Below are 54812 nucleotides of genomic sequence, written 5' to 3'. Positions count from 1 at the left end.
GCGCGACTATGCCGCCACCCTGCGCGCGGACGGATCGCGCCATGTGGGGCGGCTTGATGGTTTGCTGCGCGTTGCTGTCGATCTTGAAGACGCGGTCGGCCCGGTGCGGCTGGTGCTGGGGCACAACGACCTTCTGGCCGCCAATTTCCTGGATGACGGCCAGCGCCTCTGGTTGCTCGACTGGGAATATGGCGGGTTCAATTCACCGCTGTTCGATCTTGCCGGGCTGGCCTCGAACAGCGAACTCAGCCCCGACCAGGAACGCTGGATGCTCGAAACTTATTTCGGGACCGATCTGACCCACGAGCTGAACCACCGCTATCACGCCATGAAATGCGCATCGCTTCTCAGGGAAACGATGTGGAGCATGGTTTCGGAAATCCATTCGGACATCGATTTCGACTACGCCGCCTATACCGACAAGAACCTGTCGCGGTTCGAAACGGCGCTGTCCGGCTTTCAATCTATGCGAGGATCAAAATGAGCACTTTTCCGGCAAGCGCAAAGGCCGTCATCATCGGCGGCGGCATCGTGGGATGCTCGACCGCCTATCACCTTGCGAAACTGGGCTGGAGCGAAGTCGTTCTGCTTGAGCGCAAGAAGCTGACCTCGGGCACGACATTCCACGCGGCGGGACTTGTGGGGCAGCTGCGTTCGAACGCCAACATCACGCAGTTGCTGGGCTACTCGGTCGATCTTTACAACACGCTGGAACAGGAGACCGGCCAGGCGACGGGCTGGAAGATGAATGGCGGGTTGCGCCTTGCCTGCAACCAGGAACGCTGGACCGAGGTCAAGCGACAGGCCACCACCGCGCATTCCTTTGGCCTCGAGATGCAGCTCCTCACACCCTCCGAAGCCAAGGAGCTCTGGCCGCTGATGACCACCGACGATCTGGTCGGCGCGGCCTACATGCCCACCGACGGGCAGGCGAACCCGTCGGATATAACGCTGTCGCTGGCCAAGGGTGCGCGCAAGGCGGGCGCGACGATCATCGAGGATACCAAGGTCACCAGCATCGAACTGGAAGACGGTGTCATAAAGGGGGTGATGACAGAAAAGGGCTTTATCGCCTGTGAAAAGGTGATCCTGTGCGGTGGCCAGTGGACCCGCGATTTCGCCGCCAGTGTCGGGGTGAACGTCCCGCTCGTGCCGATGGAGCATCAATACATGGTGACCGAGCAGATCGACGGCGTCACATCGGACATGCCGACGCTGCGCGATCCCGACCGGCTGACCTATTACAAGGAAGAGGTGGGCGGCCTCGTGATGGGCGGCTACGAGGCCAACCCGATCCCCTGGGCGGTGAACGGCATTCCCAAGGGGTTTCACTACACGCTGCTCGATTCCAATTTCGATCATTTCGAGCAACTGGTCGAACTGGCGCTGGGCCGGGTGCCCGCGCTGGAGACCGCCGGGATCAAGCAGCTGGTCAACGGACCCGAAAGTTTCACGCCCGATGGCAATTTCATTCTCGGCGAGGCGCCGGAGCTGAAGAACCTGTTCGTCGGCGCTGGATTCAATGCCTATGGTATCGCGGCGGGTGGCGGCGCGGGCATGGCGCTGGCGGAATGGGTCGCCAAGGGCGAGCCGCCCTTCGATCTGTGGCCGGTGGACATCCGCCGTTTTGGCCGCCCGCATTTCGATACCGACTGGGTGCGTACCCGCACCGCCGAAGCCTATGGCAAGCATTACACGATGGCCTGGCCCTTCGAGGAACACAGCTCGGGGCGCCCCTGCCGCAAGTCACCGCTCTATGACAAGTTGCAGGCGAAAGGCGCCTGTTTCGGCGAAAAGCTGGGCTGGGAGCGGCCCAACTGGTTTGCGACCAACGGCACCGAGGCAAAGGACATCTACAGCTTCGGGCGCCAGAACTGGTTCGAGAGCGTCGGCGAAGAGCATAAGGCCTGCCGCGAGGCCGCCGTCCTGTTCGATCAAACCTCGTTCGCCAAGTTCACCCTCAAGGGGCCGGATGCCGAGGCGGCGCTAAGCTGGATCGCGGCCAATGATGTCTCCAAACCGGTCGGTTCGCTGATCTATACGCAAATGCTCAATGACCGCGGCGGCATCGAATGCGACCTGACATGCGTGCGCGTGGCGCAGGATGAATATTACATCGTCACCGGCACCGGTTTCGCGACCCATGACTTCGACTGGATCGCGCGCAACATCCCCCAAGGCATGAATGCGCAGCTTGTCGATGTGACCTCGGCCTACGCGGTGCTGTCGCTGATGGGGCCGCGCGCGCGCGACATCCTTGAACAGGTCACGCGAAACGATGTGTCCAACGCAGGTTTCAGGTTCGGCACCGCGCAAACCATCGGTATCGCCGGCTGCCCGGTCAGGGCCTTGCGCGTCACCTATGTCGGCGAACTGGGGTGGGAGCTGCACCTGCCGGTCGAATACGCCACCACGGTCTATGACGCCCTCAGCGAAGCCGGGCGCGAATTCTGCCTGCGCGATGCGGGTTACCGCGCCATCGAAAGCCTCCGGCTCGAAAAGGGTTATCGCGCATGGGGGTCCGATATCGGCGCCGATCATACGCCTGCCGAGGCCGGTCTTGCCTGGGCGGTGAAGCTGAAGAAGAACATGGATTTCAAAGGCCGTCAGGCCGCCGAGACGCAGCGCGACAATGGGGTGAAAAAGATTCTCGCCTGTTTCACCGCCGATCCCGGCGTCGTGCTTTCGGGGCGCGAGACGATCTACCGCAATGGCGAGCGCGTCGGATGGCTGACCAGCGGTGGCTTTGGCTACACGGTCAACCAGTCGATCGGGTATGGCTATGTGCGCAGCCCCGAGCCCATCGACCGCGCCCATGTGCTGAGCGGCGAATACGAGCTTGAGGTCGCAACCGAGCGCGTGCCCTGCGCGGTGCGTCTTGCCCCGCTTTACGATCCCGGGATGGAGCGGGTGAAATGCTGACCCAAGCAGGATGAGCGAGCCGCAAGACCGTGCAGATGCCGCGACCGGCGGCGCGCCCAGAGGCGGGCGGCATTTCGGTTTCCTGCTGTTGCCGGGCTTCTCGCATTACTCATTTGCCGCCGCGCTTGAACCTCTGCGCAGCGCCAATATCCTGATGCGGCGGGACCATTTCAGCTGGTCGCTGATCGGTGCCGGTGCGGCGCAGGTGCGGGCCTCGAACGGGCTGTCGCTTGGCGTCGATCACGACATCGCCGAGGCGCGCGATGCCATCCAGGCGCGGGGCTTCGATCATGTGATCGTGCTGGCCGCCAGCGACGTGACCGCCAGCGATACTGGCCGGATCGAGGCATTTCTGCGCTTTCAGCACCGCCAGGGCGGGCATATCGGCGCGGTCTCATCGGGGGTCGTGGTTCTGGCGCGCACCGGCCTTCTGGACGATCGCGATTGCGCCGCCCACTGGGAGGACACCCCGCGCCTGCGCACGGCCTTCCCCCGGATCAATGTGACCGGAAACATCTTCGTTCTCGACCGCCGGCTGGCGACCTGTGCGGGGGGTGCGGCGGGGGCGCATATGATGCTGGCGATCCTTGAGCGCGAGGTCGGGCCGGGGCTGGCGCGCGACGTGGCCAGCCGCATGGTGATCGACCGCATCCGCGACGGCGAGGACGAGCTGAACATGCAGCCCCATATCCGCTACGGCACCTGGAACAGGAAGATCCTGAAAGCCATCGCCATCATGAACCAGAACATCTCCGAGCCGCTGTCGATGCGCGAAATCGCGGCCTCGGCCCATGCCAGCGTGCGCCAGCTTGAAAGGCTTTTTCGCAAGGAGCTGAACCTGTCGCCCGACAGGTTCTATCGTCATATCCGCCTCTCTCGCGCGCGCCAACTGTTGCGCTACAGCGAACACAGCCTTGGCGAGATCGCGATGATCTGCGGCTTTGGCACGACGCGGGCGATGAAGGATAATTACGAGGCCTTCTTCGGCTACGCGCCACGCGATGAACGCCAGGCACCGGCGGAACCCGCCAGCGGCGGCGCGCCGGGCGATCCGGGCACCGTGCTGCACCATGTCAACGCGCAATACTGAACCGGGCGGCGCGGCGCATGGCCCGTCGCTGATTGTCTTCGATTTCGACGGGGTGATCGCGGATTCCCTTTCGCCCTGCGCTAACGCCTGCCAGGTCGCTGCCCGCGACATGGGGTCGGCCCGGCGGCTGGAGGCCAACCCGTTTCGCGACCTTGATCCGCTGACCTTCGAAACACTTGCCCGCGCGCTCTCGCTGGACCCGGTGGCGTTTGCCGACACCGTGTCGCGGCATCTGGCGGCGCGGCCCGTTTATGCGCCGCTCTTTCCCGGCATGGATCAGGTGATCCATGCCCTTTCGAGGCGCGCGCATATCGCCATCGTCAGCGCGTCTCGCTCGGATGTGATCAGAGGCTTCCTTGCAAAGCATGACCTCGCGGAGGATGTCGCGCGCGTGCTGGGGCGCGATCATTCCGGCACCAAGGCGCAAAAGCTGGCCGCGCTGCGCCGCCACTGGCCCGAGGGCGGTTTCGTGATGATCGGCGACGGGATCAGCGACATGCACGCCGCCCGCGCGGCGGGTGCGGTTGCGGTGGGGGTCGGCTGGGGCTGGCAAGACGCGCGCCAACTTGGCGCTCACGGCGCGGCGGTCATTGCGGACACGCCTTGCGCGCTTCTGGCGGTGCTGCGCGGGTTTGCGCCGCGCTGAACCGCGATGCCCCCTGCGCCACAAAAAGCGCGGCGCGGGGATCAACCCGCGCCGCGCCCGATTATTGCTACCGATCAGGCTTCAAGATCGAAGCGGTCGGCGTTCATCACCTTGGTCCAGGCGGCCACGAAATCCTTGACGAATTTCTCCTTGTTGTCGTCCTGGGCATAGACCTCGGCATAGGCGCGCAGGATCGAGTTCGATCCGAACACCAGGTCCATCCGGGTCGCCGTCCACTTGACCGCGTCGGTCTTGCGGTCTCGGATTTCATAGGTGCCGTCCTCGGCCTTCTGCCAGCGGTTCGCCATGTCGGTCAGGTTGACGAAGAAGTCGGTCGTCAGCGCGCCTTCCTTGTCGGTGAACACACCATGCGGGGTGCCGCCATGGTTGGTGCCCATGACCCGCATCCCGCCGACCAAAACGGTCATTTCATTGGCGGTCAGGCCCATCAGCTGGGTGCGGTCCAGCATCAGTTCCTCGGGGCTGACGATGTAATCCTTCTTCAGCCAGTTGCGATAGCCATCGGCCAGCGGTTCCATCACGTCAAAGGATTCGGCATCGGTCATCTCGTCTGTTGCGTCGCCACGGCCCGGTGCGAAGGGCACGTCGATCTGGACACCGGCGGCCTTGGCGGCCTGTTCGACACCCAGGTTGCCCGCCAGGACGATCACGTCGGCGATGCTTGCGCCGGTCTCGGTGGCGATCGGCTCAAGCACCGACAGGACCCGCGCAAGGCGTTCGGGCTCGTTACCCTCCCAGTCCTTTTGCGGGGCCAGACGGATGCGCGCGCCATTGGCACCACCGCGCATGTCCGAGCCGCGGAACGTGCGCGCACTGTCCCAGGCGGTCGCGACCATGTCGGCCAGCGACAGACCGGATGCCGCGATCTTGGCCTTCACGGCCTCGACATCGTAGCTGGTGCTGCCTGCGGGTACGGGATCTTGCCAGATCAGGTCCTCTTGCGGCGCGTCCGGGCCGATATAGCGCGTCCGGGGGCCCATGTCGCGATGCGTCAGCTTGAACCAGGCGCGTGCGAAGACCTCGGAGAGGTAATCGGGGTCCTTGTAGAACTTCTCCGAGATTTCGCGATAGATGGGGTCCATCTTCATCGCCATGTCGGCATCGGTCATGATCGGGTTGTAGCGGATCGAGGGATCCTCGACATCGACCGGCTTGTCTTCTTCCTTGATGTCGATGGGTTCCCACTGCCACGCGCCGGCAGGGGATTTCTTAAGCTCCCATTCATAGTTGAACAGAAGGTAGAAATAGCCGTTGTCCCACTTGGTGGGGTGGGTCGTCCAGGCGCCCTCGATACCCGAGGTGACGGTATAACGCCCCTTGCCGGTCTCGTTGGGGTTTGCCCAGCCAAAGCCCTGCTGGTCGACATCCGCCGCCTCGGGGTCCGGCCCCAGCAGCGAGGCATCGCCATTGCCGTGGCACTTGCCGACGGTGTGGCCGCCTGCGGTCAGCGCGACGGTTTCCTCGTCGTTCATCGCCATGCGGGCAAAGGTTTCACGCACCTGCGCGCCGGTCTTCAGCGGGTCGGGCTGCCCGTTCACGCCTTCGGGGTTCACATAAATCAGGCCCATCTGCACGGCGGCCAGCGGATTTTCCATCGTCGAGGGATCGTCAACGTTCTCGTAGCGCTCGTCGCTCGGCGCCAGCCATTCCTTTTCCGAACCCCAGTAGGTGTCCGTCTCGGGATGCCAGATATCGGGGCGGCCAAAGGCAAAGCCATAGGTCTTGAGGCCCATATCCTCATAGGCGATGGTCCCGGCCAGAACGATCAGGTCCGCCCAGCTGATCTTGTTGCCGTATTTCTTCTTGATCGGCCACAGCAGGCGGCGGGCCTTGTCGAGGCTGACATTGTCGGGCCAGGAATTGAGCGGCGCGAAGCGCTGGTTGCCGGTGGCGCCGCCGCCGCGCCCGTCCGATACGCGGTACGACCCCGCAGCATGCCAGGACATGCGGATCATCAGCCCGCCATAATGGCCCCAATCGGCGGGCCACCAATCCTGACTGTCCTTCATCAGCGCGCGCATGTCTTTCTTGAGCGCCTCGAAATCGAGCTTCTTTACCTCCTCACGATAGTCGTAATCCGGCCCCATCGGGTCGGTCTTGGTGTCGTGCTGATGCAGGATGTCCAGATTGAGGGCGTTGGGCCACCAATCCATGTTGGAATTGCCGGCAGCCGTGTTGCCGCCATGCATGATGGGGCATTTGCCGATGTCGTTTCCGTCCATTTCTATCTCCGATTCTGGCTGCGTGACTTGAACCGCGTTCGCGTCTCTAAGCTGTGATGCACCGGGGTGACTGTGAAGTCCATGCCGGTGGCCTGTGCTGGCCTCGGCAGGTCGTCGGGGAATCACCCGCACGGTGACGGTACCCTTGTGTAGCAAATCCTCGCCATTGGTTTAAGTTGCATTTAATGATCGTCATGATAATTTTAAGTTATGAATAACCTGACCCTCAAACAGCTTCGCTACTTCGAGTCTCTGGCCCGGCACGGCCATTTCGGGCGCGCCGCCGAGGCCTGCTCCATCTCGCAGCCAGCACTATCGGTTCAGATCCGCGATCTGGAACAAAGCCTTGGCATGATTCTGTTCGAACGCGGCGCGCGCCAGATCCGCCTGACCAGCTTTGGCGAGGAAATCGCGTTGCGGGTGCGCTCGATCCTGCGCTCGGTGGATGAACTGGGCGATCTGGCGCGCGCCTCGCGCGATGGCATGGTGGGGCGGTTGCGCATCGGCGTGATCCAGACCATCGCGCCTTACCTGCTGCCGACCCTCCTGCGCAACCTTTCGGCGGCCCATGTGGGGCTCGACGTGCATGTGCGCGAATCCCTGACCCCGCGACTCATCCAGGAACTGTCCGAGGGGCGTCTGGACACCGCCATCGTCGCGCTGCCGGTCTCGGAACCTTCGTTCAGCGAGGTGGCGCTTTTCACCGAAAACCTCATGCTGGTGCGTCCGGCCGGGGATGCGGACAAGCCCGTTCCCGACCGCGACATGCTGCGCGAAATGCGCCTTTTGCTGCTTGAGGAGGGCCATTGCTTTCGCGATCAGGCCTTGTCTTTCTGCAACCTGCAATCAGCCCTTCCGCGTGAGGGGCTCGATGGCAGCTCGCTTTCGACGCTGGTGCAGATGGTGGGCGCGGGCATCGGCGTGACCCTGATCCCCGAGATGGCTGCCCCGGTCGAGACCCGCTCGGCCGAAGTGTCGGTGGTGCCGCTGCACGCGCCCCAACCGACGCGCACGGTCGGCATGATCTGGCGCAAAAGCAGCCCACTCGCCGATCAGCTGCAGGAAATCGCCCGGATCGTGAAGCAATCGGGCGCGGATCTGCGCCAGCAACGCGAAGCGCAGGGCAAACCGGCCTGAACCGCCATTGACTCAGCCCGGCGGCGGCCCCAATGTGCCGCGCAGCCGCAGATCGGTCTTCAACTCGACACTCTTGGCCAAGGGCGCGCCGCTGCGCACCATCTCGATCAGCAATTGCGCCGCCTGCCGGCCCATGGCGCGATGCGGCACATGCACGGTCGTCAGCGCAGGATCGACCAATGTGGCGATCTCGATATCGTCAAAGCCGGTGATCGACACGTCACCGGGCACATGCAACCCCATTTCGCGCGCCATCTGAAGCGCCCCGGCAGCCAGCACGTCATTTCCGCAGATCACCACGCCGGGCCGCGGCGCGCGCCGCATCAGCCGCGCAAAGGCCTGCCGCCCGTGTTCGACCGAATAGGGCGTTTCGACCAGCGCCAGATCGTCCGGCGAAAGCCCCGCGGCCAGCATCGCATCGCAAATCCCCCCGACGCGGGCGCGGGCGCGGTCATTATCACGCTGCTCTGCGGTGATGACCCCGATGCGGCGATGGCCCAGGCGGATCACCTCTCGCGTCAGCTCGTGCATGGCCTTGCGGTTGTCAAACCCGATCGAGGGGTGCCCGGCGTCGGGGTCATGGACCCAGGCCACCAATGCGGGCACGCCGCGCCGTTCGAGGAACTGGTAGATCGCATCGTCGCGCTGATGCCCGATCAGCAACAGCGCATCCGCGCCGCGCGCCACAAGGGCGCGGATTTGCTCCTCCTCGATCTCGGGGCGATAGGCCGAACAGGCCACCAGAAGGGTAACGCCATGGGCGCGCAGCTCCTCCTGAAAGGCCTGTATCGCGCGGGCGAAAATGGCGTTGTCCATGGTCGGGATGATCGCGCCCACGGTGCCGGTGCGCCGCGCCGCCAGCGCGCGCGCGCCGAAATTGGGCGAGTAGCCCAGCTCCTGAACCGCCGCCAGCACCCGCTCGCGGGTGTGTTTCGCGACCCGTTCAGGCGCGTTGAGACAGCGCGACACCGTCGCGGTCGAAACCTGCGCGTGCTCGGCCACATCAGCCAGCGTCGCAACGCCGGCTGTCATGTCTGACTGACCAGGGTGATCGTTACCTTGTGACATCTCGTTCCACCATGCGCTGCCGGATGGCTTTAGCTGGCTCCTGTAATCAATACCACGCAGTGTAAGCGCTTGCATGAAAAATTGTAAGCGCTTACATTCGAGACGAATCGTCGGCCCGTCCGACGAGAGGGAGGATTCGATGTTTTTGCTGGTTGCCGCTGCGCTGTTCTGCGTTTTCGCGGCCAACGTCCTGGTCGGGTCGTCTGGCGGCACTGCGTTTCTGAGCGATGTCGGAGAAATGCTCATGCTGCTTGGCGCGTCCAGCGCCTTCGTTGTGGCTGTCCTGCACAGCGAAGCGGCCCGAAAGGCGAAGCGAAAGAAACAGGACACTCAAGGGAGGAATGGAAATGTCTGAAGAATACGAGGAACTCGCGTCAGAGACGCGGCGCAACTTCATGAAGCTGGCCACAACCGGCAGCTTTACCGCGGCGATGGTCGCCGGGGCGGGCGGCTTGCTGTGGTCGTCCCGTGCCAGCGCACAGAGTGCCGGCGAGGAGCGCGAGCGCGAACAGGCCGCCGATCACGTGCTGACGCTGGCCACCGAGTATGTCATCGGCACCACGCGCAGCTATCCGATGATGCAGCTCGACCTGAAAGAGAACCTTCAGAACGCCTCGAACGGCAAGCTCTATGTCAAGCTGTCACCGGGCGGGCAGCTTGGCGTCGGTTCCGCGCTGGCGCAGAAGGTGCAGGGCGGCACGGTCAATGCCGGTCAGTTCTCGCTGTCGAATTTCGCGCCCTTCGCGCCTGCGGTCGACCTGATCAACCTGCCCTATTTCTGCGGCGCCAATCAGCGTTTCGTGAACCTTGTCACCTCGGATATCTGGAAATCCGAAGTGAACGCGATGGTCGAGCAGCGCGGCTTCCGCCCGATGTTCTATTTCTGCATCGACCCGCGCGTGATGGCCGTGCGCAAGGGTGGTGGCGGCCCGATCATGACGCCGGGCGATCTTCAAGGCGTCAAGTTCCGGGTGCCGGGATCGAAGATGCTGCAACAGTTCTATCGCATGGCGGGCGCCAACCCCACGCCGGTCGCATGGGGCGAGACCCCCTCGGCGATCAAGCAGGGCGTGGCCGATGCGCTCGACCCGGCGGTCGGGGCGCTTTATGCCTTCGGGTTTAAGGACATCCTGAGCCACGTCACCTTTACCCAGGCCGTGCCCGACAGCCAGTGCTATGCCTGCAACCTTGAATGGTTCAACACGCTGCCGTCGGATGTGCAGGACGCAATCGACTGGGCCTCGGAAATGACTTTCCACCAGAACCTGGCCAAGGTGCCGTCGGCACGCACATTCGCCATGGCCGAGATGGCCAAATCGGGTGTCGAGTTCCATTCGCTGAGCGACGACCAGCTTGCCGAATGGCAAGAGGCCGCAGGCTTCCAGCGCTCCGAATGGGATCCGTTCAAGACCGAGCTGGCAGGGTCGATGGATACATTCGACAAGCTGGCCGAAGCCGCGGGCACGCCGGGGCGCTACTACGTGCATGACGCGTAACGCCTGAAACCGGCCGGGCGCGCAACCTGCGCCCGGCCTTCCCATTTGTCGATGAACGCACCGGCCCTGAACATGCAGGGTCCGGGCTGGAAGGGTCCGCATGCTCAAGACGCTGGACAGGAACGCGGAACGTTGGGCGCTCTTGGTGTTCTACGTCATGCTCGTCGTCACCATGGCGGTCGAGGTGCTGCGGCGCGAGGTCTTCTCCTATTCCTCGATCTGGGGCGAAGAGGTCGTGCGCTACAGCTTCATCTATCTCGCCTGGATCGGTGCGGCGGCGGCGGTGCGCGAGCGCGGCCATATCCGTATCGACGTGCTGATGCATTACCTCGGGCCGCGCGCCAAGGCGCTGCTTTATATCGTCGGCGACCTGGTGATGGCCGCCGTGGCATTGGTGGCGCTCTACTGGTCATGGGAAACCGTGACGGTGTCCTACCGGTTCGACTCGGTCAGTCACGGACTCCGGGTGTCGATGATCTGGTTCCTGATGGCGGTGCCGCTGGGCTTCGGCCTGATGGTGCTGCGCCTGGTGCAGTCTTTCCTGCGTGATCTGCGCGCCCTTCGTGACGGAACACCCGTCTACGAGGGCGACAAGATGTTCGACTGAAGGGGGGCGGCGCTATGTGGCAGACCCTCAATCACTCGGTCGAACTGGGCTGGGAATTCTATGCGCCCATGATCCTGTTCGTGGTGCTGTGCGCGCTGGCTGTGCCGGTCTGGGCTGCCATCGGCGCGTCGGCCATCATCATGCTGCTGATGTCAGGCGCGATGCCGCTCAGCCTTGTTGGCGAAAGCCTGTTCGACGGCATCGACGCCTTTGCGCTGACCGCCGTGCCGCTCTTTATCCTGACCGGCGACGTGCTGGTGCGCACCGGGCTCAGCCGCAAGTTCCTTGACGTGGCCGAGGCGCTGACCTGCTTTGCCAAGGGCGGTTTCGGCTCTGCCACGGTGCTGGTCTGCGGCATGTTCTCGGCGATTTCGGGATCGGATGCAGCGGGTGCTGCGGCCGTAGGGCGGATGACCATCGACCGGCTGGTGGAATCGGGCTATCCGCGCCCCTATGCCTGCGCGCTGGTGGCGGCGGGGGCCTGTACCGGCATCCTGATCCCGCCTTCGATCGCCTATATCATCATCGGCCTCGTGCTGGGGATATCGGCATCGACGCTCTTTCTGGCGGCGGTGGTACCCGGGCTTGCGATCCTCATTTCGATCCTCGTGACCAATATCGTGGTCAACCGCATCTATGGCTACGAGGGCGGCGGCGGCGTGTCGTTCTCGGAATGGCTGCGCAACCTGGGCCGCGCGCTGGCGTCGGGCTGGTATGCCTTCATCGTCCCCGCGATCATCTTCGGCGGTATCTTCTCGGGCAAGTTCACCCCGACCGAGGCCGGTGCCACGGCGGTGATCGTCACCATCTTCATCGGGTTCGTCCTAGGCACGCTCAAGCTGGCGGATTTCCCGGCGATGCTGGTCAGTTCGGCCAAGGTGAACGGGGTGATCCTGCCGATCATCGCCTTCTCGCTGCCGCTGGCGCAGGCGCTGGCGGTCCTTGGCGTGCCGCAGGGCTTCGTGCAGACCGTCACCGGGATCACCGACGAACCCGCCATCCTGATCCTTTTGATGATCGCCATCCTGATCGCGGCGGGCTGCGTGATGGAGACCACGCCCAATATCGTGATCCTCGCGCCGATCCTGAAGCCACTCGCCGACAATATCGGCATGAACGAAATCCAGTTCTGCGTGATGATGATCACCGCGCTGGGCGTCGGCTTCATCACGCCGCCACTGGGCCTGAACCTGTTCGTGGTCTCGGGCCTCACCGGCGAATCCATCCTGCGTATCGCCGCCCGCGCGGTGCCCTTCGTCTTCTTCATGCTGCTGGTGGTACTGCTGATCGCCTATGTGCCCGCGCTCTCCATCAGCCTGTTGCCCGACATTTACAAATAGGATTTCTCATATGGCTCAAGAGTATCTGAAGAAGGCCGCGCTGACCTCGCAATCGGGGGCGTCGGACGTGCATGAGACCGTCCAGACGATCCTCGACGATATCGAGGCGGGCGGCGATCAGGCGGCGCTGGATTATGCCGCGCGGTTCGACCAGTACGAGGGCAATATCGTCCTCACCCGCGACGAGATCGAGGCGGCCAAGGCAAAGGTGCCCGAAAAACTGCGCCATGACATCGCCTTCGCCCATGACAATGTCCGCCGCTTTGCCGAGGCGCAAAAGGAAACCCTGCGCGATATCGAGGTCGAGGTCGTGCCGGGCCTGATCGCGGGTCAGAAAAGCATCCCCGTAAGGGGCGCGGGCTGTTACGTGCCGGGCGGGCGCTACAGCCATATCGCCAGCGCGATCATGACCGTCACGACAGCCAAGGTGGCAGGCTGCTCGCATATCGTCGCCTGCTCGCCGCCGCGCCCCGGTGTGGGCGTGAACCCGGCGATCATCTATGCCGCCGATCTGTGCGGCGCGGATACGATCCTGGCGATGGGCGGGGTGCAGGGCATCGCCGCGATGACCTTCGGTCTTTTCGGCCTGCCGCCCGCGAATATCCTCGTCGGCCCCGGCAACCAGTTCGTCGCCGAGGCCAAGCGCATCCTGTTCGGGCGCGTCGGGATCGACATGATCGCCGGTCCCACCGACAGCCTGATCCTTGCCGATGCCAGCGCCGATCCCGAAATCGTCGCCACCGATCTGGTGAGCCAGGCCGAGCATGGCTACAACTCGCCCGTCTGGCTTGTGACCGATGATCGCGCGCTGGCCGAACAGGTGATGGAGCTGGTCCCGCGCCTGATTGGCGATCTGCCCGAGGTGAACCGCCAGAACGCCGAAGCCGCATGGCGCGACTACGCCGAGGTGATCCTATGCGCCGACCGCGAAGAGATGGCCGCCACATCGGATGCTTATGCCCCCGAACATCTGACCGTGCAGGCGGGCGATCTCGACTGGTGGCTGGGGCGGCTCAGTTGCTATGGCTCGCTTTTCCTCGGCGAAGAAACCACCGTCGCTTTCGGCGACAAGGCCAGCGGCACCAACCACGTTCTGCCGACCTCGGGCGCGGCGCGTTATACCGGCGGGCTCAGTGTGCATAAATACATGAAGATCGTCACCTGGCAGCGCGCCACTCGCGACGGATGCCGCCCCGTCGCCGAAGCCACCGCGCGGATCTCGCGGCTCGAGGGGATGGAGGGGCACGCGCGCAGCGCCGACATCCGGCTGCGCAAGTATTTTCCGGGTCAGAATTTCGACCTTTCGGCCAATGGCTGATCCCGCGCGCCTGTTCGATCTGACCGGCAAGGTCGCCTGCGTCACCGGCGCCAGTGCCGGGCTGGGCCGTCGCGCCGCCAGCGTGCTTGCGGCGGCAGGGGCCGAGGTGGTCGGCGTCGCCCGGCGCAAGGACGCGCTGCAGGACTGGCAAGGCGAGACCGGCGCCCGCGCCGCCATCGTCGCCCATGATGTTTCGCAGCGCGACACGCTGCCCGATCTTGCGCGCCTTGTGGCCGAACCCTTCGGCCCGCCCGATATCGTGGTCCATGCCGCGGGGATCAACCGCCGCGAACCCGCCGATGAGGTGACGCCCGAGGGCTGGGACATCACCCTTGGCCTCAACCTCGGGACGCCGTTCTTTCTCAGCCAGCAGCTTGTGGGCGCGATGAAGGAGAAAGGCTGGGGCCGGATCCTCAATTTCGCCTCGCTTCAGACCTTCCGCGCCTTTCCCGACGGCATCGCCTATGGCGCCAGCAAGGGCGGTATCGCACAGCTGACCCGCGCCATGGCCCAAGCTTGGTCACCCCACGGGATCACCGCCAATGCCATCGGGCCGGGCTTCTTTCGCACCGAACTGACCGCGGCGGTCTTTGACGACCCCGAGCGCGCCGCGCGCAACGCCGCGGCCACCTGCATCGGGCGCAATGGCGAGGTCGGGGATATCGACGGCCCGCTGCTGTTCCTGGCCTCGCCGGCCTCGGATTACGTGACCGGCCAGGTTCTGATGGTCGACGGGGGGTTCACCGCAAGATGAAGGCGCTTGTCTATACCGGCCCCGAGACCCTGACCTACCGCGACGCGCCCGAACCCCGGCCAGACGCAGGCGAGGTGCTGATCCGCGTCGAAAGCGTCGGCATCTGCGGCTCCGACATGCATGCCTATCTCGGTCATGACGAACGCCGCCCCGCGCCGCTGATCCTCGGTCACGAGGCGGCGGGCATGATCGCGATGGGGCCGCGCAAGGGCGCCCGCGTCACCATCAACCCGCTGGTGACCTGCGGGGCCTGTCCCGCCTGCCTCGCCGGGCGCGACAATCTTTGCCCCACGCGGCAGATTATCTCGATGCCGCCGCGCGAAGGCGCCTTTGCCGAATGGCTGGTGATTCCCGAAACCAACCTCGTGGCGATGCCCGACCACGTCACCCCCGACCAGGCGGCGCTGGCAGAACCCATCGCCTGCGGCTGGCATGCGGTGCGGCTGGGGCTGGCACGCCTTGCGACTGGCCACACGCCGCGCGCATTGGTGATCGGCGGCGGGGCGATCGGGCTTGGCGCAGCGCTCAGCCTGGCGGCGCAAGGGGTGGGGGATGTCACCATGCTGGAACCCAGCGCCCCGCGCCGCCGCTATCTCGAATTGCATTGCGACCAGAAGGTGCTTGCGCCGGATGCTGTCGACTCCGGCGCGCTTTTCGACATCGTGATCGACGGTGTGGGCTACGAGGCCACCCGCGCGCAGGCCTCGGCCCTGGCGCGCCCTGGCGGCGTGATCATGCATATCGGCCTCGGGAGTTCGGCAGGCGGGCTCGATATCCGCCGCATGACCCTTCAGGAAATCACCTTCATCGGCACCTATACCTACACCGCCGAGGATTTCCGCCAGACCGCCGAGGCGATGTTCGATGGTCGCCTCGGCGCGCTCGACTGGACGCAGACCCGAACGCTGGCTGAGGGGGCAGCGGCTTTTGCCGATATCCGGCGCGGTGAGGTCGACGCGCCCAAGATCATCCTGCGCCCGGGTTGACCGGGGCCGGGATGCGCGGCGCTCACATCACCTGGATCACATCCTTGTCGATGGCCAGCATGTAACCGCGCCGCGCGATGTTCTTGACCAGCAATTCGCTGACCATCTGGTTGCCCAGCGTGTCACGCAGCCGCTTGATCCGGGTGGCCCCGGCCGCCTCGTCGCAATCGGCGGCATTGCGCCCGGAAATCACCGCCTCGATTTCGGCGCCGGTCAACACGTCGTCATCCATCCGCGCCTCGGCCAGAACCGCGAGTGTCTCCATCGCCGCGGCGGTCAGGGTAAAGCCCATGTTGTTGAGGTAAACAGCGTTCTCGTCGCGGCTGATCAACAGCGAGCTCACCTGGATGCCCGAGCGTTCGATCTGCGCCATGCGCCGGTTCATCGCCACCAGCATCACCAGGAACACCAGCGCCGCCACCAGCAGCGCCGCCGCAAAGACCAGCAGCACGAACATCACCATCCGGTAGCTGGTCAGCGTTTCGGAAAACGCCGTGCCCGACAGCGCCAGGATTTCCAAAAGCTTGATTTCGGCATCGGTGGTCAGGGTGTCGTTCTCGACGAAGATGCGCTCGACACGCGCATTGAAGGCATTGGCGTCGGGCAGGCTCAGAAACAGGAAGATCGCGGCCAGCGACAGGATCGCCACGATCGCGACGACACCGAAAACCACCACCCGGTTGCCCGAGCGGCGTGCCTCTGCGGCCGTTGCGCTTGTTTCCCTCAAGGGCCTGTCCTTTCTAGTTGTTCTTCACCGACAGCACCTTGAGCAGGGTCAGCCCCTGACGCGTCAGCATCTGTTGCAGCTGGGCGCGGGCGTTGGCCTTGGTGCATGGGCCGCTGATCTGCGCCACGTCGTAGAACAGTTCAAGCGGATTGTCGCGCTTGGCCTTGTATTCGGCAAAGCAGGCGGCCTGCGCTGTGGCTGCGGCGCCCAGCGTCATGACCATGGCGGTCGCGAGGATGATGATATTCCGTTTCATGCCAAGACCATGCGCGCAACCGCTTGGCTATTCAATATCCGAGGCACCGGTCAGGGGCGTTTCGGGTGCGTTATCCGATAACAGCGCGGCGTTATTGCCTGTTCTTTCGTGGCGGGCGCAATCTTGGGTATCAGCCTGTCCCATGAAGGGGCGGGCGCTGCCGGATCAACAGAAGGAACAACCGGCGCCCATGACAGCTGAAAGGACATCCCGTGCTTCACCGCAAATTCATTGCAGCCATCCTGGCCTCTGCCATCGCGATCACCGGCATGACAGCGGCGCCCGCCCGTGCGGATAACGACGCTGCCAAGATCATCGTTGGTGCCGCCGCTTTGGCGCTCATCGGCGCCGCCGTTGCCGATGCGCGCCAAAGCGGCAATCACTCGGTCTACCGCAATCAGCGCTCTTACGCCCCGAAAAGGGTCTATCGCCCCGCACCCGTGAACCGCGCCGCGATCATTCCGCATCGCAGGGTCCAGAGCCCTTATCATCAGGCGCGTCACCAAGGCTATCAGCAGCGCAGCGCTTCGGGCAGCCGCGTGGCCCTGCCCAATGCCTGCCTTATGCGTGCCAACGGGCAGCGCTCGGTCTACAACGCGCATTGCCTGCGCCGTCACGGTTATCGCTGAACCAGGCAGAAGAACCGGGCAGGTGAAAGGGAAGGGCAGGGCTCTTCCCTTTTGCATTCGGCGCCCCGTCATGCCATCAGACGGCATGAATACCGGTCCCGACTTCTCTCTCGAAATCGCCGCGCAGGCTGGCGGCGCGCGCCGCATCGCGGGTGTTGACGAGGTCGGGCGCGGCCCCCTTGCCGGTCCGGTCACGGCGGCGGCTGTGGTGCTCGACCCCGCGCGCCTCCCCGAGGGGCTGGACGATTCCAAGCGCCTCACCGCCAAACGCCGCGCCGAACTGCATGAGGCCATCTTCGCGATGGCCGAAGTGTCGATCGCCCATGCCAGCGTCGAAGAGATCGACATGATCAACATCCTTCGCGCCAGCCATCTTGCGATGGAGCGCGCCATCGCGGGCCTGTCCATCGCGCCCGATCTCGCGCTGATCGACGGCAACATGATCCCGCGCGGGCTGACGGTTCCGGCGCAGGCGGTGATCAAGGGCGACGGCAAATCACTCTCCATCGCGGCGGCTTCGATCGTGGCGAAAATCACCCGCGACCGGGTGATGTGGGATTTGGCGCAACAGTTTCCCGGCTACGGCTGGGAGACCAACGCCGGATACCCGTCGAAAAGCCACAGGGCGGCGCTTCAAAATATTGGGCTGACCCCTCACCATAGACGTTCCTTCAAGCCCGTCCACAATATCTTGTATCAAGCAAAATCAATAAGTGACTGATTCAAAAAAGAAATTGACGGCGAATCGGCTTTGACTCATCTTTGTCACCAACCAACCAGAGCGCAAAAAGCGCCGGGGACAGAGGCAGAGAATGAAAACGATGACCAAGTCGAAGGGCGCGGATGCGCTCCCCCTCAATACGATTCTCGATGGCGATTGCGTCGAGGCGATGAACAGCCTTCCCGAGGCGTCCATCGACCTGATCTTTGCCGACCCCCCCTATAACCTGCAACTGCGTGGCGACCTGCATCGCCCCGACAACAGCACCGTCGACGCGGTCGATGACGCCTGGGACCAGTTCGCCAGCTTCGAGGTCTATGACAGGTTCACCAATGACTGGCTCAAGGCGGCGCGCCGCCTGCTGAAGCCCAATGGCGCGATCTGGGTAATCGGCTCCTATCACAACATTTTCCGCGTCGGCGCGGCGTTGCAGAATAACGGGTTCTGGATCCTAAATGACGTGATCTGGCGCAAATCCAACCCGATGCCCAATTTTCGTGGCAAGCGCCTGACCAATGCTCATGAAACGATGATCTGGGCCAGCAAGCAGGAAGGCGCGAAATACACCTTCAATTACGAGGCGCTCAAATCGCTCAATGACGGGGTGCAGATGCGTTCGGACTGGGTGCTGCCGCTTTGCACCGGCCATGAACGCCTGAAGGACGAGAACGGCGACAAGGCCCACCCGACCCAGAAACCCGAAAGCCTGCTGCACCGCGTTCTGGTCGGCAGCACCAATCCCGGCGACGTGGTGCTTGACCCGTTCTTCGGCACCGGCACCACCGGCGCCGTCGCCAAGATGCTGGGCCGCGACTATATCGGCATCGAGCGCGAGGCCGCCTATCGCAAGGTCGCCGAGAAACGCCTTGCCAATACCCGCAAGTATGACCGCGAGTCGCTTCAGGTCTCGGCCTCCAAACGCGCCGAACCGCGCGTGCCCTTCGGCCAGTTGATCGAACGCGGCATGCTGCGCCCCGGCGAGGAACTTCTGAGCATGAACGGCCGCCACAAGGCCAAGGTGCGCGCCGACGGCACGCTGATCGGCGATGACGTCAAGGGCTCGATCCACCAGGTCGGCGCCGCCCTTGAAGGCGCGCCCAGCTGCAATGGCTGGACCTACTGGTGCTTCAAGCGCGACGGCAAGACCGTCCCGATCGACCTTCTGCGCCAGCAGATCCGCGCCGAGATGGCCGAACGCCCGATCTGATCGTCACGACATTCGAACACCGCCGGTGCCCGTGGCCTGACATCACGGGCACCCTACCTCTGCCCCGCCTTCCATGGCGGGGCTTTTTTGGGTTGATTGATGGCTGCGTGAACGCTCGCTCTGCGCGACCTTGTTCAGAACAGCCCCTCGGGCGGGTCGGCCACGATGCGCCCGGAGGCCAGGTCGACGGTCGGCACCGCCTCGCGTGTGAAGGGCATCAGAACGCTGGCGGTCATCCCCGGCGCGTGGATCTCCAGCAGGTCGCCCGCCCCGTGATTGAGCACCGCCTTCACCCGTCCCAGCGGCGCGCCGCCGGTGTCGAACACCTCCAGCCCGATCAGGTCGGCGTGGTAGAACTCGTCATCGGGCAGGGCGGGCAGGCGGTCGCGCGGGGCATAAAGGCGGACTCCGCGCAGCGCATCGGCCTGTTCCTTGGTGTTCACGCCAGACAGCCGCGCGATCAGCGCGCCCTTGCCGCTCTGCCCGGTCAGGGTGATCTCGAAGCTGAGCGCCCCATCCTCGCTTTCCAGCGGACCATAGGCGGCGATATCCTCGGGCTCTGCGGTAAAGCTTTTCAGGCGCAGCTCGCCCTTGACGCCAAAGGCGCCTGCGATGGCGCCAAGACAGATGCGTTGCGAGTCACTCATCCCGTTTCTCCCCGGCAAAGACCGTCGCTGACCGTGCCACCCGCCTCGGTGCAGCGTTCAAGATGCTGGTAGCGTTCATAGAACACACCGGCGCTGAACAGAACAACCATCAGGATCAGGGTGCGGACCGGGCGCAGCATGGCCTATCTGACCTCGGTGGGCAGATGGCCGCGCCGGTCTTCCCAGCCGGCGCGCTCGAGTTCCGGGGTCTCGCTCACGGCTTCGGGCCAGCCGACGCAGAGATACCCCACCAGCGCCCAGCCCCCGGGCACCCGAAGGTCGCGCGCCAGTTGGTCGGGATCGAGAATCGACACCCAGCCAACGCCCAGCCCATAGCTGCGCGCCATCAGCCAGAAATGGGTGATCGCGCCCACCACCGAATAGCGGCGCATCTCGGGCATGGTTCCCGCACCCAGCCCCGCGCCCTTGTCGGTGCCTTCGTCGCAGAACACCGCCAGTTGCACCGGCGCGTCGGTCATGCCCGACAGTTTCATGCGGCTGTAAAGCTGCGCGCGTTCGCCGTCGTAACCCGCAAGGGCGGCGTCATTGGCGGCGCTGTAATTGTCCAGCGCCGCCTTGCGCGCCGCAAGGCTTTCGACCCGGACAACGCGCCAGGGCTCGCTCAGCCCGACTGAAGGGGACAACAGGAACGTGTCGAGGCAGGCGCGCAGCACCGCCTCGTCCACCGGGTCGGTGCGGAAGCGGCGCACATCGCGCCGCCACCGCATCAGGTCGATCAGCCCGGCCTGAAAATCCGGGGTGAAACGCGACATGCCCGATTCCCCTTTGCCAGCTTATTCCTCGCTGGCGGCCTCTTCTGCGGGTGCTTCCTCGGCGGGGGCAGCAGCCTCGGCGGCCTTGGCGGCCTTCTCCTCGGCGCGTTCCTTGGCCTTGGCACCCGGCGCGCCCTTCTTGGGGTTCGCGCGTTCCTTTTTGGCCAGCACGCCTGCGGCTTCCAGCATCCGCGCGATCCGGTCCGACGGCTGCGCGCCCTGGTCCAGCCAGTACTGCACGCGCTCCATTTTCATGCGGACGCGGTCTTCGCTGTCCTTGGGCAGAAGCGGGTTGTAGGTGCCCAGCTTCTCGATGAAGCGGCCATCGCGCGGCATGCGGCTGTCGGCGGCGACGATGCTGTAATGGGGGCGTTTCTTGCTGCCGCCACGGGCGAGACGGATTTTCATGGCCATTGGTGTATCTCCTTTTGGAATGGCTTGGGTTCGGTGCGCTTGACCTTGCACCTTACGACTGGTGTTTCTGGTGGTGCCGAATGACTTCGGCGATGATGAAGTTCAGGAACTTCTTGGCGAATTCCGGGTCCAGATCGGCCCGGGTCGCTAGGTCTTCAAGCCGTGCGATCTGCTGCGCCTCGCGGGCGGGATCGGACGCGGGAAGGTCGTGATCGGCCTTGAGCCGGCCCACCGCCTGAGTGCGCTTGAACCGTTCGCCCAGCGTATAGACAAGGATCGCGTCCAGCCGGTCGATGCTGTCGCGGTGGTCCTTCAGAAGGGCGGCGGCGCGGGCGGTGGCGTCATCAGTCAAGGGGAAACCCTTTCGGTTGGAAAAGCGGGTCGCAGTAATGGTTGATCTCCATCTCGATTCCGTCGGCCAACTGACCCGATTTCAGGGTCTCGGGCGAGGGGTGGCGATAAACCGCGTCATTTCCGTCGATGGTGGCGGCATCGTGGTCCTTTGTGGCGCCCAGCCGTTCGGCCAGCCGGATCGAGTCGAGGTTCTTGGGGTCGATATAGCTGACCGCCCCGTCCCAGCCGAGCTCCCGGTAGAAATAGCCCCGCGCCGCGTGGGTCGCCTCCAATGCGTAACCGTGACCGGCCTTTTCGGGCCAGATGATCCAGGCGATCTCCTGCTCGGGCCAGCCGGCGGGAAACCAGCCACCGGCCATGCCGAAGGTCTCGTCGGTTTCCTTGTCGTGGATCATCCACATGCCATAGCCGCGGATGTTCCAATGGCCGATTTCGGCAGCATAGAGCATCCAGCTTTCGTAGCGGTTGAGCGGCCCGCCCATGAAGCGCGAGCGATACGAGCTGAAGGTCGCCTTGAAATCGGGGTAGTCCTCGGGCTCGGGGCCGCGCAGCACAAGGCGGCGGGTCTCCAGCGTCGGTATGTGCCGGGTGGGCATGTCAGCAACCCTCCCCGACGAGGCGGAAAGGGGCGCGATACGCAAAGGGGCCTGTGCCCCGGTACTGGTCAAAACGCTGCATCAGGTCACTTCTTCTTGCCAAAACCGCTGAGACCGGGCGGCAGACCGCCGCCACCACCAAGGCCGCCCATGCCGCCCATGCCGCCTGGCAGCTTGCCACCCATGGCCCTGGCGGCCTCTTCCATCGCCTTGGGATCGTTCATGTCGGGCATGCCATCCTTGCCGAACATGCCCTTCATGGCCTGTTTCAGCATGCCGCCTTTGCCCATCTTGCCCATCTTCTTCATCATGTCGCCCATCTGGCGCTGCATCTTCAGAAGCTTGTTGAGTTCGGACACTTCCAGTCCCGCGCCCTTGGCGATCCGCTTCTTGCGGCTGGCCTGCAACAGCTTGGGGTTGGCGCGTTCCTTCTTGGTCATCGACTGGATCAGCGCGATCTGGCGGGCCAGCACCTTGTCGTCGATCCCGGCGGTTTCCATCTGCTTGGCCATCTTGCCCATGCCGGGCATCATGCCCATCACGCCTTCCATGCCGCCCATCTTCTGCATCTGCTCAAGCTGCATCTTCAGGTCGTTCATGTTGAACTGACCCTTCTGGAAGCGCTTCATCATGCGTTCGGCCTGTTCGGCCTCGATGGTTTCCTGCGCCTTTTCCACGAGGCTGACGATGTCGCCCATGCCAAGGATGCGCCCGGCGATGCGTTCGGGCTCGAAGGTCTCGAGCGCGTCCATCTTCTCGCCAAGGCCGACAAAGCGGATCGGCTTGCCTGTGACCGCGCGCATCGACAGGGCCGCGCCGCCGCGCCCGTCACCATCCATCCGCGTCAGCACCACGCCCGAAACGCCGATCTTGTCGTCGAATTCCTCGGCCACGTTCACCGCGTCCTGGCCGGTCAGACCATCGACCACCAGCAGGGTTTCGCGCGGGTTGGCCACGTCACGCACGGCGGCGGCCTGGGCGATCAGCTCCTGGTCGATATGCAGCCGCCCGGCGGTGTCCAGCATGTAGACGTCATAGCCGCCAAGCCCGGCTTGCGTCTTGGCGCGTTTCGCGATGGCGACCGGGTCCTCGCCCTTGACGATGGGCAGGGTATCCACCCCGATCTGCCTGCCCAGGATCTCAAGCTGTTCCATGGCGGCGGGGCGGTTCACGTCCAACGAGGCCATCAGCACCCGCTTGCCGTCGCGCTCCTTGAGGCGCTTGGCCAGCTTGGCGGTGGTGGTGGTCTTGCCCGAACCCTGCAAGCCGACCATCAGGATCGGCGCGGGCGGATTGTCGATCTTCAGGGCGCCGGGATCTTCATCGCCTGTCAGGGTGTCGACCAGCGCGTCATGCACGATCTTGACCACCTGCTGACCGGGCGTGACCGATTTCGTCACCGACTGGCCGGTCGCCTGATCCTGCACCTTCTTGATGAATTCGCGCGCCACCGGCAGCGAGACATCGGCCTCCAGCAGGGCCACACGCACCTCGCGCAGGGCGGTCTTGACATCATCCTCGCTCAGCGCGCCCTGCCGGGTCAGGCGATCGAGCACACCCGAGAGGCGTTCGGACAGATTTTCAAACATCTCAAGCGCTCCTTCGCCCGTTGCGTTCTGGCCCTTCAGATAAGAAGAGCCGGCCCATATGCCAATCTCCCCCGTGGGCGAAACTCGCTGACGGGGGGCGATCCCGGCCTGAGGCCATGGGACCGGAAGCTTGACGGACTTCCGGAATATCCGCGCCAATTACTGCGCGCGCGCGACGGAGTCAATATGAGAGCGTTATATGGTCTGTCAGGGCGTTGGCCGCACGACGGCCGGTGGGGTCCTGCGTAACCGCGACCCCACCTGGCAGGAACGCCGTCAGGCCGCCTTTTCAAGCGCCTCGATCTGCCCTGCGGCCTTTTCAAGGCTGGCGGCGGAATCCAGCGCCAGTTGATCGGCAGCCACAAGCGTCACGTCATCAAGCCCGACAAAGCCGAGGATATGGCGCATGTAGGTGCTGGCATAGTCGATCTGCGACCCGGCCCCGGTCCCGCCTGACGCCATCGCCAGGATCACACGCTTGCGGCCCAGAAGGCCCTCGGGGCCGGCCTCGGTATAGCGGAAGGTGACACCGGCGCGGCAGACATGGTCGATCCAGGCCTTCAGCGCGGCGGGCGGGGCGAAGTTATAGACCGGCAGGCCGATCACGATGGTATCGGCGGCCTGCAACTCCGCGATCAGATCATCCGACAACGCCAGTATCTCTTTCTGGGCCGTGCTGCGGGCGTCGGGGTCGGTGGTATTGGCATTGATCCAGTCCTCGCTCAGCTGCGGCACCGGGGTGTCGGCCAGATCGCGGCGGATCACTGTCGCATCCGGCCAGCGGGCGACGATCCGCCCGCTCAGATCGCGGGTGATCGACCCCTCGCGGCGGGCCGAGGCATCGAGTCGAAGAATGGTCTGTGACATGGGGCGTCTCCGGTATCGGGGGTTTCAATCTGCTTGCGGATTAAATCGGCCTATGCCTTTTCAAACGCAACCTTTCGTGAGAAACAGAAACTGTTGATAAACGCACAGAAAGCCGCCGGGTCAGAAAAATGGATAACTGGGACGAAATCCGCACCGCCTATAACGTGGCCCGCATCGGCACGGTCAGCGGCGCCGCCGAGGTTCTGGGCGTGCATCACGCCACCGTCATCCGCCACATCGACGCGCTCGAAGGGCGGCTCGGGGTCAAGCTCTTTCAGCGCCACGCGCGCGGCTACACCCCGACCGAGGCGGGCGAGGACCTGTTGCGCGTCGCACAGGCCACCGACGATCAGTTCGCGCAGCTTTCGGGCCGCATAAAGGGGCGGGGCAACGATGTCTCGGGCGAGCTGGTGGTCACGTCGCTGGGCGGCCTCAGCCATCTTCTCGTGCCGGTGCTGGCCGAGTTCCAGGCCGATTACCCCGACCTCGTGGTGCGCTACCTGACCGGCGACCGCCTCTTCCGGCTGGAATATGGCGAGGCCCATGTGGCGATCCGCGCCGGGTCCGTCCCCGATCAGCCCGACAACGTGGTGCAGCCCTTCTTCAAGCAGAAGATCACCCTGTTCGCCAGCCAGACCTATATCGCGCGCCACGGCCTGCCCGCCTCCGAAGCCGAGCTGCCCGACCATTACTTCGTCGGCGCCGACGATGCCAATTCCCGCGCGCCTTTCTTTCGCTGGCTGCGTGATACGATCCCCGCCGCGCATATCCGATTCCGCAGCGGCGATGTCCATGCGCAGCGCCGCGCCATTCAGGAAGGTGCCGGGATCGGCTTCATGTCGCGGCTTCAGGCACGCGAGAGCGGCGACCTGACCGAGGTGGTCTCTCCGCGCGAGGACTGGGAGGCACCGCTCTGGCTTGTCACCCACATGGACCTGCACCGCACCACCAAGGTCCAGGCTTTCCTGAATTTCCTCAAGGATCGCTCAAAGGACTGGGACGACACATGAGCCAGGCCCTGCGCGGCCACCTGGCGATGCTGGCCTTTTCCGGTCTCATCGCGGGCTCCTTCGCGCTGGGCGCGATGGCGGCGGGCGATATCGCGCCCACGGCGCTGAATGCGGTGCGCTTCATGATCGCGGCGGTGATCGTCGGGATTGCCGCCCATGTGACCCACGGGCTTGAACGCCGCGCCTTTCGCGCGCCCTGGCGCTATCTCGTGCTCGGCGGGGCGATGGGGCTTTACTTCGTGCTGATGTTCGAAGGGCTCAAGACCGCCGCGCCGGTCTCGGCGGCGGCGGTATTCACGCTCACCCCGCTGGTGGCAGGCCTGTTCGGCTACCTGCTGCTGCGCCAGGTGATGACCCGCCGCATGGCGCTGGCGCTTGGCGTTGGCGCGGGCGGCGCGCTCTGGGTGATCTTCGACGCCGACGTTTCGACGCTCATGGCCTTCGAGATCGGCCGCGGCGAGATGATCTATTTCTGGGGCTGCGTCGCACATGCCTTCTATACGCCCATGGTGCGCCGCCTGAACCGGGGCGAACCGCCGGTGGTGTTTTCCTTCGGCGCGATGATCGGCGCGGCCCTTCTGGTGACGCTCGCGGGCTGGGATGCGCTGCGCGCGACCGACTGGGCCAGCCTGCCGCCGATCGTCTGGATCACGCTGGTCTATGTCTCGCTGGCTGCGACGGCGATGACCTTCGTGCTGTTGCAATACGCGTCGCTGCGCCTGCCAAGCGCCAAGGTGATGGCCTATACCTACCTCACGCCGGTCTGGGTGATCTGCTGGGAGGCGGCGCTGGGCCATGGCGTGCCGCCCGCCATGATCCTTCTGGGGGTCGCGATGATCATGCTGGCGCTGGTGCTCTTGCTGAAGGACGAGCACCCGGCCTGAGCCCGCCTGCGCCGGTTCAGCCGTCCTGACCGGTCGCGTCGCTGTTGCCGGGAAACTCGGCTGCAAGGAATTTCTCGAACGCATCGAGGTTCACCGCCTCGAACTGGCCGAAACTCTGCATCCATATGCTGGCGTCGCGCAGCGCGTCGGGCTCGAGCTGGCACCATTTGACCCGCCCGCGCCGCTCCTGGCTGATCAGCCCGGCGCGGCTCAGGATGCCAAGATGCTTCGACACCGCCGCCAGCGACATCTCGAAAGGCTCGGCCACGTCGCTCACCGCCATGTCATCCTCCAGCAGCATCGACAGGATCGCCCGCCGGGTCGGATCGGCCAATGCGTGAAAGGTGATGTCAAGACGATGGGACATGGCTGGCATTAAGCGTGCCCCCCGGGTTTCGTCAACCGTTTGGTTGAATATGCCCAATGCGGCGAATTTGCCCTGTCCGGGGGCGCGGCAGAATGCCCGCTCTTTCGCGGCGAGGTAAAATATACCTTTAATTCAATGGCTTGTACGTGGAATGCATGGGCGCTTCCTGCGCTTGACTCGGTTGGCGCCCCCGCTTAGCAAAGGCGCAACCATTCCAAGGGGTGAACCACCGTGACCGATCCCGACGAAAGCGAGCGCCTGGCGCGGCTTGAGGACAGGATCAAGGCTCTCAGGCAGAGCAAGGAACCGCGGCACCACTCCGAGGAACACTACAGTCAGGCGCAGGTCGGCTGGCGCATGGTGACGGAACTCGTGGCCGGTCTGATGATCGGTTTCGGCATGGGATACGGGCTTGATGTGCTGTTCGGCACGCTGCCGATCTTCCTTGTGCTGTTCACGATGCTGGGGCTTGTGGCGGGCATCAAGACGATGATGCGTAGCGCCCGGGAACTCCAGCGACAGGAAAGCGCCCGCGAGGGCGGCGGTAACGACAACGACGCGGACGCGGGCGGCGAGAAGAGGACGAAAGATGGCGACTGAAGCGCAAGGCGAAGAAGGCGGTCTGGTTTTCCACCCGATGGATCAGTTCATCGTCAAGCCGCTCTTCGGAGACGGCCCGGTGGGCCTGTTCACGATCACCAACGTAACCTTGTGGATGGCGCTGACCGTGATTGCGGTCATGGCGCTGTTGGTTCTGGGCACGGCGAAACGCGCGACGATCCCGGGGCGGATGCAGTCCATCGGCGAACTGGCCTATGGCTTCATCTACAAGATGGTCGAGGACGTGGCCGGCAAGGATGCCGTGGGCTTCTTCCCCTATATCATGACGCTGTTCATGTTCATCGTCTTCGCCAACTTCCTCGGCCTCTTGCCGATGTCCTTCACCACCACCTCGCATTTCGCGGTCACCGTGGTGCTGGCGCTGCTGGTGTTCTTCACGGTCACGATCGTCGGTTTCGTCAAGAACGGCAGCGCCTTTCTCGGCCTCTTCTGGGTGAAAAGCGCGCCACTGGCGCTGCGTCCGGTCCTGGCCGTGATCGAGATCATTTCCTACTTCGTGCGCCCGGTCAGCCACTCCATCCGTCTTGCCGGCAACCTGATGGCCGGCCACGCGGTGATCAAGGTCTTCGCCGGCTTCGCCGCGATCGCCCTGGTCAGCCCGCTCTCGGTTGTGGCGATCACCGCGATGTACGGGCTCGAAGTTCTGGTGTCCTTCATCCAGGCCTATGTTTTCACGATCCTGACCTGCGTTTACCTCAAGGATGCGCTGCATCCCTCGCACTAAGGTTCCCCCGCCAAACACACTCTTATCTAAACTTCCAATCGTAAGGAGATACATCATGGAAGGCGAACTCGCACATATCGGCGCCGGTCTGGCAGCAATCGGTTCCGGCGCTGCCGCTATCGGTGTTGGCAACGTGGCAGGCAACTTCCTGTCGGGCGCTCTGCGCAACCCCTCGGCTGCGGCCGGTCAGACCGCGACCCTGTTCATCGGCATCGCATTCGCAGAAGCACTGGGCATCTTCTCGTTCCTGGTCGCTCTGCTGCTGATGTTCGCCGTCTAAGCCTTACGGAACCTTTCCTTACGCGCGGGCGGCCTGTATTACGACCACGGGCCGCCCGATAGTGAGACCCAGTTCCGATGGAGGACGCCATGGCGACCGAAACCCTAGGGGAAACCACAAGCACCTGTGTCGTTGACGGCTCCGCCGTCGGCATGCCGCAGCTGTGCTTTGATTGGTGGCCCAACCAGATTTTCTGGCTTCTGGTCACGCTGGCCGTGATCTTCTTCTTCCTGTCGCGCGTCGCGCTGCCGCGTATCGCGTCGGTTCTGGCCGAGCGTCAGGGCTCCATCACCAACGATCTTGCCGCCGCCGAGGATCTGAAGTCCCGTGCGCTCGAGGCCGAGGAAGCCTATAACAAGGCCCTCGCCGAAGCCCGCACCGAGGCGCAGAAGATCATCGCCGAGGCCAAGGCCGAGATCCAGGCCGATCTTGACGACGCCACCGCCAAGCCGGATGCCGAAATCGCCGCCAAGCTGGCCGAAAGCGAAAAGAAGATCGCCGAGACCCGCGCCAGCGCGATGGAAGCGGTCAAAGGCGTGGCCAAGGATACCGCCGGCGAACTGGTCGCCGCGATGGGGACCAAGGCCGATGCGCGGACCATCACCGCCGCGGTGAACGCACGGATGAAGGGATGAGCGCCATGAGATATCTTGCAACGCTGACCGCCCTTCTTGCCGCCAGCCCCGCGCTGGCCGCCTCCGGGCCGTTCTTTTCGCTGGGCAACACCGATTTCGTGGTGCTGCTGGGCTTTCTGCTGTTCATCGGGGTGCTGTTCTACTTCAAGGTGCCCGGCCTGATCGGCGCCCAACTCGACAAGCGCGCCGAAGGCATCAAAGGCGAACTCGACGAGGCCCGCGCCCTGCGCGAAGAGGCCCAGGCCCTTCTGGCCGACTACGAGCGCCAGCAGAAGGAAGTGCAGGAGCAGGCCGATCGCATCATCCGCCACGCCAAACAGGAAGCCACCGAAGCCGGTGAACAGGCGCAAGAGGATCTCAAGGCCTCGATCGCCCGCCGCCTCAAGGCCGCCGAGGACCAGATCGCCTCTGCCGAGGCCAGCGCGGTGCGCGAAGTCCGCGACGAGGCCATCCGAGTCGCGATCGGCGCCGCCAAGGACGTGGTCGCCAAGAAGATGACAGCCACCGACGGCAACAAGCTGATCGACGACGCCATCGCCGAGGTCGACGCCAAGATGCACTGACGGACCGAACCGCCGTCTGTCATGCGAAAGCCCGGACAATCGTCCGGGCTTTTTCATTTCCGTGGCTTGCGACCTGAATGGCGGTTGGGCGGGACGCAAGGGAATTTCAATGCCCGGCCCGAACAGCACCGAAGGTGCCGGGCTATCGCCAGACCGCCCCCCGGGCTGGCGATTTGGTGAGGCTGGGCGCGCCGAATAAATGAAGCGCGGATCTGGCAGGGATAAAGCGCCTCGAATGAATGTCGTTCGCCATCCCGCGGTCCGGCGATAGCCCGGCACGCTTAACCACCGCGAAGGGCTCCAACCACCCAACACCGCGCCACCAAATGAAAGGGGGCCGTTGCACCGGCCCCTCGATCATTCCTGCCACCGTAACCTTGAACTCCGGGATGCCCGCCGCCTGCCTGGGCGTGACCCACCGAATTTCCGGCGGCGGATCGTCGGCGCAAACGGGCCGTTCACCGCGATACTGGCGAATCAGATCGAATCGGTCAACCTGCCGTGATTCGTTTCCGCGATTTTCCCGCTTGCGCGCCGTGTAATCAGTCGTTTTCGCGCAGCACATGCCCCGCCAGGTAAAGCGAGCCGCAAATCAGGATGCGCGCATGCGGCGCCCGTTCGGCAATCATCCGCAGCGCCGCGTGCAGGTTCTCCGCCGTCCCGGCCTCCAGCCCCACGGCGCGCGCGGCGCGGGCGGTTTCGCTGGCGGGCAATGTATTGGCCTCGCCGGGAATGGACAGGGCGGTCAGGCTCTCGGCCTGCGCCGCCAGCGGCCCGAGGTAACCCGCGATATCCTTGGTATTGAGAATCCCGCAGATCAGATGCGTGGGCCGCTTGGGCAGGCTGGCCAGATGATGCGCCAGCGCCTGCCCGGCGGCGGCGTTATGGCCGCCATCCAGCCACAGCTCGGCCTCCGGAACACTGTCGGCCAACGGCCCGCTGTCCAATCTCTGCATGCGCGCGGGCCACTCGGCGCGCTTCACTGCGGCATCACAGGCCGCTTCGCCCGCATTGAGCGCGCGCAGCGCCGCCAGCGCCGCACCGGCATTGTCGATCTGATGCGCGCCGGGCAGGTTGGGCAGCGTCAGGTCCAGCAAGCCGCGCTCGTCCTGAAAGACCAGCCGCCCGCGCTCCTCGAAGACATGCCAATGCTGTCCCTGTGCGATCAGCGGCGCGCCAAGTGCCGCGGCGCGCGCCTCGATCACCTCCAGCGCGGCTTCGGCCTGCGGGCCGACGATACAGGGCACGCCGCGCTTGATGATCCCGGCCTTTTCACTGGCGATCCTGGCCTGCGTATCGCCCAGATACTGCTCATGATCCATCGACACCGGTGTGATGATCGTCAGCGCCGGGGCCTTGATGACATTGGTCGCATCCAGACGCCCGCCAAGCCCGACCTCCAGCAGCGTGTAATCGGCCTTGATCCGTGACATCGCCAGCAGCGCGGCGCAGGTGGTGATCTCGAAATAGGTGATCGGCGCATCGCCATTGGCCGCGTGGCATTCATCCAGCACCGCCGCCAGGTCGGGCTCGGAAATCAGCTCACCGGCCAGCCGGATGCGCTCGTGAAACCGCGCCAGATGCGGCGATGTATAGGCGTGGCAGGTCAGCCCCGCGCCCTCCAGACCGGCACGGATCATGGCAAGTGTCGATCCCTTGCCATTGGTGCCCGCCACATGGATCACCGGCGGCAGGTCGTTCTGCGGATTGCCAAGCGCCTCAAGCAGGCGCCAGACGCGATCCAGCGTCAGGTCGATGATCTTGGGATGAAGCGACATCATCCGTTCAAGGATGATGTCCGATGTCGCGCCGCTCATGTCTTGGGCGATTGGCCGCTGTCGGGCGCGGCCTTCGCCGCTTCGGGTTCCGCCTTCGCGTCCTTGGCCCCGGCCCCGGTTTCGGGTGTCGCCTCCGGCGCGGCTTCGGCCTCGGGTGCTGGCAGATCGCCCTTCACCTGCGGAGGCAGGCCCAGAAGCATCCTTGTGATGGTGATCAGCTCGTCGCGCATCTTGGTGCGCGGCGTGACCCGGTCCAGCATGCCGTGATCCAGCAGGTATTCGGCGCGCTGGAACCCCTCGGGCAGCTTCTCGCGGATGGTCTGCTCGATCACCCGCGGCCCGGCAAAGCAGATCAGCGCGTTGGGCTCGGCGATATGCACATCCCCCAGCATCGCATAAGAGGCCGTGACGCCCCCGGTGGTGGGATGGGTCAGCACGACGATATAGGGCAGGCCCGCTTCCTTGAGCATCTGCACCGCGACCGTGGTGCGCGGCATTTGCATCAGGCTCAGGATGCCTTCCTGCATCCGTGCGCCCCCGGCGGCCGAAAACAGGATCAGCGGGCATTTGCGCTTCACCGCCGCCTGCGCGGCGGCGATGATGGCATTGCCCACATACATCCCCATCGAGCCGCCCATGAAGCTGAAATCCTGCGCCGCCGCCACGATGGGCGTGCGGCCGATCTCGCCTGAGGCGACCAGCATCGCCTCCTTCTCGCCGGTGGCGCGCTGCGCGGCCTTCATCCGGTCGGGATAACGCTTCTGATCGCGGAAATGCAGCGGGTCAGCCACTGGCGCGGGCACGTCGATCTCGGTGAACACGCCGCCATCGAACAGCGCGTCGAACCGGTTGCGCGGGGTGATCGGCATGTGATGCCCGCAGGAGGTGCAGACATACTGGTTGTCGCTCAACTCGCGGTGAAACAGCATCGTGCCGCAATCATCGCATTTCGACCAGAGGTTCTCGGGCATCTCGCGGCGCGAGAAGATCGAATTGATGCGCGGACGCACATAGTTGGTGATCCAGTTCATGCCCCGTGATCCCTTGTTGCCTTGCGCCTTCCAGATAATGGCCCGCGCCACGAAATGCAATCAGCGGCGCAAGGCCAGCCGCGCTGCCAGCCAACTGCAGGCCAGCATCATCAGATCGACCGGCAGCCAGGTTGTCAGCCCCATCCCGTCTCCCGGCGCCAGCGGATAGACATAAAGCGCCAGGCCGTCGAACATGCCTTGCGGCGCGGCGATCAGCACCGCGCCCATGTTGTTGACCAGATGCAATGCGATGGCCGGGCCAAGCGAGCCGCTGCGCGCCGTCAGATCGCCCGCCGCCAGCCCGAATCCGAAGGCCCATATAACCACCAGCCAGCTATCCGCGCCATGCATCACCGGATCAAGATGCAACAGCCCGAACGCCGCCGCCGGCAGGCCCAGCCAGATCGCCGGATGCCTGAACCGCGCCGCCAGCTGGCTTTGCAGATAGCCGCGAAACACCAGCTCCTCGGCGCCGGTCTGTATCAGCAGCCCGGCCAGCCCCAGCGGCAACAGCATCAGCCACCGTCCCGGCGCCATGTTGGGCTCGGGCGCGGGGCCTTCTCCGGTGGGCACAAAGGCCAGCACCGCCAGCAGCAGGATCAGCGCCACCGCCACCTTGCGAAACTGCGCCAGGGCCAGCCCCGGCGGCCCGATCAGCCCCGCGATGCGCCGCTCGTGCACCAGCGCCAGCGCCATTGCCAGCGCAGCGATCAGCAACACGAACAGGTAGAGATTGATCAGCACCCCCGTCGCGGTCGACCCATCCGCCGAGCCATCCGCGATCGCCTCCCATGTCTCGGGCGCCACCAGCGCACGATGCAGGCGCGAATAGGCAAAGCTGAAGCCAAGGAACAGCAGCATCGTCAGCGCGCTGCCCGCCAGCAGCCGCGCGGGATGCGCCGATGCGCGTGCCGGGGCGACAAGCCCTTCATGTGGCGCGTAACTCATGGCGCTACGCTAGTGCATCGCGCCGGGGCGCGAAACCGCCATCGCGCTGTGCCGCGCGCGGCCCGCGTCCAACTGGCCCTTGTTCCTCGCGGCGCGGTCACTTAAACCCGATCCTGACGATCACGGGGAGGCCCACATGACCAAGTTCGACAAATCCAAACTGCCCAGCCGCTATGTGACAGAAGGCCCATCGCGCGCGCCGCATCGCTCGTATTACTACGCGATGGGGATGACCGAGCAGGAAATCCACCAGCCGCTGGTCGGCGTGGCCACCTGCTGGAACGAGGCGGCGCCCTGCAACATTTCGCTCAGCCGTCAGGCCCAGGCCGTCAAGGGCGGCGTCAAGGAAGCCCACGGCACGCCGCGCGAATTCACCACCATCACCGTGACCGACGGCATCGCCATGGGCCACGAGGGGATGCGCTCGTCGCTGGCATCGCGCGAGGCGATCGCCGACACGGTCGAACTCACCATGCGCGGCCATTGCTATGACGCCATTGTCGGGCTTGCGGGCTGCGACAAGTCGCTGCCGGGCATGATGATGGCGATGGTGCGGCTCAACGTGCCTTCGGTGTTCATCTATGGCGGCTCGATCCTGCCGGGCAAGGCGCCCCAGATCGACGAGATTCCCGAGGAATTCCGCACCCGTGACCTGACCGTTCAGGACATGTTCGAGGCGGTCGGCTGGCACCAGAACAAGCAGATGTCCGACAAGGCGCTCGATGCGCTCGAACGGGTGGCCTGCCCTTCGGCGGGTGCCTGCGGCGGCCAGTTCACCGCCAACACCATGGCCTGCGTCTCCGAGGCGATCGGCCTTGCGCTGATGAACAGCTCGGGCATGCCCGCGCCCTATGAATCGCGCGACCAATATGCCGAGGCGTCGGGCCGCGCGGTCATGGACCTTCTCGAAAAGAACATCCGCGCCCGCGATGTGGTGACCCGCAAGAGCCTCGAAAACGCCGCGCGCGTCGTGGCCTGCACCGGCGGCTCCACCAATGCCGGGCTGCACCTGCCCGCCATCGCCCACGAGGCGGGCATCGAATTCTATCTCGAGGATGTCTGCGATATCTTCCGCGACACGCCCTATTTCGTCGACCTGAAACCGGGCGGCACCTATGTCGCCAAGGATCTTTACGACTCGGGCGGCATCCCCGTCGTGATGAAGGAATTGCGCAAGGCCGGGCTCATCCACGAGGATTGCATGACCGCCACCGGCCGCTCCATCGGCGAAGAGCTGGAGCTGATCGAACGCGAGGCCGACGGCAAGGTGATCTTCCCCATCGAAACGCCGATCACCAAGACCGGCGGCGTGGTCGGGCTCAAGGGCAACCTCGCCCCGGATGGCGCCATCGTCAAGGTGGCGGGCATCGCCGAAGAACACCAGCGGTTCACCGGTCCCGCCCGCGTGTTCGAATGCGAGGAAGACGCCTTCACCGCCGTCAAGGCGCGCGAATATGAGGAAGGCGAGGTGATCGTCATCCGCAACGAAGGCCCCGCCGGCGGCCCCGGCATGCGCGAGATGCTCGCCACCACCGCCGCGCTCTCGGGTCAGGGCATGGGCAAGAAGGTGGCGCTCATCACCGATGGCCGCTTCTCGGGCGCGACGCGCGGCTTCTGCGTGGGCCATGTCGGCCCCGAGGCGGCGCATGGCGGCCCGATCGCCATGATCAGGACCGGCGACATGATCACCATCGACGCGGTCGACGGCGTGCTGAGCGTCGATCTCACGGATGAGGAATTCGCCGCGCGCAAGGCCGATTGGGCCGGTCCGCGCGAAACCATCTATGCCAGCGGGGCGCTGTGGAAATACGCCCAGCTTGTCGGCGAGACCTACAAGGGCGCGGTCACCCATCCCGGTGGCAAGGCCGAGCGCCATGTCTATATGGATCTCTGACGGGGCAGCGGCCCGGCGCGTGCTTCGCCGGGCCGCGCTCCTTTGTATGTGTGTGCAGCTTGCCGGATGTATCGGCATCGGCATCGGCAGCGGCGCCGACGCGCCCGATACCGGCGGGCCGGTGCACCAGCTTCCGCTTTATGATGGCGAAGTGGTGGTCGCGGCACCGCGCGGCTATTGCGTGGACACGGCCAATCTGCGCCACCGCGCCTCGGGGGCAGTGGTGCCCATGGCCAGTTGCGAAAGCCTTTCGGGCAAGGCCGGTATCGCGGTGCTTCCGGCGCTGATCTCCGTGTCGGTGCTGCCGCGCCGGGGCAGCGCGCCGCCTTCACGGCCACTGGCCGCGGAAATCGCCGCCTCGATGGCGCCCGCTGAGCCGCTCGCGCAGGTCGACGAACCGGACGCCTCCTTCGTTCACTTCGCCAGCGGCGGCGACAGGATCCTGCCGGGCGGCGACCCGCGTCACTGGCGTGCCAGCATGGTGATCAACGGCCACCTTCTGGGGCTGGCCGTCTATGCGCCCGCCGGCAGCCCGCTCTCGGGGCAGGACGGGCGCGATCTGATATCGGCGCTGGCCGACACGCTGCGCGCCGCCAGCCCGGTCCTGCCGGGCGAGACCGTATCGCGGGGCGCGCATGCGCAAGCCTATGGATTGTTTCTGTTTCCAGGTTAATGTTAGAAAAGCGCGAATATGTCAGTATCGGAACGGTTTGAGGCAAAGCAGATCCCACATGATTGAATTGCGCAGTTCCTTTCTGGACTGGTTTCTATATCGCCGCGCCCTGCGCTACTGGCGCAAGGCCGCACGCGGCGCGGCGCGCTCGCACCTGTCGCTCCTGCGCTCTCAACGCGCCCGTGCGCGCAACCTGCGCCATTCCCTCAACGAAGTGATCGCGACCGCCGATAACCGGCTGGCCCTGCCGATGATCGGCTCGCATGCCTTTCCCAAACCGCATGGCACCGACTGGGCCTGGCGCCCCGCACTCTGGAGCGAACCCCTGCCAGTCCCGGGCCGCTCCACGGTGCAAAGCAAGTCGCAGCTTGGCGACGAGGTGACATTGTTTCACGACTGCCAGCAATCGGAACTTACGCTGCGCCAGATCCGCAACCTGCGCGAAGCCGATCTCGCGCCCTTCGGTCTCTCGATGGACGTGTTCAATTTCGACGGCTCCTTCCTGTCGCTGGTGCTGACCCTGCCCGATGCCGCGGTGCAGGGCCTCCAACGGCGCCACCTGATCCGCGTCGACACGATCCTCGAACTGGAAAAGCCGCTCGAAATCTTCGCGCGCCTCAACATCATGCATGGCCCCAATACCGAACAGCTGGTGCGCGAACTGCCCCTCCATGAGGAAAATATCGCCGTCGAATTCGATCTCGCCTATTCCAACATCAACGAGAAACGGGTGGAGCGCGCCTGGATTGACCTGATCTTCGACAACCCGCAAATGAGCCAGGTCACGCTGCGCGACCTGACCCTTTGCCGCCATCCCCGCGCCGAGCTGTGACGGAGCCCCGCATGACCAAGCTGACATTGACCAAGACGCGACTATACGAAGGCGTATGGGAGGGTGTGCTGACCCGCGAGGGCGAAGGCAACTACCAGCCCGACATCGAAGTGACCCACCTTCAGAAAGAACTCTCCGGGGTCGACGTGCGCGAACATCCCGATCAGGCCATGTGGGTGCTGCGGGTGCCGATCCCTGCGGAACTCATCGCCGACGGGGTGCAGACCTTCCTGATCCGCGACCGCAAGACCGGCGACACGCTCAACAGTTTCGCGCTGCTTTCAGGCGACGCGCTCAGCTACGACATCCGCGCCGAGGTCACGCTCCTGCGCGAAGAGCTCGACATGCTTAAACGTGCCTTCCGCCGCCACTGCCTGGAAACCATGTAATCCGGCCCCCTTCATCTGGCCTCAAATACCTCGGGGGGTTCGGGGGGCTGGCCCCCCGGCCTCGCCGCGAAAGACCCCTATCGCCGCTTTTCGATCTCTTCGACCATCGCCGCGCCGATCCGGGCGATGGCCGCGTTGCGGGTCTCCATATCGGCGTCGTTCCCGGTCAGGTAGATCGCCGCCAGCCACGCATCGCCCCGCGGCCCCCGGATCACTGCGATGATCGAGCGCGAGCCATGCCCGCCCGCCCCGGTCTTGTCGCCGATCGTCCAGTCCTCCGGCAGGCTCGTGCGGATCAGCGCATCGCCCACCTGATTCCGCTCCATCCACCCCTCCAGCATGCCGCGGGCCTGCGACGACAGAACATCCCCGAACAGCAGCCGCTCCAGCGTCGCCGCCATCGCTGCGGGCGTGGTGGTGTCGCGCACGTCCCCCGGCGTGCCTTCATTGAGCGCGGTTTCCCAGCGGTCGAGCCGCGTCACCGCGTCACCGCTCTCGCGCAGGAATGCGGTGAACCCCTCCGGACCGCCCAGCGTCGTCAGCAAAAGGTTTCCCGCCGTATTGTCGCTCAGCGCAATGGTCGCGCCGCAAAGGTCGCCCAGCGTCATCCCCGTTCCGGCATGGGCCTCGGTCACCGGCGAATAGGTGACCAGATCGTCGCTCCCGTAGGCGATCACGCGCTCCAGCCTGTCCTCGCCCTTGTCCACCCGCGCCAGCACCGCGCCGCAAAGCGGCACCTTGAAGGTGCTCGAGACCGGAAACCTCTCATCCGCACGCCACTCGGCCAACGGCGCCGCTGCCGGTGCGCGCAGCATCACCCCGACGCGCCCGCCCAGCGCGGCTTCGGTGGCGCGCGCGGTCTCCTCCACGCCCTGCGCCCGCAGAGGTGCCGCCAGCGCCAGCAGGAGACCCGCGGTCAGGATGTATCGCTTCATATGTGCCTCCCCGGCATGAATCTATCGCCGTCCGGGCGCAGGGGGATGCCTCCTGCTCGGGTGTTGCTCGGCAGAAAATATTATGGCCCGGCCTCACGCCCAGGCGTTTCATGCCGATGGGGCGGACATATCCCTTGATTCTGACCCGCGCAAACGACAAAACCTATGTCATCGCATAAGGTGATATTATGGACCGTCCCGACCTTCCCCTGAACGGCCTGCGCGCCTTCGAAGTCGCCGCGCGGCAGGGCAGCTTCACCCGCGCCGCAATCGAACTGCGCGTCACCCAGGCCGCGGTCAGCCAGCAGATTCGCCGGCTGGAGGATCTCCTGGGCGTCACCCTGTTCAACCGCGCCTCGACCGGGCTCGTTCTGACCGGGGAAGGCGCGGCGCTGCATCCGGTGCTGACCCGCAATCTCGACCAGATCGGCGCGATGCTGGACCGCTTTCGCGACGGGCGCTACCGCGAGACTCTGCATCTGGGCGTGGTCACGACCTTCGCGACCGGCTGGCTGATCGAGCGCCTGCCGGATTTTCAGGCGGCCCATCCCGGCATCAGCCTGCGGGTATTCACCAACAACAACCGGACCGAGATCACGCGCGAGGGCCTGCATATGGCGATCCGCTTCGGCGACGGGGTCTGGCCGGGGCTTGACTCGGTGCCGCTGCTCGATGCGCCGATGTCGCCTTTTTGCGCGCCGGACCTTGCGGCGCAGCTTCACCAGCCGCCGGACCTCGCCGGCTTCACGCTGCTGCGCTCCTATCGCAGCGATGAATGGCCTGGCTGGTTCGATGCGGCGGGCGCGCCGTGCCCGGACATCGAAGGCCCGGTGCTGGATTCCTCGGTGGCATTGGCCGAGCTGGCGATGTCGGGGCTGGGTGTGGCGATGCTGCCGGTCCCGATGTTCACCCGGCATATCGTGGCGGGCCGTCTGATGCGTCCATTCGCCACCGAATTGCGCAATGGTCGTTACTGGCTGACATGGCCACGCGCCAAACCGCTGAGCGCGGGGATGCAGATCTTGCGCGATTGGCTGGCTGACGCGGCGGCGCGCGCCGGTTGACAGGCGGGTCTAGCCCCCGTCCTTGCCCAGCTTGACGATGGTCGCTTCGCTCTCGGGTGCCAGTTCCTCGAAGTCGAAATTGTCCAGCCGCCGCGCACGCCGCCCGGCCTTGTCAGCGGAAATCTTGATATCGCTGATATCCTTGGCCGCCTGGTTGAAATGCCGGTCCAGGTTCTCGACCCGCGTGCCCAGCCGCTCGACATCCGAAAACAGCAGCCCCAATTCGCGCCGGATCGCCCCCGCCTGTTCGCGCATCCTTGCATCCTTGAGGATCGCGCGCATCGTGTTGAGCGTGGCCATGCAGGTGGTCGGCGACACGATCCAGACCCGTGCCGCGAAACCATCGCGCACCAGTTCGGGGAAATTGGCGTGCAGCTCGGCATAGACCGCTTCCGAGGGCAGGAACATCAGCGCGCCATCGGCGGTTTCGCCATCCAGGATGTATTTCTCCGAAATGTCCTTGATATGTTTGCGCACCGAGACCCGCAGGAACTTCGCCGCCTCGTTCACCTCCCAGTCGGTGGCGGCACGGCGCAGCGCCTCATAGGCCTCCAGCGGGAACTTGCTGTCCACACAGATCGGTCCCGGCGGGTTGGGCAGGTGGATCAGGCAATCGGCGCGCCGGCCGTTCGACAGCGTCGCCTGCATCGTGTAGCTGTCCGAGGGCAGCGCCTTGGACACGATATCGTTAAGCTGGATTTCTCCGAACGCACCGCGCGTCTGCTTGTTGCTCAGGATATCCTGCAACGACAAGACATCGCCCGACAGCTTGGTGATATTCTCCTGCGCCTTGTCGATCGTCGCCAGCCTTTGCTGCAGATCGCCCAGCGATTGCGCCGTGCGCCGGGCCGATCCCTGCAGGTTCTCGGTCATCTGGCCCGACACCTGCGCCAGCCGTTTTTCCATCAGTTGCAGCATGTTGGACTGTGCTGCCGCCTGCGCCTCCGAGACATGGTTCAGCCCCCCGGCCAGCTGGTGCTGCCCGTCGCTCAGGGTCTGCACGCTCTGGCCCAGTTGGGTGACCTGTTGCGCGAGCGGCGCCGTCAGGCGCGCCGAGCGCGCCGAGGCCCGCACCGTCATCACCAACAGAACCAGCACCAGCAGCAGGAACCCCGCTCCCGCCAGCGCGGCGATCACCAGCGGATCGCCAAGGGAATATATATGGTCGCCGATCTGGATCATGTGCGTCCGAACAGCCGCTCGATATCGGCCAGCTTGAGTTCCACATAGGTGGGCCGCCCGTGATTGCACTGGCCCGAATGCGGCGTCGCCTCCATCTCGCGCAGCAGCGCGTTCATCTCGTCGGCCTGAAGCCGCCGCCCCGTGCGCACCGAGCCATGACAGGCGACACGGCTCAGGATCGCCTCTATACGGGAACGTATGGTCATGCTGTCGCCCTGATCGGCCAGCTCGTCCAGGATGTCCAGAACCATCGCCCGCGCATCGCACTGGCCCAGGATCGCGGGGGTCTCGCGCACCGCCACGGCCCCGCCGCCGAAGGGCTCGATCACCAGCCCCAGCCGCGCCAGATCATCCGCCAGTTCCAGCAGCCGCGCGGCATCGTCCTCGGCCATCTCGACGATCTCGGGGATCAACAGCGCCTGCGCCGCGACGCCGGTTTCGGCCATCTGGCGCTTCAGCTTCTCGTAAACCAGCCGCTCATGCGCCGCATGGGCATCGACGATCACCATGCCGTCGGCGGTCTGCGCCAGAATGTAATTCTCGTGCAGATGCGCGCGCGCCGCACCCAGCGGCAAGTTCTGCGGCAAATCCTGCGGCGCGGTCTCTTCTTTCTCCGGCGCCCCGTCGGCAACCGGTTCCACCCGCGCGCTGTAATCCTGCGCCATCTCGGCGAAACCGGGCGCCTGCGCGCGATAGGCCATCGCCCGCGCCGCGCCTGAGGGGCGATCCATCTGGTAAACCCGCGCCGCGCCGCCGCCGCCGTCCTGTTCGGGGCGCATCGCGCCCAGTGTCGCCTGTCCCACCGTCGATGACGCCCGGTGCCCGGCTTCGGCCAGCGCATGGCGCAGCCCCGAAACGATCAGCCCCCGTGCCAGCCCCGGATCGCGGAACCGCACTTCGGATTTCGCAGGATGCACATTCACATCCACCAGCACCGGATCGCAATCGATGAACAGCGCCGCCGCCGGGTGCCGGTCACGGCTCAGCACATCCATATAGGCCGCACGCAGCGCGCCGATCATCATCCGGTCCCGCACCGGGCGGCCATTGACGAACAGGTATTGCGCCACCGCTGAACCGCGCGAATAGGTCGGCAGCGCGGCATAGCCCGTCATGTGCAGCCCCTCGCGCGTCGCGTCGATCCTGAGCGCGTTATTGGCGAAATCGCTGCCAAGAATGCGCGCCAGCCTCCCGTGCAGCGCGTCGAACATATCGCCCGACTCTGCATCTGCGCGAAAACTCACACGGCCCTCGCCGCCGCCCGAAACGTCGCGCAGGATAAAGCCCACGTAAGGCTCCGCCATGGCCAGCCGCTTGAGCACATCGCTTATCGCCTGCGCCTCGGCCCGGTCCGTGCGCATGAATTTCAGCCGCGCAGGCGTGGCGTGAAACAGATCACGCAGCGTGACGATCGTGCCGCCATTCAGCGCCGCGGGCTTCACCTTGCCCATCTGCCCGCCGCTCACGGTGATCCCGGCGGCCTCGCCGCCCGCCACGCGCGACGCGATGCTCAGTCGCCCCACCGCGCCAAGGCTGGGCAGCGCCTCGCCGCGAAAGCCGAAACTGTGGATATTGAGCAGGTCCGAGCCGTCGATCTTCGACGTGGCATGGCGCGACAGCGCCAGCGGCAGCTCATCGGGCGCAATGCCGCAGCCGTCATCGGTGACCCGGATCAGGGTCTTGCCGCCATCCGCGTAATCGACGGTGATCCGCCGCGCCCCCGCATCCAGCGCGTTTTCCACCAGTTCCTTGACCGCCGAAGCGGGGCGCTCCACCACTTCCCCGGCGGCGATGCGATTGATCGCGGCATCGTCAAGCTGGCGAATGACAGGTGGCGATTGGCTTATATTGGGGCGGGGCGTGTTCATGCCGCAATACCTAGCATGTGTGGTGGCGATTCTGCCAGAACCCTTGTTGGCCGCGCGCGTGGCCATCAGCAAGAAATTGACTGTCATGTCTTGGCATGGCATCGCATTCAATTACGTGAATGCCAACGCAAAGACAGAAGGGAAATGAAATGTTCAGCCGAACCAGCGCCTCGCAGGGGCCGCACTCGCCGACCGTGACGGGGTTTCATGACCCGGCCACCGGTTCGATCCAGTATGTCGTCGTCGACGAGGCCACGCGCAAGGCGGCCCTGATTGACGTGGTGCTCGATTTTGACCCGGCCTCGGCGCGCATCACGACCGACAGCGCGCAGGAGATCGTTGATTTCGTCCGCGACAAGGGGCTGAGCGTCGAATGGATTCTCGACACCCACCCCCATGCCGATCACCTCATGGCCTCGGCATGGCTCAAGGAACAGCTCGGCGCGCCCGCCGCGATCGGGTCGCGCGTGCGCGACATCGCCAAGCTCTGGGAGCGGATCTACAACACCCCCGGCGTTTTCGATCCCGACCGCGATTTCGACCGCCTGTTCAAGGATGGCGACAGCTTCAAGCTGGGCAATCTCGACGTGCGCGTGATGCTCTCTTCGGGGCATACGCTGGGCTCGATCACCTATGTGGTGGGCGATGACGCGGCCTTCGTGCATGATACCTTCATGCATGTCGATGTCGGCACCTCGCGCGCCGATTTCCCCGGCGGCTCGTCCAACGAGCTTTACGACAGCCTTCAGGCGATCCTGGCGCTGCCCGACCGGACCCGGCTTTTCGTCGGCCATGATTATCCCCCCGTGGGTGACCGCCAGGACCCCGCATGGGAGGCCACCGCGGCCGATCACCGGGCCAACAACCCGCATGTGGGCGGGGGCGTCAGCCGCGAGGCCTTCATGAAGACCCGCGACGATCGCGACGCCACGCTCGGCCTGCCCGCAAGGATTCTCTACGCCTTGCAGTTCAACCTGCGCGGCGGGCGCCTGCCCGATGCCGAGGATGACGGGAACAGCTATTTCAAGATCCCCGCCAACCGGTTCTGAACCGCCAGACAAGGATTGAAAGGAAACGCGATGAAAACCGAAAAGATCGGCTCTGCCGAATTCCAGACATGGACCGTCGAAGAGGTGGCCGAGGCCTGGGCGCGCGACGAGGTCGTTCTGATCGACGTGCGCACACCCCAGGAATACATGTTCGAACATGTCGAGGGCGCGCTGCTTTTGCCGATGCCGTTCTTCAACGCCCGCAAGCTGCCGGGCCAGAAGGACAAGCAGATCATCTTCCATTGCGGCTCGGGCGTGCGCTCCGAAAAGGTGTCGCGCGCGGCCATCGAGGCCGGGATCGACCGGATCGCCCATATGGAAGGCGGGTTCGCGGCATGGAAACAGGCGAAAAAGCCCTATGTCGGCACCAACCTCGCCACCGGCGCGCCGCAGCAGGTCAACAGCTGAGCAGCCATGAAAAAGGCCCGGGCGTTCACGCCCGGGCCGGTTTTGCAAGGGTTATCCCGGGAAGGCGGGGTCAGCCCTTGGAGAATTCGGGATAGGCTTCCATCCCCAGCTCGCCCATGTCCAGACCGTTGATCTCGGTCTCTTCGTCGACACGGATGCCGAACACGGCCTTGAGGATGAACCACACCACGATGCTGCCGATGAAGGTGAACACACCGTAAGCCGCGATACCCAGAAGCTGCGTGCCAAGGCTCGCGTCGCCATTGTAGAACACCACCGCGATGGTGCCCCAGATGCCCGCGAACAGGTGCACCGGGATCGCGCCGACCACGTCGTCGATCTTCAGCTTGTCCAGCAGCGGCACCGTCAGGACAACGATCACGCCACCGATCGCACCGATCCACAGCGACCCGAACAGGGTGGGTGCCAGCGGCTCGGCGGTGATCGAGACAAGACCCGCCAGCGCGCCGTTCAGCACCATGGTCAGGTCGGGCTTCTTGTACATCACCTGCGTCAGGATCAGCGCGGTCACCGCACCGGCCGCGGCGGCCATGTTGGTGTTGGCGAAAATGCGCGACACGTCCGACACGTCACCGACGGTGCCCATTGCCAGTTGCGAGCCGCCATTGAAGCCGAACCAGCCCAGCCACAGGATGAACGTGCCCAGTGTCGCCAGCGCCAGGTTGGAACCGGGCATCGGGTGGACCTTGCCGTCCTTGTCGTATTTGCCAAGGCGCGGCCCCAGCACGATGGCACCCGCCAGAGCGGCCCAGCCGCCGACCGAATGCACCACGGTCGAGCCGGCGAAATCCGAGAACCCGGCTTCAGACAGCCAGCCGCCGCCCCACTGCCAGGACCCCGAGATCGGGTAGAGCACGCCGGTCAGCAGCACCACGAAGGCCAGGAACGGCCACAGCTTGATCCGCTCGGCCAGCGCGCCCGAAACGATCGACGCGGTCGCCGCCACGAACACCAGCTGGAAGAAGAAGTCCGACCCGATCGAGGCATAGCCAAGGTCGGCATCCGCCGCCGCCACGCCCACCGGGTCCAGTGCCGTCGGCGAAAAGAAACTGCCGACATAGCCGTTGAAATCGCCCGGATACATCAGGTTGAACCCCATGAACCAATACATGATGGCCGCGATCGAGTAGAGCGCGATGTTCTTGGTCATCTGCATGGTGACGTTCTTGGAGCGCACCAGCCCGCCTTCGAGCATCGCGAACCCCGCCGCCATGAAGAAGACGAGGAAACCCGCCATGCAAAACAGCAGGGTCGTCATGATGTAGGGGCCGATCTCGTCAAAGCCCGGCGCTGCGGCCTCGGCTTCCTGCGCAAGGCCAAGCTGCGGCAGCGCGATCAGCGCGGCGGCCGCAAGGCCCGTTTGAGTCAAGCGTTTCATGTCCATAGTCCTTTCCCCCACGCGCCTCAAAGCGCGTCTTCGTTGGTTTCGCCGGTGCGCACGCGCACGGCCTGTTGGATGTCGAGAACGAAAATCTTGCCGTCACCGATCTTGCCGGTGCGTGCGGTGTTGGTGATCGCTTCGACCACCTGGTCCGCCATCGACGTCGAAACGGCGATTTCCAGTTTGACCTTGGGCACGAAGTTCACGGCGTATTCCGCGCCGCGATAGATTTCCGTGTGCCCCGACTGAGAGCCGAAGCCCTTGATTTCCGTCACCATCATTCCGCGCACGCCGATTTCGGTCAGCGCCTCGCGGACCTCCTCCAGCTTGAACGGTTTGATTGTCGCAATGATGAGTTTCACTGGTGTCCCTTTCGGTTACTTTCACCCTGTGCGGTTTGCACCTGCAGCAAAGGCGCTGTATCGCCGTTTCGGAAGGTCGATGATGCAGGGTGATCCCGATTCCGGGGGTTGAGTGATGAAAAAATGTGCACACAATCAAGAATGCATATAAATTGTGCAAAAATGGAAAGTATCGCGGCGACTCAGCAGGGGTCTACTTTTGCCGCGGCGCAGGATAGGATGCCCAAAACGAACAGGTGCCGGGCAGGGCAGTCATGAGCAATTCAGGTCGCAGGAAATCCCGTCTGGTGGCGGACAAGCGCTATGGCACGCCGAAAAAACCGGCGAAATCCGGAAATGGTGCGCGCAAATCCTCACGCGCGCGCAAATCGCCGACCCGTAAATCCAGGCGCCGCAATCCCGTTGTCGCGCTCTTTTTGCGCCTGTTTGGCTGGGTGTTCCGCCTGATCTGGGGGATCGGCTGGCGATTGACGGCTGTGGTCGCCATCTGCGTGGGGCTTGCCGTGGCCTATACCTACGCGACATTGCCCGCGCTTGGCGACCTTCAGGATTCGCGCGCGCGCGGCTCGGTCACGCTTCTGGACCGCGAGGGCGATGTCTTCGCATGGCGCGGCGATCAGTTCGGCGGCGTTGTCAGCGCCGAAACCGTCAGCGAACACCTCAAGAACGCCGTGATCGCGACCGAGGACAAGCGATTCTACTGGCATCCCGGCGTCGATCCCATCGGCGTGCTCAGCGCCATCCGCATCAACCTGCGCGAAGGGCGCGGCCCGCTGTCCGGGCATGGCGGCTCGACCATCACGCAGCAGACGGCCAAGCTGCTGTGCCTTGGCGTTGCCTATGACAAGACGCAATGGGAGAGCGAAAAGGCCTATATCGCCGACTGCCGTCAGACCTCGCTCTGGCGCAAGATCAAGGAAGCGATCTATGCGATGGCGATGGAGGCCAAGTATTCCAAGGATGAAATCCTGTCAGTCTATCTCAACCGGGCCTATCTGGGCGGCGGCGCATACGGCGCCGAAGCCGCGGCACAGCGCTATTTCGGCAAGGGGGCGGCGCAATTGTCGATCTCCGAAGGGGCGATGCTGGCGGGCCTGTTGACTGCACCCTCCACATTGGCACCGACCGCCAACCTTGAACGCTCGCAGAATCGCGCCTCGGTCGTGGTGCGGCTGATGCGCGACCAGGGCTATATATCGGCCTCCGATGCCGCCACCGCGCTGGCCCGCCCGGCCGCACTCAGCGAGGCGGCTCAGCGGCAGGCAGGCGGCTATTTCGCCGATTGGGTCATGGCTTCGGGGCCGGAGTTCTTTACCCGCGATACCACCGAAGACGTGATCATCAAGACCACGATGGATCAGCGCCTGCAAAAGGCGGCCGAAGATGCGCTGACCTTCATCTTCGAGAACAAGGTGCGAGAAGGCTCCAAGGCGCAGGCGGCAATCGTGGTGATGTCCGCCGATGGCGCAGTGCGCGCGATGGTGGGCGGGCGCAACGCCAAGGTATCGGGCGCCTTCAACCGCGCCACCCAGGCCAAGCGCCAGACCGGCTCGGCCTTCAAGCCCTTCGTTTATGCCACGGCGCTTGAACTGGGCTATGATCCGAATGCGACGGTGGTCGACGAACCCTACTGCCTCGATGTGCCCGGCTCGGGCCGCTGGTGCCCGGAGAATTATACCCGCAAGCATTATGGCCGTGTGACCCTCACGCGGGCGCTCAAGGATTCGCTGAACATTCCGGCGGTGAAGATATCGGAAAGCGTCGGGCGCGACCTCGTGCGCCGGGTGGGCAGCGATTTCGGCATCGACAGCGATCTGGCCGCCGGCCCGGCGCTGGCGCTCGGTGCGTCCGAAAGCACCCTGATCGAAATGACCGGCGCCTATGCGGGCATTCTCAACGGTGGCTCTTCGGTGACCCCCTACGGTCTGGTGGAGCTGAAGCTCCTCGGAGAGGACGAGCCGCTCATGGGCACCGGCGGCGGCATCGGCGAGCGCGTGATCCGCGAAGAGGCCGCGCAGCAGCTCACCTGGATGATGCACCAGGTGATCGAGGGCGGCACCGGGGGACGCGCGAAACTGCCCGGCCGCGAGGCGGCGGGCAAGACCGGCACGACCCAGGCGGCGCGCGATGCGTGGTTCCTGGGCTTCACCGCCGATTACGTCGCCGGGGTCTGGATGGGCTATGACGACAACACGCCCCTCACTGGCGTCACCGGCAGCGGCCTGCCCGCCGAGATCTGGCACGAGACCATGTTGCGGGTGCATGAAGGAGTCGATCCGCGCCCGCTGCCGATGCTGCGCCCCGCAACGCCCGAACCCGCGCCTCAACCGGACCAGCCACAACGCCGCCAGCGCGATCGCTCGAACCCGATCGAAGACATCCTTCGCGGCATTTTCGGCGGCGGTCAGTAGGCGGGGGATGGCCCGGACGCGGCGGTTTCCGGGGTTTTGTACCAAACAGTCCGGGGCAGAGCCGGTTTCGGTACGAAACCGACGTACAAAACGGACGTTTTGTACGGCTTACCCGGCGCTGCGCAGGTCCTGAATCAGCGCGTCGATATCGCCTCTGCGCCGGTCCAGCATGGCCCCGATCTCGGTGCGTTCACTCAGCCGCAGACTGACGCCCTCGATCACCATGTCAAAAAACAGGTCCTTGCCCGAACGGTCCGAGACAAGGAACAGAACCTGAAAGGGTGACTCGCCGCGCAGATAGACCGTCGATTCGACCTCGTGCCATGATTTCACCTGGCGCACGCCCTTGACTTCGATCTTGCCGCCAACGAACTCATTGAATCTCTTGCCATATTTCCGGGCAATATAGCCGCGGAACGCATCGATGAAGGCGCGCATCTGCGCCGGGCTCAGCCGTCGGGAATCGGGGCCGAGGGTCGATCGTGCGATGATGTTCACATCCGCGTAACGCGCGAAGATCCTTTCGAAATCCCCGATCATCCCACTGACCGACCTGCCCGAGGCGATCACCTTGTTGATATCACCGACCACCCGGTCGACAAGGTTTTTCGCGCTCTGGTCCGTCAGGGCAAACACCATCCCCGGCCCCGCGATCACCCCCGAAAAAGCCGCTGAAACCCCAATAAAATAACGGCGGGATAGATTATTGATCATAAGGGTCCTCACCTTGTTCGCCGTAGGGATCGTCATAGGGATCAAGATAGGTGTCTCCACTGCCATTGCCCAGTTTGAACCTGCGGTTCTGGAAATAAAGTGACTGGCCCTGCGAATAACTGTCGGCGCTCTGGTAGAGAATCGAATCGATCGTGTCGGAATAGCGTCCCCGGTCACTCAGCCGCGACGAGACCGACGCAACGGTGCCGTAATAATTATCGGGCGAATCAAGCACGTAGGTCAGTGGGTTGGTGAAGATATCCACCACCTTGCCCGCTGTGGCCCGTTCGGTCGACGGCCCCAAAAGCGGCAGTTCAACATAAGCCCCCTCGCGCACACCCCACACATAAAGCGTCTGGCCGAAATCGGCCTTGGTGGGCTCCGGCATTCCGATTTCGCTGGCCGGATCGAAGAACCCGCCAAGCCCCATCGTGGAGTTGACGACAAAGCGATACGTGTCCTCCGTCGCGCCTTTTCCGTTACCTTGCAGGATGTTGTTCACGATCGACCCCGGCAAAGAAAGGTTGAAGGCGAAGCGGCCGATCACCGTTTCGATGTCGTCGGGCAAGAAGTTGCTGTAGCCCACGCCGGCGGGACGAATCACCGCCCGGTCCACCGAACGGTTGAACGCGTGAATCTTGCGATTGGTGTTTTCGTATGGGTCGAACGGTTCGCCCGGCGGATGGTCGGGACCGGGTTTCGCGCAGGCGACAACCAGCGCGCTCAGCGCAATAGCAACGCCAAGGCGCGTAATACGTTTCAGGTTCGGGATGCGGGCAGCAGGCAAAGGTTTGACCAGACTTGATGAACTCACTCGTGTCTACATAACCTATCACAGCATACTGCCCAGAATGAGAGGGAGAGAGTCCTTTTTTCTGTGGCAGATTGGTGACATCTCTTCACCTCGCTGGCGGCGGTTTTTTTGTTTCCCTTCCGCTCCGACAGGGGCTAGCGTCCGCGCGACAACCCCTAGCGCGAGGATAGGATCATGGGAAAATTCGAAGAGAAACTGGCCGATCTCGGCGTGACATTGCCCGATGCGCCCGCTCCCGCAGCGAACTACGTGCCATATGTGCAGGTGGGTGACATGCTTTACGTGTCGGGTCAGATTTCCAAGGATGGCGACACACTGATCACCGGCAAGCTGGGCGACAACATGGAAACCCCCGCCGGTGCAGAGGCCGCGAAAGTCTGCGCCATTGCGCTTCTTGCACAGGTCAAGGCCGCCTGCGGTGGCGATCTGGACCGGCTCAAACGGGTCGTGAAGCTGACCGGCTTCGTCAATTCCACCGCCGATTACACCGAGCAGCCACAGGTCATCAACGGCGCCTCGGATTTCCTTGGCGAGGCCCTGGGCGAAACCGGCAAGCATGCGCGCGCCGCTGTGTCTGCGGCCGCCCTGCCATTGGGCGTTGCCGTCGAAATCGAAGGGATCTTCCAGATCGGATGACCGCGCTTCACCCGGATTTCTGCCGTCTGCCGCTGGCGCATCGCGGCTTGCATGATGTGAAAGACGGCCGCCCCGAAAATTCGCGCGCTTCGATTCGTGCTGCGATTGCAGCCGGGTATGGGATCGAGATCGACCTTCAGCTTTCCTCGGACGGTCAGGCGATGGTCTTTCACGACTATGACCTTGCCCGCCTGACCGGTCAGAAGGGCGCGATCCGGCAACGCGCGGCGCAGGAACTGTCGCAGATCGCGCTTCTGGGCAGCACCGAGGGCGTGCCGGGCTTTGCACAGGTGCTTGATCTCGTGGCGGGGCAGGTGCCTCTGCTGGTCGAACTCAAGGACCAGCACGGGCAGATGGGCCAGACCGACGGGCAGTTGGAAGGTGCGGTGGCAGCAGCGCTTGCGGGTTATGACGGGCCGCTTGCGGTGATGTCCTTTAACCCGCATTCGGTGGCATTACTGCGTGATCTTGCACCTGGCGTGCCGCGTGGCTTGACCACCTGTTCCTACCGGCGCATGGATTGGATGATGCTGAAACGCGAGGTTCGCCACCGCCTCCGCGAAATCCCCGATTACGACGCCGTCGGTGCCTGTTTCGTCAGCCATCAGGTCAAGGCGCTGGATGCGCCCAGAATTTCAGCGCTCAAGGGGCACGGCGCGGCGGTTCTGTGCTGGACCGTACGCTCTGCCGCTCAGGAGGCGCAGGCACGCAGGATCGCCGACAACATCACCTTCGAGGGCTATTTGCCTGAAATCCGGCCTTGAACCGGGCCTCCGAGGCCACAGATTGAGACCTGAGGCCGGGATGCGGACAGGCATGGCAGAGCAGGAATTGGAAATCACCGTTCACGAGAACCTGTCGCGCATCGACGCGGCGGATTGGGATGCTTGCGCCTGCCCCGAGGCATCGGATGGCGGGCGACCTGCCGATCCGTTCACCACCTACCGGTTTCTGAAGGCGCTGGAGGATAGCGGCTCGGTTGGTGCGGGAACGGGATGGAACCCGTACTACATGCAAGCGCATTCGGACGGGCAAACCATTGCCTGCGCTCCGCTTTTCCTCAAATCCCACAGCCAGGGCGAATATATCTTCGATCATAACTGGGCGCATGCCTATGAACGGGCGGGCGGGCGCTATTACCCCAAGCTCCAGATCGCCGTGCCGTTCACGCCGGTGACAGGACGGCGCTTTCTGACTCGTCCCGGATTCGAAGCGGCGGGGCAGGCGGCATTGGTGCAGGGCGCTGTGCAATTGGCGGATAATAACGGGCTTTCATCGCTTCACGTCACTTTTTGCACCGAAAACGAGGTTGAGGCGGGCGCGGCGATGGGGCTGATGGCGCGGCGCACACAGCAATATCACTGGGTCAATCGCGGCTATGACAATTTCGATGATTTCCTGGCCTCCCTCAGTTCCCGCAAGCGCAAGATGATCCGCAAGGAGCGCCGCACTGCCGAGGCTTTCGGCGGCAAACTCAAAATGGTCACCGGCGACGCGATCAACGCGCGCCACTGGGATGCCATGTGGGCGTTCTATCAGGATACCGGCACGCGCAAATGGGGCACACCTTACCTGACACGCGCATTCTTCGACATCGCGCAGGGCGATCTGCGCGATGACATCCTGCTGGTGATGGCCGAGCGCGACGGTGTGCCGGTCGCGGGGGCGATGAACCTTATCGGTCGCGATGCGTTATATGGCCGGTACTGGGGGTGTTCAGAGCATCACCCCTGCCTGCATTTCGAGTTATGCTATTATCAGGCCATGGATTTTGCGATGGCACATGGGCTTGGAACCGTCGAGGCCGGCGCGCAAGGTGAACACAAGCTGGCGCGCGGCTACCTGCCCGTGCCGACCCACTCGCTGCACTGGATCGCCGATCCGGGTTTTAGTGAGGCCGTGGATAATTATCTTGGGGCAGAGCGGGCTGCTGTCGAGGAAGACATTGAGATCCTGACCCGTTATGGCCCGTTCAGGAAAACGCAGATGGAGGATCACGAATGACCGAAAAACTCAGCGATACCGGACGCGAAACCACGCTCACTCCCCTTCTGGAGGCGGGCTGGAGCCATGACGAGTCGCGTGATGCGATCCAGAAGACCTACAAATTCGCCGATTTCGTCGAGGCGTTCGGCTTCATGACCCGCGCCGCGATCTGGGCCGAGAAATGGAACCATCACCCTGAATGGTTGAATGTCTATAACGGCGTCGACGTTACACTGACCACGCATGACGTGGGTGGTTTGAGCGCGCTTGATGTGAAACTGGCGCGCAAGATGGACGTGCTTGCCGGCCAGGGCTGAGCCGCGCGCAAACCGGTCGCGCAGAACGGAAAACGGCGGCCATCCGGGCCGCCGTCTGCTGTTTTCCTCGCCTGCCGTCGCTACATCGCGGCCAGAAGCGCCTCCCCGCCCGAAACCTCGCAGGTGCCGGGGCTCTCTTCGAGATGCAGCACCTTGACGTTGCCATCATCGACCAGCATGGCATAACGCTTGGAGCGCGCAACCAGTCCGGCGGGAGGCGCGGTGAAATCCATGCCGATCGCCTTGGTGAAATGCGATTCGGGATCACCCAGCATAGTGATGCCCGCATCCTGTGCGCCGGTATCCTTGGCCCAGGCTCCGAGCACGAAGGGATCGTTGACGGAAACGCAGATGATCTCGTCCACGCCCTTTTCGGCGAACTGATCCTTTGTGCGCACGAAACTGGGGACATGTGCCGAGTGGCAGGTGGGCGTATAGGCGCCCGGAACGGCGAAGATGACGACCTTGCGGCCCTTGATGCGCTCGCCGAGGGATACCTCTTCGGGGCCGTTCGCACCCAGTTGCAGAAGCGTCGCGTCGGGCAGTTTGTCGTCTTTGGAAATGGTCATTGTCGGTCCCTGTCTATCAATTGCGTCTCCGGTGGCTTTAGATATAGGGTCAGCGCCGCGGCGTGACCATGAAAAATCAGGAGCATCGAGATGAGCGGTATTGTCGTCGTCGGGGCCGGGCAGGCCGGTTCGTCCTGTGTGGCCAAGCTGCGCAGCCTCGGCTTTGAGGGCAGGATCACGCTGATCGGCGCGGAACCGGTGCCGCCCTATCAGCGCCCGCCTCTGTCCAAGAAATATCTCTTGGGTGAAATGGAGCTGGAGCGCCTGTTCCTGCGCCCCGAGAGCTATTACGGCGAGCAGGGAATCGACCTGCGTCTGAACCAGGACGTCACCGCGATCGCGCCCGAGGCACAGCAGGTGATCGTCGGGGGCGCACCTTTGCACTATGACGAACTGGTGCTGACCACGGGATCGGTGCCGCGCCGCCTGCCTGCGGGTATCGGCGGTGATCTGCAAGGCGTTCATGTGGTGCGCAACCTGCACGATGTCGATGCCATGACGCCCGAGTTTCAGGCCGGGCGGCACCTCTTGGTGATCGGCGGTGGTTATATCGGGCTCGAGGCGGCGGCGGTGGCCGCGCATCGTGGCCTTAAGGTGACGCTTGTGGAAATGGCTGAACGCATCCTGCAACGGGTTGCGGCGAAGGAAACCTCTGATTACTTTCGCTCGCTACATGCCCGCCACGGCGTCGATATCCGCGAGGGCGTGGGACTCGAGCGCCTGACCGGCGAGACGCGTGTGAGTGGCGCCCGGCTGAGCGACGGCAGCGAGATGGCGGTCGATTTCGTGATCGCGGGCGTGGGGATCACCCCAGATACGGCCCTCGCCCAAGCGGCTGGGCTGACAATCGACAATGGTATCAGCACCGATGAGATGGGCCGCACCAGCGCCCCCCATATCTGGGCGGCGGGCGATTGTGCCTCGTTCCCCTGGCGTGGGCAGCGCCTCAGGCTGGAAAGCGTGCCCAATGCCATCGACATGGCCGAAAGCGTGGCCGAGAATATCATGGGGGCGAACAAGGCCTATGTTCCGCAGCCGTGGTTCTGGTCAGATCAATATGACGTGAAGCTCCAGATCGCCGGACTGAACAGCGGCTATGACCGGATTGTGACCCGCCCCGGCGACGGCGAGGGGCATGTCTCGTTCTGGTATTACAAGGGCGACAATCTGCTGGCTGTGGACGCGATGAACGAGCCACGCGCCTATATGGTGGGCAAACGCCTGATTGATGCGGGCAAGACCGCCGATCCTGCGGTGGTGAGTGACCCGGAAAGCGACCTCAAGGCGCTCTTGAAGGCGTGAGGATCATCGGCGGGGAATTCCGGGGCCACAAGCTGGCCAGCGTCGGCAAGGGCGATGCGGGCGCGCATCTGCGTCCGACGGCGGATCGGGTGCGCGAGAGCCTGTTCAACCGGCTGGCGGGAGGCTTCGGGAGTCCATTTGAGAGCGCGGTGGTGCTGGATCTCTTTGCGGGCACCGGGGCATTAGGCCTCGAGGCGCTGTCGCGCGGGGCAGCAAAAGCGGTCTTTGTCGAGAACGGCCGCACGGCGCTGCGCCTGCTTAACAGGAATATCGAGATCTGCCGCGTCGAGGAGCGTGCCCGCGTGATCCGACGGGACGCGCGTAAGCCGGGCGCGCCAACCGGCGATCCCGCCACTCTGGTTTTTCTGGACCCGCCCTATGGCAAGGGGCTGGGCGAGGCGGCGCTGAGCGCGGCCCTCGCCGGCGGCTGGATCGCGCCGGGCGCGCTGATCGTCTGCGAGGAAGGCGTCGATATCACTCCACCCGAGGGTCTGCACCTGCTTGACTCGCGGCGCTACGGTGACACGGTAATTCACATCCTGGAGCGGTCAGACTGAGCGTTACCGGCCTTGCGAACGGGATCAAGGCGGGAAAGCGGTTCAGCGTTATCTATCGCGAAGATTACGTGGATCTGACGGTCGTGCCCGACGACTTCGGGGCGTTCATGAAAACTATGACTAAAGCGTCCCGCCTTTAACCTGCGACATATCCGGCAGCAGTGAAGTAATTCCAGCATTCTTCGGGTGAGTAGAGGTCGCAGATATCGGCGATTGCATT

The 54812-nt window shown here is 64.3% G+C and carries 60 protein-coding genes (1 of these 60 running past the window's edge); 36 read left to right on the top strand and 24 right to left on the bottom strand.

Annotation, left to right across the window (positions count from 1 at the left end; all coding sequences use genetic code 11):
* The 4 genes in view from N5A93_RS14585 to N5A93_RS14570 are tightly spaced (at most 10 nt apart) and all read left to right on the top strand, a layout consistent with a single transcriptional unit that may run on beyond the window.
* Window positions 1–484: the 3' portion of a choline/ethanolamine kinase family protein gene (locus N5A93_RS14585; RefSeq protein WP_268955836.1), read on the top strand. 416 nt of this gene lie to the left of the window's left edge; only the last 484 of its 900 coding nucleotides appear in the window; its start codon lies off the left edge, out of view; the stop codon is at window positions 482–484.
* Entirely contained in the window at window positions 481–2922 is a 2442-nt protein-coding gene (locus N5A93_RS14580) for a GcvT family protein (RefSeq protein WP_268955835.1), read from the top strand. Before N5A93_RS14585 ends, N5A93_RS14580 begins: the two co-directional genes overlap by 4 nt.
* A 10-nt stretch (window positions 2923–2932) precedes the next feature.
* Window positions 2933–4012: a GlxA family transcriptional regulator gene (locus tag N5A93_RS14575; RefSeq protein ID WP_268955834.1), complete on the top strand. Its 1080-nt coding sequence runs from the start codon at window positions 2933–2935 to the stop codon at window positions 4010–4012.
* A complete protein-coding gene (locus N5A93_RS14570) occupies window positions 3993–4658 on the top strand; it encodes an HAD family hydrolase (protein ID WP_268955833.1) in 666 nt (221 codons plus the stop codon). The genes N5A93_RS14575 and N5A93_RS14570 overlap by 20 nt, the downstream gene beginning before the upstream one ends.
* Window positions 4659–4732: 74 nt before the next feature.
* On the opposite strand, the gene katG is transcribed toward N5A93_RS14570, so the two are convergent.
* Window positions 4733–6901, bottom strand: a complete 2169-nt coding sequence (katG, locus tag N5A93_RS14565) for a catalase/peroxidase HPI (RefSeq protein WP_268955832.1) — start codon at window positions 6899–6901, stop codon at window positions 4733–4735.
* Between the two features lie 210 nt (window positions 6902–7111).
* On the opposite strand from katG, the gene N5A93_RS14560 reads away from it, so the two are divergent.
* Window positions 7112–8038: a hydrogen peroxide-inducible genes activator gene (locus N5A93_RS14560; protein ID WP_268955831.1), complete on the top strand. Its 927-nt coding sequence runs from the start codon at window positions 7112–7114 to the stop codon at window positions 8036–8038.
* 12 nt (window positions 8039–8050) lie between these two features.
* Here N5A93_RS14560 and N5A93_RS14555 read toward each other — a convergent pair whose 3' ends face one another.
* Window positions 8051–9070, bottom strand: a complete 1020-nt coding sequence (locus N5A93_RS14555; RefSeq protein ID WP_268955830.1) for a LacI family DNA-binding transcriptional regulator — start codon at window positions 9068–9070, stop codon at window positions 8051–8053.
* Window positions 9071–9245: 175 nt separating this feature from the next.
* Here N5A93_RS14555 and N5A93_RS14550 point away from each other — a divergent pair, with 175 nt between their 5' ends.
* The 7 genes from N5A93_RS14550 to N5A93_RS14520 all read left to right on the top strand — a co-directional run bounded on the left by N5A93_RS14550 (window position 9246) and on the right by N5A93_RS14520 (window position 15607).
* On the top strand, window positions 9246–9461 hold the full coding sequence (locus N5A93_RS14550; RefSeq protein WP_268955829.1) for a hypothetical protein: 216 nt from the start codon (window positions 9246–9248) through the stop codon (window positions 9459–9461).
* Entirely contained in the window at window positions 9454–10602 is a 1149-nt protein-coding gene (locus N5A93_RS14545) for a TRAP transporter substrate-binding protein (RefSeq protein ID WP_268955828.1), read from the top strand. The genes N5A93_RS14550 and N5A93_RS14545 overlap by 8 nt, the downstream gene beginning before the upstream one ends.
* Before the next feature lie 100 nt (window positions 10603–10702).
* The gene (locus N5A93_RS14540; RefSeq protein ID WP_268955827.1) at window positions 10703–11209 is read left to right on the top strand and encodes a TRAP transporter small permease; all 507 of its coding nucleotides are present in this window, start codon (window positions 10703–10705) and stop codon (window positions 11207–11209) included.
* A 14-nt stretch (window positions 11210–11223) separates the two neighbouring features.
* Entirely contained in the window at window positions 11224–12549 is a 1326-nt protein-coding gene (locus tag N5A93_RS14535) for a TRAP transporter large permease (RefSeq protein ID WP_268955826.1), read from the top strand.
* 10 nt (window positions 12550–12559) lie between these two features.
* Window positions 12560–13867, top strand: coding sequence for a histidinol dehydrogenase (gene hisD, locus N5A93_RS14530; RefSeq protein WP_268955825.1), 1308 nt, complete (start codon window positions 12560–12562; stop codon window positions 13865–13867).
* Entirely contained in the window at window positions 13860–14621 is a 762-nt protein-coding gene (locus N5A93_RS14525; RefSeq protein ID WP_268955824.1) for an SDR family NAD(P)-dependent oxidoreductase, read from the top strand. Before hisD ends, N5A93_RS14525 begins: the two co-directional genes overlap by 8 nt.
* Window positions 14618–15607: a zinc-dependent alcohol dehydrogenase gene (locus tag N5A93_RS14520; protein WP_268955823.1), complete on the top strand. Its 990-nt coding sequence runs from the start codon at window positions 14618–14620 to the stop codon at window positions 15605–15607. The genes N5A93_RS14525 and N5A93_RS14520 overlap by 4 nt, the downstream gene beginning before the upstream one ends.
* Before the next feature lie 22 nt (window positions 15608–15629).
* Here the strand turns inward: N5A93_RS14520 and N5A93_RS14515 are convergent, their stop codons facing one another.
* The gene (locus tag N5A93_RS14515; protein ID WP_268955822.1) at window positions 15630–16334 is read right to left on the bottom strand and encodes a winged helix-turn-helix domain-containing protein; all 705 of its coding nucleotides are present in this window, start codon (window positions 16332–16334) and stop codon (window positions 15630–15632) included.
* 13 nt (window positions 16335–16347) lie between these two features.
* A complete protein-coding gene (locus N5A93_RS14510) occupies window positions 16348–16590 on the bottom strand; it encodes a hypothetical protein (protein ID WP_268955821.1) in 243 nt (80 codons plus the stop codon).
* A 212-nt stretch (window positions 16591–16802) separates the two neighbouring features.
* Between N5A93_RS14510 and N5A93_RS14505 the strand changes: the two genes are divergently transcribed.
* The 3 genes from N5A93_RS14505 to N5A93_RS14495 all read left to right on the top strand — a co-directional run bounded on the left by N5A93_RS14505 (window position 16803) and on the right by N5A93_RS14495 (window position 19147).
* Window positions 16803–17219 carry a hypothetical protein gene (locus tag N5A93_RS14505; RefSeq protein ID WP_268955820.1) on the top strand — a complete coding sequence of 139 codons (417 nt, stop codon included), beginning with the start codon at window positions 16803–16805 and terminating at the stop codon, window positions 17217–17219.
* Window positions 17220–17304: 85 nt separating this feature from the next.
* The gene (gene rnhB / locus N5A93_RS14500; RefSeq protein WP_268955819.1) at window positions 17305–17940 is read left to right on the top strand and encodes a ribonuclease HII; all 636 of its coding nucleotides are present in this window, start codon (window positions 17305–17307) and stop codon (window positions 17938–17940) included.
* A 91-nt stretch (window positions 17941–18031) separates the two neighbouring features.
* Window positions 18032–19147, top strand: a complete 1116-nt coding sequence (locus tag N5A93_RS14495; RefSeq protein ID WP_268955817.1) for a site-specific DNA-methyltransferase — start codon at window positions 18032–18034, stop codon at window positions 19145–19147.
* A gap of 134 nt (window positions 19148–19281) precedes the next feature.
* Here the strand turns inward: N5A93_RS14495 and rimM are convergent, their stop codons facing one another.
* The 8 genes from rimM to N5A93_RS14455 form a co-directional block, all read right to left on the bottom strand.
* Window positions 19282–19794 (bottom strand): ribosome maturation factor RimM, encoded by a 513-nt coding sequence (gene rimM, locus N5A93_RS14490; protein WP_268955816.1) that lies wholly within the window; start codon window positions 19792–19794, stop codon window positions 19282–19284.
* Window positions 19791–19934: a hypothetical protein gene (locus N5A93_RS14485; RefSeq protein WP_268955815.1), complete on the bottom strand. Its 144-nt coding sequence runs from the start codon at window positions 19932–19934 to the stop codon at window positions 19791–19793. Before N5A93_RS14485 ends, rimM begins: the two co-directional genes overlap by 4 nt.
* A 3-nt stretch (window positions 19935–19937) precedes the next feature.
* Window positions 19938–20567 (bottom strand): 5,6-dimethylbenzimidazole synthase, encoded by a 630-nt coding sequence (bluB, locus tag N5A93_RS14480; protein WP_268955814.1) that lies wholly within the window; start codon window positions 20565–20567, stop codon window positions 19938–19940.
* Window positions 20568–20588: 21 nt separating this feature from the next.
* Window positions 20589–20981 carry a 30S ribosomal protein S16 gene (rpsP, locus tag N5A93_RS14475; protein WP_268955813.1) on the bottom strand — a complete coding sequence of 131 codons (393 nt, stop codon included), beginning with the start codon at window positions 20979–20981 and terminating at the stop codon, window positions 20589–20591.
* Between the two features lie 52 nt (window positions 20982–21033).
* On the bottom strand, window positions 21034–21333 hold the full coding sequence (locus N5A93_RS14470) for a chorismate mutase (protein ID WP_268955812.1): 300 nt from the start codon (window positions 21331–21333) through the stop codon (window positions 21034–21036).
* Complete coding sequence (locus N5A93_RS14465) at window positions 21326–21931, bottom strand: GNAT family N-acetyltransferase (protein WP_268955811.1); 606 nt, start codon at window positions 21929–21931, stop codon at window positions 21326–21328. The genes N5A93_RS14470 and N5A93_RS14465 overlap by 8 nt, the downstream gene beginning before the upstream one ends.
* A gap of 86 nt (window positions 21932–22017) precedes the next feature.
* Window positions 22018–23520, bottom strand: coding sequence for a signal recognition particle protein (gene ffh / locus N5A93_RS14460; RefSeq protein WP_268955810.1), 1503 nt, complete (start codon window positions 23518–23520; stop codon window positions 22018–22020).
* 276 nt (window positions 23521–23796) lie between these two features.
* On the bottom strand, window positions 23797–24387 hold the full coding sequence (locus N5A93_RS14455) for an FMN-dependent NADH-azoreductase (protein ID WP_268955809.1): 591 nt from the start codon (window positions 24385–24387) through the stop codon (window positions 23797–23799).
* Between the two features lie 128 nt (window positions 24388–24515).
* Here N5A93_RS14455 and N5A93_RS14450 point away from each other — a divergent pair, with 128 nt between their 5' ends.
* Both N5A93_RS14450 and N5A93_RS14445 read left to right on the top strand, forming a co-directional pair.
* Window positions 24516–25397 carry a LysR family transcriptional regulator gene (locus N5A93_RS14450; protein WP_268955808.1) on the top strand — a complete coding sequence of 294 codons (882 nt, stop codon included), beginning with the start codon at window positions 24516–24518 and terminating at the stop codon, window positions 25395–25397.
* Window positions 25394–26281 carry a DMT family transporter gene (locus tag N5A93_RS14445; RefSeq protein ID WP_268955807.1) on the top strand — a complete coding sequence of 296 codons (888 nt, stop codon included), beginning with the start codon at window positions 25394–25396 and terminating at the stop codon, window positions 26279–26281. Before N5A93_RS14450 ends, N5A93_RS14445 begins: the two co-directional genes overlap by 4 nt.
* Before the next feature lie 16 nt (window positions 26282–26297).
* Here N5A93_RS14445 and N5A93_RS14440 read toward each other — a convergent pair whose 3' ends face one another.
* Window positions 26298–26648, bottom strand: coding sequence for an ArsR/SmtB family transcription factor (locus N5A93_RS14440; protein WP_268955806.1), 351 nt, complete (start codon window positions 26646–26648; stop codon window positions 26298–26300).
* Between the two features lie 231 nt (window positions 26649–26879).
* Here N5A93_RS14440 and N5A93_RS14435 point away from each other — a divergent pair, with 231 nt between their 5' ends.
* The 5 genes from N5A93_RS14435 (at window position 26880) to N5A93_RS14415 (ending at window position 29471) form a co-directional block, all read left to right on the top strand.
* Entirely contained in the window at window positions 26880–27248 is a 369-nt protein-coding gene (locus tag N5A93_RS14435; RefSeq protein ID WP_268955805.1) for an AtpZ/AtpI family protein, read from the top strand.
* Window positions 27238–27993 carry a F0F1 ATP synthase subunit A gene (locus N5A93_RS14430; protein WP_268955804.1) on the top strand — a complete coding sequence of 252 codons (756 nt, stop codon included), beginning with the start codon at window positions 27238–27240 and terminating at the stop codon, window positions 27991–27993. The genes N5A93_RS14435 and N5A93_RS14430 overlap by 11 nt, the downstream gene beginning before the upstream one ends.
* Before the next feature lie 55 nt (window positions 27994–28048).
* Window positions 28049–28273 (top strand): F0F1 ATP synthase subunit C, encoded by a 225-nt coding sequence (locus tag N5A93_RS14425; protein ID WP_007816449.1) that lies wholly within the window; start codon window positions 28049–28051, stop codon window positions 28271–28273.
* An 89-nt stretch (window positions 28274–28362) separates the two neighbouring features.
* Window positions 28363–28908 (top strand): F0F1 ATP synthase subunit B', encoded by a 546-nt coding sequence (locus N5A93_RS14420; RefSeq protein WP_268955803.1) that lies wholly within the window; start codon window positions 28363–28365, stop codon window positions 28906–28908.
* Between the two features lie 5 nt (window positions 28909–28913).
* On the top strand, window positions 28914–29471 hold the full coding sequence (locus tag N5A93_RS14415) for a F0F1 ATP synthase subunit B (protein ID WP_268955802.1): 558 nt from the start codon (window positions 28914–28916) through the stop codon (window positions 29469–29471).
* A 542-nt stretch (window positions 29472–30013) separates the two neighbouring features.
* Here the strand turns inward: N5A93_RS14415 and N5A93_RS14410 are convergent.
* From N5A93_RS14410 to N5A93_RS14400, 3 genes are read right to left on the bottom strand one after another with little or no spacing between them, the layout of a single operon-like run.
* Entirely contained in the window at window positions 30014–31288 is a 1275-nt protein-coding gene (locus N5A93_RS14410; protein WP_268955801.1) for a bifunctional folylpolyglutamate synthase/dihydrofolate synthase, read from the bottom strand.
* Entirely contained in the window at window positions 31285–32280 is a 996-nt protein-coding gene (gene accD / locus N5A93_RS14405; RefSeq protein ID WP_268955800.1) for an acetyl-CoA carboxylase, carboxyltransferase subunit beta, read from the bottom strand. Before accD ends, N5A93_RS14410 begins: the two co-directional genes overlap by 4 nt.
* Before the next feature lie 60 nt (window positions 32281–32340).
* The gene (locus N5A93_RS14400; RefSeq protein WP_268955799.1) at window positions 32341–33228 is read right to left on the bottom strand and encodes a CPBP family intramembrane glutamic endopeptidase; all 888 of its coding nucleotides are present in this window, start codon (window positions 33226–33228) and stop codon (window positions 32341–32343) included.
* Between the two features lie 136 nt (window positions 33229–33364).
* Between N5A93_RS14400 and ilvD the strand changes: the two genes are divergently transcribed.
* Genes ilvD through N5A93_RS14380 form a run of 4 tightly spaced genes read left to right on the top strand, consistent with a single transcriptional unit; the run spans window position 33365 to window position 37016 of the window.
* The gene (ilvD, locus tag N5A93_RS14395) at window positions 33365–35122 is read left to right on the top strand and encodes a dihydroxy-acid dehydratase (protein ID WP_268955798.1); all 1758 of its coding nucleotides are present in this window, start codon (window positions 33365–33367) and stop codon (window positions 35120–35122) included.
* A 46-nt stretch (window positions 35123–35168) separates the two neighbouring features.
* A complete protein-coding gene (locus N5A93_RS14390) occupies window positions 35169–35795 on the top strand; it encodes a hypothetical protein (protein WP_268955891.1) in 627 nt (208 codons plus the stop codon).
* A 58-nt stretch (window positions 35796–35853) separates the two neighbouring features.
* On the top strand, window positions 35854–36627 hold the full coding sequence (locus tag N5A93_RS14385; RefSeq protein ID WP_268955797.1) for a DUF6478 family protein: 774 nt from the start codon (window positions 35854–35856) through the stop codon (window positions 36625–36627).
* Between the two features lie 11 nt (window positions 36628–36638).
* Entirely contained in the window at window positions 36639–37016 is a 378-nt protein-coding gene (locus N5A93_RS14380; protein WP_268955796.1) for a hypothetical protein, read from the top strand.
* Between the two features lie 77 nt (window positions 37017–37093).
* On the opposite strand, the gene bla is transcribed toward N5A93_RS14380, so the two are convergent.
* Window positions 37094–37951 (bottom strand): class A beta-lactamase, encoded by an 858-nt coding sequence (bla, locus tag N5A93_RS14375; protein ID WP_268955795.1) that lies wholly within the window; start codon window positions 37949–37951, stop codon window positions 37094–37096.
* Between the two features lie 185 nt (window positions 37952–38136).
* Between bla and N5A93_RS14370 the strand changes: the two genes are divergently transcribed.
* On the top strand, window positions 38137–39015 hold the full coding sequence (locus N5A93_RS14370; protein ID WP_328406858.1) for a LysR substrate-binding domain-containing protein: 879 nt from the start codon (window positions 38137–38139) through the stop codon (window positions 39013–39015).
* Between the two features lie 9 nt (window positions 39016–39024).
* Here N5A93_RS14370 and N5A93_RS14365 read toward each other — a convergent pair whose 3' ends face one another.
* Entirely contained in the window at window positions 39025–40197 is a 1173-nt protein-coding gene (locus N5A93_RS14365) for a DNA recombination protein RmuC (RefSeq protein ID WP_268955793.1), read from the bottom strand.
* Window positions 40194–42065 (bottom strand): DNA mismatch repair endonuclease MutL, encoded by a 1872-nt coding sequence (gene mutL / locus N5A93_RS14360; RefSeq protein ID WP_268955890.1) that lies wholly within the window; start codon window positions 42063–42065, stop codon window positions 40194–40196. The genes N5A93_RS14365 and mutL overlap by 4 nt, the downstream gene beginning before the upstream one ends.
* A 149-nt stretch (window positions 42066–42214) precedes the next feature.
* Between mutL and N5A93_RS14355 the strand changes: the two genes are divergently transcribed.
* Window positions 42215–43114, top strand: coding sequence for an MBL fold metallo-hydrolase (locus N5A93_RS14355; protein ID WP_268955792.1), 900 nt, complete (start codon window positions 42215–42217; stop codon window positions 43112–43114).
* Between the two features lie 30 nt (window positions 43115–43144).
* The gene (locus N5A93_RS14350; RefSeq protein WP_268955791.1) at window positions 43145–43522 is read left to right on the top strand and encodes a rhodanese-like domain-containing protein; all 378 of its coding nucleotides are present in this window, start codon (window positions 43145–43147) and stop codon (window positions 43520–43522) included.
* Between the two features lie 70 nt (window positions 43523–43592).
* Here the strand turns inward: N5A93_RS14350 and N5A93_RS14345 are convergent, their stop codons facing one another.
* Both N5A93_RS14345 and N5A93_RS14340 read right to left on the bottom strand, forming a co-directional pair.
* On the bottom strand, window positions 43593–44927 hold the full coding sequence (locus tag N5A93_RS14345) for an ammonium transporter (RefSeq protein ID WP_372920696.1): 1335 nt from the start codon (window positions 44925–44927) through the stop codon (window positions 43593–43595).
* A 20-nt stretch (window positions 44928–44947) separates the two neighbouring features.
* Entirely contained in the window at window positions 44948–45286 is a 339-nt protein-coding gene (locus tag N5A93_RS14340; RefSeq protein ID WP_268955789.1) for a P-II family nitrogen regulator, read from the bottom strand.
* Between the two features lie 254 nt (window positions 45287–45540).
* On the opposite strand from N5A93_RS14340, the gene N5A93_RS14335 reads away from it, so the two are divergent.
* On the top strand, window positions 45541–47697 hold the full coding sequence (locus N5A93_RS14335) for a transglycosylase domain-containing protein (RefSeq protein ID WP_268955788.1): 2157 nt from the start codon (window positions 45541–45543) through the stop codon (window positions 47695–47697).
* A gap of 108 nt (window positions 47698–47805) precedes the next feature.
* On the opposite strand, the gene N5A93_RS14330 is transcribed toward N5A93_RS14335, so the two are convergent.
* Both N5A93_RS14330 and N5A93_RS14325 read right to left on the bottom strand, forming a co-directional pair.
* The gene (locus tag N5A93_RS14330) at window positions 47806–48411 is read right to left on the bottom strand and encodes an MlaC/ttg2D family ABC transporter substrate-binding protein (protein WP_268955787.1); all 606 of its coding nucleotides are present in this window, start codon (window positions 48409–48411) and stop codon (window positions 47806–47808) included.
* Complete coding sequence (locus N5A93_RS14325; RefSeq protein WP_268955786.1) at window positions 48401–49198, bottom strand: MlaA family lipoprotein; 798 nt, start codon at window positions 49196–49198, stop codon at window positions 48401–48403. Before N5A93_RS14325 ends, N5A93_RS14330 begins: the two co-directional genes overlap by 11 nt.
* 201 nt (window positions 49199–49399) lie before the next feature.
* On the opposite strand from N5A93_RS14325, the gene N5A93_RS14320 reads away from it, so the two are divergent.
* The 4 genes from N5A93_RS14320 to N5A93_RS14305 are packed head-to-tail and all read left to right on the top strand — an operon-like array spanning window position 49400 to window position 52164.
* Window positions 49400–49861 (top strand): RidA family protein, encoded by a 462-nt coding sequence (locus tag N5A93_RS14320; protein WP_268955785.1) that lies wholly within the window; start codon window positions 49400–49402, stop codon window positions 49859–49861.
* Window positions 49858–50625, top strand: a complete 768-nt coding sequence (locus N5A93_RS14315) for a glycerophosphodiester phosphodiesterase family protein (protein ID WP_268955784.1) — start codon at window positions 49858–49860, stop codon at window positions 50623–50625. The genes N5A93_RS14320 and N5A93_RS14315 overlap by 4 nt, the downstream gene beginning before the upstream one ends.
* Before the next feature lie 52 nt (window positions 50626–50677).
* Window positions 50678–51865: a GNAT family N-acetyltransferase gene (locus N5A93_RS14310; RefSeq protein ID WP_268955783.1), complete on the top strand. Its 1188-nt coding sequence runs from the start codon at window positions 50678–50680 to the stop codon at window positions 51863–51865.
* A complete protein-coding gene (locus N5A93_RS14305) occupies window positions 51862–52164 on the top strand; it encodes a 4a-hydroxytetrahydrobiopterin dehydratase (RefSeq protein ID WP_268955782.1) in 303 nt (100 codons plus the stop codon). Before N5A93_RS14310 ends, N5A93_RS14305 begins: the two co-directional genes overlap by 4 nt.
* Before the next feature lie 80 nt (window positions 52165–52244).
* Here the strand turns inward: N5A93_RS14305 and N5A93_RS14300 are convergent, their stop codons facing one another.
* The gene (locus tag N5A93_RS14300; RefSeq protein WP_268955781.1) at window positions 52245–52733 is read right to left on the bottom strand and encodes a peroxiredoxin; all 489 of its coding nucleotides are present in this window, start codon (window positions 52731–52733) and stop codon (window positions 52245–52247) included.
* Between the two features lie 90 nt (window positions 52734–52823).
* Here N5A93_RS14300 and N5A93_RS14295 point away from each other — a divergent pair, with 90 nt between their 5' ends.
* Window positions 52824–54035 (top strand): NAD(P)/FAD-dependent oxidoreductase, encoded by a 1212-nt coding sequence (locus tag N5A93_RS14295; RefSeq protein ID WP_268955780.1) that lies wholly within the window; start codon window positions 52824–52826, stop codon window positions 54033–54035.
* The gene (rsmD, locus tag N5A93_RS14290) at window positions 54032–54592 is read left to right on the top strand and encodes a 16S rRNA (guanine(966)-N(2))-methyltransferase RsmD (RefSeq protein WP_268955779.1); all 561 of its coding nucleotides are present in this window, start codon (window positions 54032–54034) and stop codon (window positions 54590–54592) included. The genes N5A93_RS14295 and rsmD overlap by 4 nt, the downstream gene beginning before the upstream one ends.
* Window positions 54593–54812 lie beyond the last annotated feature (220 nt).

This window comes from Roseovarius salincola, assembly GCF_026891095.1.
GTDB classification, from domain to species: domain Bacteria; phylum Pseudomonadota; class Alphaproteobacteria; order Rhodobacterales; family Rhodobacteraceae; genus Roseovarius; species Roseovarius salincola.
This window is presented reverse-complemented; position numbering and strand designations above follow the sequence as displayed.

Bases quoted from the DNA above. Each gene is read 5' to 3' on its own strand.
- N5A93_RS14580 (WP_268955835.1), top strand. From the start codon at position 481: ATGAGCACTTTTCCGGCAAGCGCAAAGGCCGTCATCATCGGCGGCGGC.
- N5A93_RS14575 (WP_268955834.1), top strand. From the start codon at position 2,933: ATGAGCGAGCCGCAAGACCGTGCAGATGCCGCGACCGGCGGCGCGCCC.
- N5A93_RS14570 (WP_268955833.1), top strand. From the start codon at position 3,993: ATGTCAACGCGCAATACTGAACCGGGCGGCGCGGCGCATGGCCCGTCG.
- katG (WP_268955832.1), bottom strand. From the start codon at position 6,901: ATGGACGGAAACGACATCGGCAAATGCCCCATCATGCATGGCGGCAAC.
- N5A93_RS14560 (WP_268955831.1), top strand. From the start codon at position 7,112: ATGAATAACCTGACCCTCAAACAGCTTCGCTACTTCGAGTCTCTGGCC.
- N5A93_RS14555 (WP_268955830.1), bottom strand. From the start codon at position 9,070: ATGACAGCCGGCGTTGCGACGCTGGCTGATGTGGCCGAGCACGCGCAG.
- N5A93_RS14550 (WP_268955829.1), top strand. From the start codon at position 9,246: ATGTTTTTGCTGGTTGCCGCTGCGCTGTTCTGCGTTTTCGCGGCCAAC.
- N5A93_RS14545 (WP_268955828.1), top strand. From the start codon at position 9,454: ATGTCTGAAGAATACGAGGAACTCGCGTCAGAGACGCGGCGCAACTTC.
- N5A93_RS14540 (WP_268955827.1), top strand. From the start codon at position 10,703: ATGCTCAAGACGCTGGACAGGAACGCGGAACGTTGGGCGCTCTTGGTG.
- N5A93_RS14535 (WP_268955826.1), top strand. From the start codon at position 11,224: ATGTGGCAGACCCTCAATCACTCGGTCGAACTGGGCTGGGAATTCTAT.
- hisD (WP_268955825.1), top strand. From the start codon at position 12,560: ATGGCTCAAGAGTATCTGAAGAAGGCCGCGCTGACCTCGCAATCGGGG.
- N5A93_RS14525 (WP_268955824.1), top strand. From the start codon at position 13,860: ATGGCTGATCCCGCGCGCCTGTTCGATCTGACCGGCAAGGTCGCCTGC.
- N5A93_RS14520 (WP_268955823.1), top strand. From the start codon at position 14,618: ATGAAGGCGCTTGTCTATACCGGCCCCGAGACCCTGACCTACCGCGAC.
- N5A93_RS14510 (WP_268955821.1), bottom strand. From the start codon at position 16,590: ATGAAACGGAATATCATCATCCTCGCGACCGCCATGGTCATGACGCTG.
- rnhB (WP_268955819.1), top strand. From the start codon at position 17,305: ATGAATACCGGTCCCGACTTCTCTCTCGAAATCGCCGCGCAGGCTGGC.
- N5A93_RS14495 (WP_268955817.1), top strand. From the start codon at position 18,032: ATGAAAACGATGACCAAGTCGAAGGGCGCGGATGCGCTCCCCCTCAAT.
- rimM (WP_268955816.1), bottom strand. From the start codon at position 19,794: ATGAGTGACTCGCAACGCATCTGTCTTGGCGCCATCGCAGGCGCCTTT.
- N5A93_RS14485 (WP_268955815.1), bottom strand. From the start codon at position 19,934: ATGCTGCGCCCGGTCCGCACCCTGATCCTGATGGTTGTTCTGTTCAGC.
- bluB (WP_268955814.1), bottom strand. From the start codon at position 20,567: ATGTCGCGTTTCACCCCGGATTTTCAGGCCGGGCTGATCGACCTGATG.
- rpsP (WP_268955813.1), bottom strand. From the start codon at position 20,981: ATGGCCATGAAAATCCGTCTCGCCCGTGGCGGCAGCAAGAAACGCCCC.
- N5A93_RS14465 (WP_268955811.1), bottom strand. From the start codon at position 21,931: ATGCCCACCCGGCACATACCGACGCTGGAGACCCGCCGCCTTGTGCTG.
- ffh (WP_268955810.1), bottom strand. From the start codon at position 23,520: ATGTTTGAAAATCTGTCCGAACGCCTCTCGGGTGTGCTCGATCGCCTG.
- N5A93_RS14455 (WP_268955809.1), bottom strand. From the start codon at position 24,387: ATGTCACAGACCATTCTTCGACTCGATGCCTCGGCCCGCCGCGAGGGG.
- N5A93_RS14450 (WP_268955808.1), top strand. From the start codon at position 24,516: ATGGATAACTGGGACGAAATCCGCACCGCCTATAACGTGGCCCGCATC.
- N5A93_RS14445 (WP_268955807.1), top strand. From the start codon at position 25,394: ATGAGCCAGGCCCTGCGCGGCCACCTGGCGATGCTGGCCTTTTCCGGT.
- N5A93_RS14440 (WP_268955806.1), bottom strand. From the start codon at position 26,648: ATGTCCCATCGTCTTGACATCACCTTTCACGCATTGGCCGATCCGACC.
- N5A93_RS14430 (WP_268955804.1), top strand. From the start codon at position 27,238: ATGGCGACTGAAGCGCAAGGCGAAGAAGGCGGTCTGGTTTTCCACCCG.
- N5A93_RS14425 (WP_007816449.1), top strand. From the start codon at position 28,049: ATGGAAGGCGAACTCGCACATATCGGCGCCGGTCTGGCAGCAATCGGT.
- N5A93_RS14420 (WP_268955803.1), top strand. From the start codon at position 28,363: ATGGCGACCGAAACCCTAGGGGAAACCACAAGCACCTGTGTCGTTGAC.
- N5A93_RS14415 (WP_268955802.1), top strand. From the start codon at position 28,914: ATGAGATATCTTGCAACGCTGACCGCCCTTCTTGCCGCCAGCCCCGCG.
- N5A93_RS14410 (WP_268955801.1), bottom strand. From the start codon at position 31,288: ATGAGCGGCGCGACATCGGACATCATCCTTGAACGGATGATGTCGCTT.
- accD (WP_268955800.1), bottom strand. From the start codon at position 32,280: ATGAACTGGATCACCAACTATGTGCGTCCGCGCATCAATTCGATCTTC.
- N5A93_RS14400 (WP_268955799.1), bottom strand. From the start codon at position 33,228: ATGAGTTACGCGCCACATGAAGGGCTTGTCGCCCCGGCACGCGCATCG.
- ilvD (WP_268955798.1), top strand. From the start codon at position 33,365: ATGACCAAGTTCGACAAATCCAAACTGCCCAGCCGCTATGTGACAGAA.
- N5A93_RS14390 (WP_268955891.1), top strand. From the start codon at position 35,169: ATGTGTGTGCAGCTTGCCGGATGTATCGGCATCGGCATCGGCAGCGGC.
- N5A93_RS14385 (WP_268955797.1), top strand. From the start codon at position 35,854: ATGATTGAATTGCGCAGTTCCTTTCTGGACTGGTTTCTATATCGCCGC.
- N5A93_RS14380 (WP_268955796.1), top strand. From the start codon at position 36,639: ATGACCAAGCTGACATTGACCAAGACGCGACTATACGAAGGCGTATGG.
- bla (WP_268955795.1), bottom strand. From the start codon at position 37,951: ATGAAGCGATACATCCTGACCGCGGGTCTCCTGCTGGCGCTGGCGGCA.
- N5A93_RS14365 (WP_268955793.1), bottom strand. From the start codon at position 40,197: ATGATCCAGATCGGCGACCATATATATTCCCTTGGCGATCCGCTGGTG.
- mutL (WP_268955890.1), bottom strand. From the start codon at position 42,065: ATGAACACGCCCCGCCCCAATATAAGCCAATCGCCACCTGTCATTCGC.
- N5A93_RS14355 (WP_268955792.1), top strand. From the start codon at position 42,215: ATGTTCAGCCGAACCAGCGCCTCGCAGGGGCCGCACTCGCCGACCGTG.
- N5A93_RS14350 (WP_268955791.1), top strand. From the start codon at position 43,145: ATGAAAACCGAAAAGATCGGCTCTGCCGAATTCCAGACATGGACCGTC.
- N5A93_RS14345 (WP_372920696.1), bottom strand. From the start codon at position 44,927: ATGGACATGAAACGCTTGACTCAAACGGGCCTTGCGGCCGCCGCGCTG.
- N5A93_RS14335 (WP_268955788.1), top strand. From the start codon at position 45,541: ATGAGCAATTCAGGTCGCAGGAAATCCCGTCTGGTGGCGGACAAGCGC.
- N5A93_RS14330 (WP_268955787.1), bottom strand. From the start codon at position 48,411: ATGATCAATAATCTATCCCGCCGTTATTTTATTGGGGTTTCAGCGGCT.
- N5A93_RS14320 (WP_268955785.1), top strand. From the start codon at position 49,400: ATGGGAAAATTCGAAGAGAAACTGGCCGATCTCGGCGTGACATTGCCC.
- N5A93_RS14315 (WP_268955784.1), top strand. From the start codon at position 49,858: ATGACCGCGCTTCACCCGGATTTCTGCCGTCTGCCGCTGGCGCATCGC.
- N5A93_RS14310 (WP_268955783.1), top strand. From the start codon at position 50,678: ATGGCAGAGCAGGAATTGGAAATCACCGTTCACGAGAACCTGTCGCGC.
- N5A93_RS14305 (WP_268955782.1), top strand. From the start codon at position 51,862: ATGACCGAAAAACTCAGCGATACCGGACGCGAAACCACGCTCACTCCC.
- N5A93_RS14300 (WP_268955781.1), bottom strand. From the start codon at position 52,733: ATGACCATTTCCAAAGACGACAAACTGCCCGACGCGACGCTTCTGCAA.
- N5A93_RS14295 (WP_268955780.1), top strand. From the start codon at position 52,824: ATGAGCGGTATTGTCGTCGTCGGGGCCGGGCAGGCCGGTTCGTCCTGT.